Annotated in this window: 54 protein-coding genes and 2 pseudogenes (2 of these 56 running past the window's edge); 27 read left to right on the forward strand and 29 right to left on the reverse strand. The window is 65.1% G+C overall.

Annotated elements, in window-relative coordinates; all coding sequences use genetic code 11:
- A protein-coding gene (locus tag ACFWHB_RS19185; RefSeq protein WP_395949053.1) for a hypothetical protein crosses the window boundary here: on the reverse strand, window positions 1-190 show its start. 218 nt of this gene lie to the left of the window's left edge; the window shows 190 of its 408 coding nt (coding positions 1-190); its start codon is at window positions 188-190; its stop codon lies off the left edge, out of view.
- 259 nt (window positions 191-449) lie between these two features.
- Here ACFWHB_RS19185 and ACFWHB_RS19190 point away from each other — a divergent pair, with 259 nt between their 5' ends.
- Entirely contained in the window at window positions 450-1,844 is a 1,395-nt protein-coding gene (locus ACFWHB_RS19190; RefSeq protein WP_395949054.1) for a PepSY-associated TM helix domain-containing protein, read from the forward strand.
- Window positions 1,845-1,921: 77 nt separating this feature from the next.
- Here ACFWHB_RS19190 and ACFWHB_RS19195 read toward each other — a convergent pair whose 3' ends face one another.
- The 5 genes from ACFWHB_RS19195 to ACFWHB_RS19215 all read right to left on the reverse strand — a co-directional run bounded on the left by ACFWHB_RS19195 (window position 1,922) and on the right by ACFWHB_RS19215 (window position 6,906).
- Window positions 1,922-2,140, reverse strand: a complete 219-nt coding sequence (locus tag ACFWHB_RS19195; protein ID WP_395949055.1) for a DUF6500 family protein — start codon at window positions 2,138-2,140, stop codon at window positions 1,922-1,924.
- A 13-nt stretch (window positions 2,141-2,153) separates the two neighbouring features.
- Window positions 2,154-3,167 carry a CobW family GTP-binding protein gene (locus ACFWHB_RS19200; protein WP_395949056.1) on the reverse strand — a complete coding sequence of 338 codons (1,014 nt, stop codon included), beginning with the start codon at window positions 3,165-3,167 and terminating at the stop codon, window positions 2,154-2,156.
- Between the two features lie 163 nt (window positions 3,168-3,330).
- A complete protein-coding gene (locus tag ACFWHB_RS19205) occupies window positions 3,331-3,528 on the reverse strand; it encodes a YbdD/YjiX family protein (protein ID WP_025325546.1) in 198 nt (65 codons plus the stop codon).
- Window positions 3,529-3,587: 59 nt separating this feature from the next.
- Entirely contained in the window at window positions 3,588-5,714 is a 2,127-nt protein-coding gene (gene cstA / locus ACFWHB_RS19210) for a pyruvate/proton symporter CstA (protein WP_395949057.1), read from the reverse strand.
- A gap of 286 nt (window positions 5,715-6,000) precedes the next feature.
- Window positions 6,001-6,906, reverse strand: a complete 906-nt coding sequence (locus ACFWHB_RS19215; RefSeq protein WP_162520039.1) for a 1,4-dihydroxy-2-naphthoate polyprenyltransferase — start codon at window positions 6,904-6,906, stop codon at window positions 6,001-6,003.
- 209 nt (window positions 6,907-7,115) lie between these two features.
- On the opposite strand from ACFWHB_RS19215, the gene ACFWHB_RS19220 reads away from it, so the two are divergent.
- The 8 genes from ACFWHB_RS19220 (at window position 7,116) to ACFWHB_RS19255 (ending at window position 18,405) form a co-directional block, all read left to right on the forward strand.
- Window positions 7,116-8,435, forward strand: coding sequence for an isochorismate synthase (locus tag ACFWHB_RS19220; RefSeq protein ID WP_395949058.1), 1,320 nt, complete (start codon window positions 7,116-7,118; stop codon window positions 8,433-8,435).
- A 30-nt stretch (window positions 8,436-8,465) separates the two neighbouring features.
- Window positions 8,466-10,199 (forward strand): 2-succinyl-5-enolpyruvyl-6-hydroxy-3-cyclohexene-1-carboxylic-acid synthase, encoded by a 1,734-nt coding sequence (gene menD / locus ACFWHB_RS19225; RefSeq protein ID WP_395949059.1) that lies wholly within the window; start codon window positions 8,466-8,468, stop codon window positions 10,197-10,199.
- 135 nt (window positions 10,200-10,334) lie between these two features.
- A complete protein-coding gene (gene menH / locus ACFWHB_RS19230) occupies window positions 10,335-11,102 on the forward strand; it encodes a 2-succinyl-6-hydroxy-2,4-cyclohexadiene-1-carboxylate synthase (protein WP_395949060.1) in 768 nt (255 codons plus the stop codon).
- Between the two features lie 86 nt (window positions 11,103-11,188).
- Window positions 11,189-12,049 (forward strand): 1,4-dihydroxy-2-naphthoyl-CoA synthase, encoded by an 861-nt coding sequence (gene menB, locus ACFWHB_RS19235; protein ID WP_106885113.1) that lies wholly within the window; start codon window positions 11,189-11,191, stop codon window positions 12,047-12,049.
- Entirely contained in the window at window positions 12,049-12,978 is a 930-nt protein-coding gene (gene menC / locus ACFWHB_RS19240; RefSeq protein WP_106885114.1) for an o-succinylbenzoate synthase, read from the forward strand. The genes menB and menC overlap by 1 nt, the downstream gene beginning before the upstream one ends.
- 10 nt (window positions 12,979-12,988) lie before the next feature.
- On the forward strand, window positions 12,989-14,398 hold the full coding sequence (locus tag ACFWHB_RS19245; protein WP_395949061.1) for an AMP-binding protein: 1,410 nt from the start codon (window positions 12,989-12,991) through the stop codon (window positions 14,396-14,398).
- 177 nt (window positions 14,399-14,575) lie between these two features.
- Window positions 14,576-17,320, forward strand: a complete 2,745-nt coding sequence (locus ACFWHB_RS19250) for a collagenase (protein WP_395949062.1) — start codon at window positions 14,576-14,578, stop codon at window positions 17,318-17,320.
- A gap of 155 nt (window positions 17,321-17,475) precedes the next feature.
- On the forward strand, window positions 17,476-18,405 hold the full coding sequence (locus ACFWHB_RS19255) for an ElyC/SanA/YdcF family protein (RefSeq protein WP_395949063.1): 930 nt from the start codon (window positions 17,476-17,478) through the stop codon (window positions 18,403-18,405).
- Between the two features lie 87 nt (window positions 18,406-18,492).
- On the opposite strand, the pseudogene ACFWHB_RS19260 reads toward ACFWHB_RS19255, so the two are convergent.
- A pseudogene (locus tag ACFWHB_RS19260) lies at window positions 18,493-19,037 on the reverse strand (superoxide dismutase).
- Window positions 19,038-19,060: 23 nt separating this feature from the next.
- On the reverse strand, window positions 19,061-19,486 hold the full coding sequence (locus tag ACFWHB_RS19265; protein ID WP_234568558.1) for a hypothetical protein: 426 nt from the start codon (window positions 19,484-19,486) through the stop codon (window positions 19,061-19,063).
- 280 nt (window positions 19,487-19,766) lie between these two features.
- On the opposite strand from ACFWHB_RS19265, the gene ACFWHB_RS19270 reads away from it, so the two are divergent.
- Both ACFWHB_RS19270 and ACFWHB_RS19275 read left to right on the forward strand, forming a co-directional pair.
- A complete protein-coding gene (locus ACFWHB_RS19270) occupies window positions 19,767-20,678 on the forward strand; it encodes a lipase family alpha/beta hydrolase (RefSeq protein WP_368169140.1) in 912 nt (303 codons plus the stop codon).
- Window positions 20,675-21,424, forward strand: a complete 750-nt coding sequence (locus ACFWHB_RS19275) for a lipase secretion chaperone (RefSeq protein ID WP_395949064.1) — start codon at window positions 20,675-20,677, stop codon at window positions 21,422-21,424. Before ACFWHB_RS19270 ends, ACFWHB_RS19275 begins: the two co-directional genes overlap by 4 nt.
- A gap of 45 nt (window positions 21,425-21,469) precedes the next feature.
- Here ACFWHB_RS19275 and ACFWHB_RS19280 read toward each other — a convergent pair whose 3' ends face one another.
- From ACFWHB_RS19280 to sgrR, 3 genes are read right to left on the reverse strand one after another with little or no spacing between them, the layout of a single operon-like run.
- Window positions 21,470-22,195: a hypothetical protein gene (locus tag ACFWHB_RS19280; protein ID WP_395949065.1), complete on the reverse strand. Its 726-nt coding sequence runs from the start codon at window positions 22,193-22,195 to the stop codon at window positions 21,470-21,472.
- 29 nt (window positions 22,196-22,224) lie between these two features.
- On the reverse strand, window positions 22,225-22,620 hold the full coding sequence (locus tag ACFWHB_RS19285; RefSeq protein ID WP_106885121.1) for an acyl-CoA thioesterase: 396 nt from the start codon (window positions 22,618-22,620) through the stop codon (window positions 22,225-22,227).
- A 50-nt stretch (window positions 22,621-22,670) separates the two neighbouring features.
- Complete coding sequence (gene sgrR / locus ACFWHB_RS19290; RefSeq protein WP_395949066.1) at window positions 22,671-24,410, reverse strand: HTH-type transcriptional regulator SgrR; 1,740 nt, start codon at window positions 24,408-24,410, stop codon at window positions 22,671-22,673.
- 100 nt (window positions 24,411-24,510) lie between these two features.
- On the opposite strand from sgrR, the gene ACFWHB_RS19295 reads away from it, so the two are divergent.
- From ACFWHB_RS19295 to ACFWHB_RS19305, 3 genes are all read left to right on the forward strand, one after another.
- Window positions 24,511-24,687 (forward strand): hypothetical protein, encoded by a 177-nt coding sequence (locus ACFWHB_RS19295; RefSeq protein ID WP_005329369.1) that lies wholly within the window; start codon window positions 24,511-24,513, stop codon window positions 24,685-24,687.
- A 151-nt stretch (window positions 24,688-24,838) separates the two neighbouring features.
- The gene (locus ACFWHB_RS19300; RefSeq protein WP_395949067.1) at window positions 24,839-26,107 is read left to right on the forward strand and encodes an O-acetylhomoserine aminocarboxypropyltransferase/cysteine synthase family protein; all 1,269 of its coding nucleotides are present in this window, start codon (window positions 24,839-24,841) and stop codon (window positions 26,105-26,107) included.
- Window positions 26,108-26,208: 101 nt separating this feature from the next.
- Entirely contained in the window at window positions 26,209-26,835 is a 627-nt protein-coding gene (locus ACFWHB_RS19305; protein ID WP_395949068.1) for a glutathione S-transferase family protein, read from the forward strand.
- A gap of 179 nt (window positions 26,836-27,014) precedes the next feature.
- Here ACFWHB_RS19305 and ACFWHB_RS19310 read toward each other — a convergent pair whose 3' ends face one another.
- Window positions 27,015-28,190 (reverse strand): iron-containing alcohol dehydrogenase, encoded by a 1,176-nt coding sequence (locus ACFWHB_RS19310; RefSeq protein ID WP_395949069.1) that lies wholly within the window; start codon window positions 28,188-28,190, stop codon window positions 27,015-27,017.
- A 391-nt stretch (window positions 28,191-28,581) separates the two neighbouring features.
- Here ACFWHB_RS19310 and ACFWHB_RS19315 point away from each other — a divergent pair, with 391 nt between their 5' ends.
- Window positions 28,582-29,136, forward strand: coding sequence for a hypothetical protein (locus ACFWHB_RS19315; protein ID WP_234568490.1), 555 nt, complete (start codon window positions 28,582-28,584; stop codon window positions 29,134-29,136).
- A gap of 112 nt (window positions 29,137-29,248) precedes the next feature.
- Here the strand turns inward: ACFWHB_RS19315 and ACFWHB_RS19320 are convergent, their stop codons facing one another.
- From ACFWHB_RS19320 to ACFWHB_RS19335, 4 genes are all read right to left on the reverse strand, one after another.
- On the reverse strand, window positions 29,249-29,686 hold the full coding sequence (locus ACFWHB_RS19320; RefSeq protein WP_106885127.1) for a hypothetical protein: 438 nt from the start codon (window positions 29,684-29,686) through the stop codon (window positions 29,249-29,251).
- Window positions 29,687-29,909: 223 nt separating this feature from the next.
- Window positions 29,910-30,656, reverse strand: coding sequence for an SDR family oxidoreductase (locus ACFWHB_RS19325; RefSeq protein ID WP_111910704.1), 747 nt, complete (start codon window positions 30,654-30,656; stop codon window positions 29,910-29,912).
- Window positions 30,657-30,698: 42 nt separating this feature from the next.
- A complete protein-coding gene (locus tag ACFWHB_RS19330) occupies window positions 30,699-30,944 on the reverse strand; it encodes a DUF3624 domain-containing protein (RefSeq protein ID WP_106885128.1) in 246 nt (81 codons plus the stop codon).
- A 27-nt stretch (window positions 30,945-30,971) separates the two neighbouring features.
- Window positions 30,972-31,445 carry a GNAT family N-acetyltransferase gene (locus tag ACFWHB_RS19335; protein WP_106885129.1) on the reverse strand — a complete coding sequence of 158 codons (474 nt, stop codon included), beginning with the start codon at window positions 31,443-31,445 and terminating at the stop codon, window positions 30,972-30,974.
- Window positions 31,446-31,631: 186 nt separating this feature from the next.
- Here ACFWHB_RS19335 and ACFWHB_RS19340 point away from each other — a divergent pair, with 186 nt between their 5' ends.
- Together ACFWHB_RS19340 and ACFWHB_RS19345 are read left to right on the forward strand one after the other, a co-directional pair.
- Window positions 31,632-33,074 (forward strand): RimK family protein, encoded by a 1,443-nt coding sequence (locus ACFWHB_RS19340; RefSeq protein WP_395949070.1) that lies wholly within the window; start codon window positions 31,632-31,634, stop codon window positions 33,072-33,074.
- A gap of 24 nt (window positions 33,075-33,098) precedes the next feature.
- The gene (locus tag ACFWHB_RS19345; protein ID WP_392415983.1) at window positions 33,099-33,635 is read left to right on the forward strand and encodes an MgtC/SapB family protein; all 537 of its coding nucleotides are present in this window, start codon (window positions 33,099-33,101) and stop codon (window positions 33,633-33,635) included.
- A gap of 60 nt (window positions 33,636-33,695) precedes the next feature.
- Here ACFWHB_RS19345 and ACFWHB_RS19350 read toward each other — a convergent pair whose 3' ends face one another.
- Together ACFWHB_RS19350 and ACFWHB_RS19355 are read right to left on the reverse strand one after the other, a co-directional pair.
- Window positions 33,696-35,312: an alpha-amylase family glycosyl hydrolase gene (locus tag ACFWHB_RS19350; protein ID WP_395949071.1), complete on the reverse strand. Its 1,617-nt coding sequence runs from the start codon at window positions 35,310-35,312 to the stop codon at window positions 33,696-33,698.
- Window positions 35,313-35,436: 124 nt separating this feature from the next.
- Window positions 35,437-35,709 carry a DUF2442 domain-containing protein gene (locus ACFWHB_RS19355; RefSeq protein WP_395949072.1) on the reverse strand — a complete coding sequence of 91 codons (273 nt, stop codon included), beginning with the start codon at window positions 35,707-35,709 and terminating at the stop codon, window positions 35,437-35,439.
- 263 nt (window positions 35,710-35,972) lie between these two features.
- On the opposite strand from ACFWHB_RS19355, the gene ACFWHB_RS19360 reads away from it, so the two are divergent.
- The gene (locus tag ACFWHB_RS19360) at window positions 35,973-37,937 is read left to right on the forward strand and encodes an LTA synthase family protein (RefSeq protein WP_395949073.1); all 1,965 of its coding nucleotides are present in this window, start codon (window positions 35,973-35,975) and stop codon (window positions 37,935-37,937) included.
- 57 nt (window positions 37,938-37,994) lie between these two features.
- On the opposite strand, the gene ACFWHB_RS19365 is transcribed toward ACFWHB_RS19360, so the two are convergent.
- The gene (locus tag ACFWHB_RS19365; RefSeq protein WP_025325515.1) at window positions 37,995-38,465 is read right to left on the reverse strand and encodes an Lrp/AsnC family transcriptional regulator; all 471 of its coding nucleotides are present in this window, start codon (window positions 38,463-38,465) and stop codon (window positions 37,995-37,997) included.
- Between the two features lie 160 nt (window positions 38,466-38,625).
- Here ACFWHB_RS19365 and ACFWHB_RS19370 point away from each other — a divergent pair, with 160 nt between their 5' ends.
- Window positions 38,626-39,144: a phosphatase domain-containing protein gene (locus ACFWHB_RS19370; RefSeq protein WP_395949074.1), complete on the forward strand. Its 519-nt coding sequence runs from the start codon at window positions 38,626-38,628 to the stop codon at window positions 39,142-39,144.
- Window positions 39,145-39,216: 72 nt separating this feature from the next.
- Here ACFWHB_RS19370 and metA read toward each other — a convergent pair whose 3' ends face one another.
- On the reverse strand, window positions 39,217-40,164 hold the full coding sequence (metA, locus tag ACFWHB_RS19375) for a homoserine O-acetyltransferase MetA (protein ID WP_395949075.1): 948 nt from the start codon (window positions 40,162-40,164) through the stop codon (window positions 39,217-39,219).
- A 144-nt stretch (window positions 40,165-40,308) separates the two neighbouring features.
- Here metA and ACFWHB_RS19380 point away from each other — a divergent pair, with 144 nt between their 5' ends.
- Both ACFWHB_RS19380 and ACFWHB_RS19385 read left to right on the forward strand, forming a co-directional pair.
- Window positions 40,309-41,547: an HD-GYP domain-containing protein gene (locus ACFWHB_RS19380; protein WP_171275315.1), complete on the forward strand. Its 1,239-nt coding sequence runs from the start codon at window positions 40,309-40,311 to the stop codon at window positions 41,545-41,547.
- 27 nt (window positions 41,548-41,574) lie between these two features.
- A complete protein-coding gene (locus tag ACFWHB_RS19385) occupies window positions 41,575-42,738 on the forward strand; it encodes a competence/damage-inducible protein A (RefSeq protein ID WP_395949076.1) in 1,164 nt (387 codons plus the stop codon).
- A 7-nt stretch (window positions 42,739-42,745) separates the two neighbouring features.
- On the opposite strand, the gene ACFWHB_RS19390 is transcribed toward ACFWHB_RS19385, so the two are convergent.
- The gene (locus tag ACFWHB_RS19390; protein ID WP_106885138.1) at window positions 42,746-43,261 is read right to left on the reverse strand and encodes a metal-dependent hydrolase; all 516 of its coding nucleotides are present in this window, start codon (window positions 43,259-43,261) and stop codon (window positions 42,746-42,748) included.
- Window positions 43,262-43,674: 413 nt separating this feature from the next.
- On the opposite strand from ACFWHB_RS19390, the gene ACFWHB_RS19395 reads away from it, so the two are divergent.
- The 4 genes and pseudogenes from ACFWHB_RS19395 to ACFWHB_RS19410 form a co-directional block, all read left to right on the forward strand.
- The gene (locus ACFWHB_RS19395; protein ID WP_395949077.1) at window positions 43,675-45,339 is read left to right on the forward strand and encodes a DUF342 domain-containing protein; all 1,665 of its coding nucleotides are present in this window, start codon (window positions 43,675-43,677) and stop codon (window positions 45,337-45,339) included.
- Between the two features lie 115 nt (window positions 45,340-45,454).
- On the forward strand, window positions 45,455-46,264 hold the full coding sequence (yidA, locus tag ACFWHB_RS19400) for a sugar-phosphatase (protein WP_290070161.1): 810 nt from the start codon (window positions 45,455-45,457) through the stop codon (window positions 46,262-46,264).
- Window positions 46,265-46,629: 365 nt separating this feature from the next.
- Entirely contained in the window at window positions 46,630-47,400 is a 771-nt protein-coding gene (locus ACFWHB_RS19405) for a gamma-glutamyl-gamma-aminobutyrate hydrolase family protein (RefSeq protein WP_395949078.1), read from the forward strand.
- A gap of 132 nt (window positions 47,401-47,532) precedes the next feature.
- Window positions 47,533-47,652, forward strand: a pseudogene (locus ACFWHB_RS19410) (gamma-glutamyl-gamma-aminobutyrate hydrolase family protein); the annotation flags it as partial.
- 81 nt (window positions 47,653-47,733) lie between these two features.
- Here ACFWHB_RS19410 and ACFWHB_RS19415 read toward each other — a convergent pair.
- From ACFWHB_RS19415 to ACFWHB_RS19445, 7 genes are all read right to left on the reverse strand, one after another.
- A complete protein-coding gene (locus ACFWHB_RS19415) occupies window positions 47,734-48,138 on the reverse strand; it encodes a hypothetical protein (RefSeq protein ID WP_290029606.1) in 405 nt (134 codons plus the stop codon).
- Between the two features lie 92 nt (window positions 48,139-48,230).
- A complete protein-coding gene (locus ACFWHB_RS19420; protein WP_395949079.1) occupies window positions 48,231-48,941 on the reverse strand; it encodes an HAD-IA family hydrolase in 711 nt (236 codons plus the stop codon).
- A 204-nt stretch (window positions 48,942-49,145) separates the two neighbouring features.
- Window positions 49,146-50,099 carry a tyrosine recombinase XerC gene (gene xerC, locus ACFWHB_RS19425; RefSeq protein WP_289979392.1) on the reverse strand — a complete coding sequence of 318 codons (954 nt, stop codon included), beginning with the start codon at window positions 50,097-50,099 and terminating at the stop codon, window positions 49,146-49,148.
- Window positions 50,092-50,772: a DUF484 family protein gene (locus tag ACFWHB_RS19430; protein WP_162627239.1), complete on the reverse strand. Its 681-nt coding sequence runs from the start codon at window positions 50,770-50,772 to the stop codon at window positions 50,092-50,094. Before ACFWHB_RS19430 ends, xerC begins: the two co-directional genes overlap by 8 nt.
- A gap of 302 nt (window positions 50,773-51,074) precedes the next feature.
- On the reverse strand, window positions 51,075-51,905 hold the full coding sequence (gene dapF, locus ACFWHB_RS19435; protein ID WP_106885144.1) for a diaminopimelate epimerase: 831 nt from the start codon (window positions 51,903-51,905) through the stop codon (window positions 51,075-51,077).
- Between the two features lie 161 nt (window positions 51,906-52,066).
- On the reverse strand, window positions 52,067-53,317 hold the full coding sequence (gene lysA, locus ACFWHB_RS19440; protein WP_042649014.1) for a diaminopimelate decarboxylase: 1,251 nt from the start codon (window positions 53,315-53,317) through the stop codon (window positions 52,067-52,069).
- Between the two features lie 20 nt (window positions 53,318-53,337).
- A complete protein-coding gene (locus ACFWHB_RS19445; protein ID WP_139746205.1) occupies window positions 53,338-53,544 on the reverse strand; it encodes an LPS translocon maturation chaperone LptM in 207 nt (68 codons plus the stop codon).
- Between the two features lie 73 nt (window positions 53,545-53,617).
- Here ACFWHB_RS19445 and cyaY point away from each other — a divergent pair, with 73 nt between their 5' ends.
- Complete coding sequence (gene cyaY, locus ACFWHB_RS19450) at window positions 53,618-53,932, forward strand: iron donor protein CyaY (RefSeq protein WP_106885146.1); 315 nt, start codon at window positions 53,618-53,620, stop codon at window positions 53,930-53,932.
- 14 nt (window positions 53,933-53,946) lie between these two features.
- Window positions 53,947-54,600, forward strand: a complete 654-nt coding sequence (locus ACFWHB_RS19455; protein ID WP_234570296.1) for an alpha/beta hydrolase — start codon at window positions 53,947-53,949, stop codon at window positions 54,598-54,600.
- Window positions 54,601-54,693: 93 nt separating this feature from the next.
- On the opposite strand, the gene ACFWHB_RS19460 is transcribed toward ACFWHB_RS19455, so the two are convergent.
- Window positions 54,694-55,015, reverse strand: partial view of a class I adenylate cyclase gene (locus ACFWHB_RS19460; RefSeq protein WP_106885148.1) — the 3' portion only. Its footprint extends 2,198 nt past the window's final position; the window shows 322 of its 2,520 coding nt (coding positions 2,199-2,520); the start codon falls outside the window, past its right edge; the stop codon is at window positions 54,694-54,696.

Genomic DNA, 55,015 nt, shown 5'->3' on the forward strand with positions numbered 1-55,015 from the left:
GACCGGCGGCCTCGAACTCGGTCGCCACCTCGACAATCCCCCAGGGAGCATCGCGCAATCCTGCGATCTGCTGGCTGAAGGCAGCCTCATAGGCCATGGCGCCCGCCAGATTGAAGGGGCCGCTCGGGCGGCAAATCAGCACCTGCCCCTGTCGCTGCATCTCGAAATGGCCGTGTGGTTGCAAGTGCACGTCCCCCTCCTCCCCTGAATTTTTCGCCGCGCCGACGCCGCCTGATGTTGCAACAAGGTAAGGATTTATATGCAAAAAGTCCATCGAGCCCAGGACATCACCGACAGACATCGACGCCAAATGGCACAGTTTCTGTGCGCAACGAAGTGAAGGCGGAGCCAGCATGTTCTGTTGCAGTTAATAAAACGTTGCTGCTATCATCCGCGCCAACCAAACATTCCACCAACTGCAACCTTTAGCCTGGGTGCAAGGATCAAAGATGAAGAATCAAGACGCGAGTTATTACCAAAAGATCTGGCGCTGGCACTTCTATGCCGGTCTCTTCGTCGCCCCCTTTCTGATCCTGCTCTCTCTCACCGGCATCCTGTACCTGTACAAGCCCCAGCTCGACAACCTGCTCTACCCCGAGTTGATGAAGGTGGCCCCCGCTACCCAGGCCCTGAGCGCCGATCAACTGCTGGCCAAGGCGAAGATCGCCATGCCAGATGCCAGCCTGCGCAAATACCTGCCCCCCGTGGCCACTGACGCGAGCGCCCAGCTCATCGTCAACCAGGGTGAGCGCGAGCTGACCCTCTTCATGGATCCCGCCAACGGCGCCCTGCTCGGCACCATGGATAACAAGTGGAATCTGCAGGCGGTGGCCCGCGCCCTGCATGCGGAGCTGCTGCTCGGCACCACAGGGGATCGGCTGATCGAACTCGCCGCCGGCTGGGGCATAGTGCTGCTCGTCAGCGGGCTCTACCTGTGGTGGCCGCGCAAGGGGCCCGGCGTAGGGGGCATCCTCTGGCCCAGAATGAACCAGCGCGGACGCCTCTGGTGGCGCGATCTGCACGCCGTGGTCGGCTTCTGGGGGGCGGGTTTCCTGCTGCTGCTGCTCTTGAGCGGCATGACCTGGACCGGCTTCTGGGGCGATCAGTTCGCCAACGTCTGGAACCGTTTCCCGGCCGCCATGTGGAATGAGGTGCCCAAATCCGCCCCTCTCGCCCGCACCCTCAACCATGCCCATGAACAGACTGTGCCCTGGGCCGTCGAGAACACGCCCATGCCGAGCTCGCAGCCGGCGCCGGAAAGCCATGATCACAGCGCCATGAACCATGGCGGAGAACACGACGGCATGGTCATAGCCAGCCACCGCATCCCCCTGCAACGGGTAGTGGAGATCGCCACCGAGCGCGGGGTTCACCCGGGTTACAGCATCACGCCGCCGGTCGGTGACACAGGCGTCTATACCATAGCCCTGTTCGCCGACGACCCGCGCAACGACGCCACCCTGCACATCGATCAATACAGCGGCAAGGTGCTGGCCGACGTGCGCTGGCAGGATTATGGTCCGGTCGCCAAGACGGTGGAAACCGGCGTCATGCTGCACATGGGCAAGATCTACGGCTGGCCCCACCAGCTGGTCATGCTGATCATCTGCCTGATGGTGCTGGCAAGCTCGGTGAGCGGGCTCTGGATCTGGTGGAGCCGTCGCCCCAAGGGCCGGCTCGCCGCCCCGCCCCTGCCCGCCAAGTTGCCCCCCATGGGCGGCGCCATCGCCGTGCTGGTGCTGCTCGGGATCTGCTTCCCCCTGGTGGGCGCCTCCATGCTGGTCATCTGGCTGCTGGACTGCCTCTTCTTCTCCCGCCGGACCGCAGTGGCGCCAGCCAACTAAGGCCATTCGGCGTCGATAGCTGCAAACCATAAACAAGAAGGGCTCCTCATCAGGAGCCCTTCTTGTTTCATCCCGCCCTATTTCATGGCCTCGACCAGCGCGATGATCTTGCGCGCCTTCTCGAAGTGGTCGAGCCTCTGGGTCTGGATCCACCAGGCCGCCGCCTCCATCAGCAGCTCGGGATCGTCGTTCCTGTTGGCAAAAAAGGCATAGAAGGAGACGCCCACTCCCTCCCCCTTCTGGCCGATCTTCTGGTGGCAGACCCGGATGATTTTCTGTTTGAGTGATTCACGCATCTGTCATTTTTCCTCAGGCCCGGGCCAGGGCGAACCCCTCTTCCAGCGCCTCCAGGGGCAGGTAGCGACCGATCACCACCAGCCGCGAGCAGGGCACCTCGTCACCCCAGGGAGAGCCGTAATCGAACCCCGCCACCCTGTGCACCCCCTGCACTATCAGCCGGCGCGGCTCCCCGGCGATGGCCAGCACCCCCTTGTAGCGCAACATGTCGTTGCCATGCTGCTCTATGCACTGCTCCATGAAGGCCCCTATCTTCTTCAAGTCCAGCTCGCCCCCCTCGAACAGCTGGGCCGAGATGACATCCTGCCAGGAGCGGGGCCGGGCCGAGAGGGGCGCAAACGCCTCGACGCCCTGACCGCCCCCACGCACTATCTTGATGCCTTGGCTTAGGCTCAGCTCGTCGCTGAGAGCGAAGGCATCCAGATCGAGCCAGAGCCCGGCCGGGCACTCCCCCCGCACTATGTCGATGAGCTGCGCCCTGGGGTTGATGCCCTGGACTCGCGCTATGGCCGCCTCCCGGGTAGCTCCGTCCACCCTATCCGTCTTGGTGAGCAGGATGCGGTCGGCAAAACCGAGCTGGGCCGCCGCCACCGGATGCTCGTCCAGCTGGCGGCCTATGTGTTCGCAATCGACCAGGGTGATGACGGCATCCAGGCGCAGGGCATCCCGCAGCACCTCCTCAACGAAGAAGGTCTGGATGATGGGGGCGGGATCGGCGAGCCCCGTGGTCTCGACGATCAGCCGCTCGAACTGCAACTCCCCCGCGGCCCGCCGGGCCAGCAGATCGGCCAGCGCAGCCCGAAACTCACCGCGCACGCTGCAGCAGACGCAGCCGTTGCTGAGCTCCACCACGCTGACCCCCGAGCCTCCCTCCAGCAGGGCACCGTCGATATTGGCGGCGCCGAACTCGTTCTCGAGGATGGCCACGGAGGCATCGGCATGGTGGCGCAGGAAGTGGTTGAGCAGGGTGGTCTTGCCGGCGCCGAGAAAACCGGTCAGCAGAGTGACAGCTACAGCTTGTGTCATGTTGGACATCCTGTGAGGTGGGGATCGTATATCTAGCCGAAACCGAGAAAACCGTTCAATCAAGGGTGACCGCTACAGCCTGTGTCATGTTGAGGTCCTGTGAAAAGAGGGATTATATCCAGCCGGCGCCGAGGCCAGGGCGTGCGCGCTGGTGGTGGCCTAATTAGCAGCAGCGCCCGCCATTCTTGCCGCCATAGCGGGCATCCTGGCGTTCGCGAAAGAACTCGTCGTGGCTCATGGGGGTCTGCTCCGGGTGAGTCAGCCGCATGTGCTGCACATAGTTGTCGTAGTCGGGTACGCCCACCATCAGCCTGGCGGTCTGCCCCAGATACTTGCCCGCCTTGGCCAGGGTATCAAACATGCTTGCTCCTTGTTCGTCGTCAGTGAGGAGCCGGCACCCTGGGGTGCCGGCCTGCTGACTTACTTGAGGCTGGGAGCCAGATCGCCGTCGTCATCAGACTGGGGCCGGGTGGCACCCTGTTGCGCCGGCATCGGCTGATAGGGGGTCTCGTTGGCGGTCGGCTGCGGGTTCTGCAGCGCCTTGAGGGCCGTCTTCAGGGAGAAGCCGGCGAGCACCACCACCACCCCCATGAAGAAGATGGTCAGCCCCGCATCGAGGCGGTTGTTGAACACTAGCTGAGCCAGCTGGAACTCGGTGTACTGGGCCGGAATGGTGCCGCTGTCGATCATCGCCTGGAACTTGTTGGCGATGGCCAGGAAGCCGAGCTTGGGATTGTCGCTGAAGGTCTTCTCCCAACCCGCCGACAGGGTGCAGATGAGCAGCCAGCTGGTGGGCAGCAAGGCCACCCAGGCATAGGCCTGACGCTTCATCTTGAACAGCACCACGGCGCACAGCATCAGCGCCATGCCCGCCAGCATCTGGTTGGCGATGCCGAACAGCGGCCACAGGGTGTTGATGCCGCCGAGCGGGTCCACCACCCCCTGATGCAGGAAGTAACCCCAGGCCAGCACGCACAAGGCGGTCGCCAGCAGGTTGGCCGGCAGGGAGTCGGTGCGTTTCAGGGAGGGGGAGATGACCCCCATCAGATCCTGCAGCATGAAGCGTGCCGCCCGGGTGCCGGCATCCACGGCGGTGAGGATGAACAGCGCCTCGAACAGGATGGCGAAGTGGTACCAGAAGGCGACGTTCATCAGGCCGCCGAGGGCGCCGTGCAGTATGTAGGCCATGCCGACCGCCAGGGTCGGGGCACCGCCGGCACGGGAGATGATGCTCTGCTCACCCACCTCGCTGGCGATGCGGGTCAGGGTCTCCGGGGTGATCTGGAAGCCCCAGCTGCTCACCACGGCGGCGGCGGAGACCACCACGTCAGCGGTGCCCGCCGGCGCCAGCACCGCCATGGGGCTGTTCATGGCGAAGTAGACGCCCGGATCGATGACGCAGGCGGAGACCAGCGCCATGATGGCGACGAAGGACTCCATCAACATGCCGCCATAACCGATGAAGCAGGCCTGGTTCTCGTTGGCCAGCATCTTGGGGGTGGTGCCGGAGGAGATGAGCGCATGGAAGCCGGAGACGGCACCGCAGGCGATGGTGATGAACAGGAAGGGGAAGAGATCCCCGGCCCAGACCGGGCCTGTCCCGTCCACGAACTGGGTCAGCGCCGGCATCTGCAGGGTCGGCTGGGTCACCAGTATGCCGATGGCCAGGCCTATGATGGTGCCTATCTTGAGGAAGGTGGAGAGGTAGTCCCGCGGCGCCAGCAGCAGCCAGACCGGCAGCACGGAGGCGACGAAGCCATAGCCCACCAGCATCCAGGTCAGCTGCACCCCGTCGAAGTCAAAGTAGGGAGCCCAGGTCTGGCTCTCGGCCACCCAGCCACCGGAGACGATGGCGAAGATGAGGCACACCAGACCTATGATGGAGACCTCACCGATGCGGCCCGGTCTCAGGTAGCGGGTGTAGATCCCCATGAAGATGGCGAGCGGTATGGTGAAGGCCACTGTGTAGGTGCCCCAGGGGCTGTGGGTGAGCGCCTTGACCACTATCATCGCCAGCACCGCCAGTATGATCACCATGATCATGAAGGTGGCGATCAGGGCGATGACCCCGGCGACCGGGCCCATCTCCGACTTGATCAGCTCGCCGAGGGAGCGACCATCGCGACGGGTGGAGACGAACAACACCATGAAGTCCTGCACAGCCCCCGCCAGCACCACACCGGCCAGCAGCCAGAGCATGCCGGGCAGGTAGCCCATCTGGGCCGCCAGCACGGGGCCGACCAGGGGACCGGCGCCGGCGATGGCGGCGAAGTGGTGGCCAAACAGCACCTTCTTGTCGGTCGGCACATAGTCCAGACCGTCGTTGTGCCGCACCGCCGGCGTCATGCGGCTGCTGTCGACCGCCAGCACCCGCTTGGCGATGAAGAGCCCGTAGTAGCGGTAGGCGATAAGGTAAACGCACACAGCCGCGACCACTATCCAGAGCGCGTTGATCTGCTCGCCCCTGTTGAGGGCGATGTAACCGAGGGAGCTGGCGCCCAGCAGTGCCAGCAACCCCCATCCAAGATGTTTCCCTAACCTGTCCATAAGCCTGTCCCTGCCATTGGTTTTTTACATATGAAACCCCATACGCTTACATCTCTATAGCAATCGACGCCGTGCCACAATCGAGGCCCGTCACAAGTCGGCGACCCGTTCCGAGAATTTCTCAATATTGCCAGCCGGATCACGGCCATCAGGCCTGGAGCAGGAGGGAAAAGCGCTGAAATGCTTGAAGAAAACGGCAAGGCACACCAACAGTAAGGGCCCCTTCAACGGGGCCCTTCTTGGTCTGGCGCGCTACAAACAGCGCCACTCCATGGCGGCACAGCGCTCAGGAGAGCGCCAGCCCGACCGAGAGCAGCAGGCTGAACAGGAAGGCGCTGATGGCGGTCTTCTTGAGGGCGCCGGTCAACACCTCGCCATCGAAGCTCTCGCGCAGGGTGCGGGCGGCATCGGTGAGGGGCTTGATGGCGGGCAGGAAGATCCAGGGCCAGACACTCGCGGGCTGAGTCAGCAGGAAGGCGATGGTGGCCAGCAGCGCCCCCCCCAGCAGCCCCCAGTGATAGGCGATGGCGCGGTTGCGGCCGAGCCGCACCGCCAGGGTGATCTTGCCGCTGGCGGCATCGCTCTCTATGTCCCGCACATTGTTGATGTTGAGCACGGCGGTCGCCAACAGGCCGCAGGCGGTGGCGGGCAGCAGCAGATCCCATTGCAGGGTATGGGTGAACAGGTAGTAGGAGCCGAGCACCCCCAGCAGGCCGAAGAACAGGAATACCGAGATGTCCCCGAAACCACGATAGCCGTAAGGGGTCTTGCCCACCGTGTAGGTGATGGCCGCGACTATAGCCGCCCCCCCCAGCAGGATGAACGTCAGGATCTGCTGCCACTGCTCCCCGAAGGCGCAGACCAGCAGGGAGAGGCCGCTCACCACGGCCGCCAGCGCGGTCAATCCCATGGCAATGCACATCTGGTGGCGGGTGATGAGGCCGGAGACCACGGCACGCTGGGGCCCGATCCGCTCGCCGTTGTCGGCCCCGGAGACCGCATCACCATAGTCGTTGGCCAGGTTGGAGAGGATCTGCAGCAGTATGGCTGTCAACAGGGAGAGGCCCATGATGGCGCCGTCGAAGGCCCCCCGACTGGCTGCGAGCCCCGAGCCCAGCAAAATGGAGGAGCACGCCAGGGGCAGTGTTCGCAAACGCGCCGCCAGCAACCAAACAGAGAAGGTATTTGTCATATTGTGATGGCCAAACAATCAGATATTGATCGTGTTAAGGGTTATCGAACCGGATTTAGGTATACTTGGCTCCGTGGGGGCTGGGCTCCCTCGGGCAATTTACATGGAAGAATGGGCAGATAATATATAGGAAATCATCGCCCTTTGGCATCAACCTGCGCCATCCTCCCCCAGAGCGATTGCGACTATCCGGCTCAGACAAGACATCCATGTTGGCTCAGACCCATCTCAAGCAACAACTGGACGCCCTGCGTCACAGCAATGTCAGCGGCTTCGTGCGGTTGCGCGTGGCGGCCAACGTCGACCTCTTCCCGGGATGGCTGGCGGCGCAGACCCTGTATCCCCGCATCTATTGGCAGGCCCGCGGCCCCAGGAGCCCCGAGTACGTGGCCCTCGGCGCCATCCACGAGCTGACCCGGCCAGCGGATATCCAGCGGGTCTGCGATCTCGCCAACGCAAACAGTGAAGACAGCCCCCGCTACTACGGCGGCCTGGCGTTCGATCCGGCCCAGCCCGGCTGGCAGGGATTCGGCCCCTGCCGCTTCGTGCTGCCGCGTATCGAGCTGGTGCGCCGGGGAGAGTGTGTCAGCCTCTGCCTCAACCTCTGGCTGACCGACGGCAATCTGGATGCCGAACTGCAGGCGGCCGAGGCAGCCCTCGACGCCCTGCAACCAGAAGCCCCCCTGCCCCCACTGCAAAAACGCCCCTGGCAGCGCCGGGATGTCCCGGGTCAGGCCCAGTGGCAACCCCTGGTAGAGCGGGTGACGGCGCCCGCCTTTCAGGCCCACACCCCCAAGGTGGTGCTCTCCCGGGAAAGCGTGCTGACCGGCCAGCATGGGGATGCCCCCCTCTGCCCCTGGTCCCTGCTCACCCAGTGGGCAAGTCACGCCCAGGAGTGCTTCCACTTCGGCTTCCAGTTCTCCCCCGAGCAGAGCTTCATCTCCTGCTCCCCCGAGCGCCTCTATCGCCGGGAGAGCGGCCACCTCTTCACCGAGGCGCTGGCGGGCACCATACGCCGCTCCGGTGACGAGGCGGCCGACGCAGCCCTGGCCGCCGAGCTGCTGGCCGACAGCAAGAACCGGCTGGAGAACCGGCTGGTGCACGCCGACATCCTGAGCCGCCTGGCGCCCCTCACCACGGACGCCACCCTGACCGAGCCGCGCATCCTGAAACTGCGGCTGCTGCAACACCTCAAGTGCGACATCGAGGCCGAGCTCAAACCCGGCGTGTGCGACTGGCAGTTGCTGGCCGCCCTGCACCCGACGCCGGCGGTGGGCGGAGCCCCCCGCGAGGCGGCGCTGGCCTTTATCCGCGAATATGAACCTTACCAGCGCGGCTGGTACGCCGGTGCCTGCGGCATGCTGAGCCGGGAGACCTCGGAGTTCTCGGTCGCCATCCGCAGCGCCCGCATCACGGCCCGGGGCATCAGTCTGTTTGCCGGTGCCGGCATAGTGGCCGGGTCCGAGCCTGCCGCCGAGTGGGCCGAACTCGACAACAAGATCGCCAACGTGCTCTCCCTGCTGGGATAGCGTTTTTCATCGACCCACTGCGAGAGCCTTATGCCCGCCAGCCAATTGCCTGAGCACCGAGCGTTTGCCAGCCAGCATGCCACCTTCAACCACGTCTGGTCTTCCCTCTTGCTGGAAGAGCTCTATCGCCTCGGGGTGCGGGACATAGCGCTGGCCTCGGGCTCCCGCTCGGCGCCGCTCACCATGGCCGCCGCCGCCCATCCAGGCTTTCGCCGTCATCTCCACTTCGACGAGCGGGGTCTGGGCTTCATGGCGCTGGGGCTGGCCAAGGGGAGCGGCCGACCGGTGGCGGTGATCATGACCTCGGGCACTGCGGTGGCCAACCTCTGGCCCGCGGTGGCCGAGGCCCAGCTCACCGGGGTTCCCCTCATCATCCTCTCCGCCGACCGCCCCCCGGAGCTCATCGACAACGGCGCCAACCAGGCCATCGATCAGCAGGGGATCTTCGGTCGCTACCCCGTCTATCAGCAGAACCTGCCGAGCCCCACCCCGACCATACCGGCGGCCTTCGTGCTGAGCTCGGTGGATCAGGCCCTGGCCAAGCAGGCACTGACCCCGGGGCCGGTTCACTTCAACTGCATGTACCCCGAGCCCCTCTATCCCGGCGAGGCGTACCTGGACTTTTCCGACTACCTGGCCCCGCTCGGCGACTGGCTCCATTCAAGGGAGCCCTGGAGCCCCTGGCAGCAGGGCGAGCAGCACTGCCCCCGCCAGCCCGACTGGGCCGCCTTGCAGGGCAAGCGCGGCGTCATAGTCGCGGGCCGCATTCAGGACCCGGCCGAGGCGCAGAGGGTGGCCCAGCTGGCCGAGCGCCTCGGCTGGCCGCTGCTGGCGGACTTGCAGAGCCAGATCCGCTTCGACAGCCGCAACCTCATCCACATGGATCTTGCCCTGCAGAACAGCTGCTTCGTGACCGAGCTGGCCCGGGCCGAGGTGCTGCTGCAGTTCGGTGCCCGCCTCATCTCCAAGCGGCTCGGCCAGTTCATCAAGCAGCACCCCTGGCAGGATTACTGGCTGGTGGACCCGCAACCGGCCAGGCTGGATCCGGACTACCGGCTGCGTCGCCGCCTGGTGTGTACGCCCGGCGCCTTCGCCGCGGCCCATCCGGTGGACCACCGCCATCTGCCCTGGCACCGGCTGGCGGAGCGCCAGCAGGGCATCAGCGGCCAGATCCGCCGCGCCTGCGATCGCTTCTCAGAACTCGGGGTCTGCCACCGTCTGACCCAGCTCATCCAGGGCCAGCTGTTCGTCGGCAACAGCATGCCGGCCCGGTTGATGGACATGCTCGGCGAAACCGGCAAGGGCCCCAGCCGGCTGATGACCAACCGCGGCGCCTCCGGCATCGACGGCCTGATCGCCACTGCCTTCGGTTTCTCCCTGTCCAGCGACGAGCCGACCACACTGCTGCTCGGCGATCTCAGCGCCCTGCACGATCTCAACAGCCTGGCCCTGCTCGGCAAGGGGAGCCGCCCCCTGGTGGTGATCCTGCTCAACAACGACGGTGGCAGCATCTTCCGCATGCTGCCGGTACCGACTAAAGATGCGTTGCTGGAGACCTACTACTGCCTGCCCCACGGCCTGCACTTCGAGCACGCCGCCGCCATGTTCGGCCTGCACTACAGAGCGCCGACCACCCTGGCCGAGTTCGAGCAAGATTACGCAACCGCCCTGGAAAAAGGGGTAACCCTGATTGAAATCAAGGTGCCGAGCAACGAGGTGGCCGAGGATCTTAAAGCACTGGGAACCCTTATCCGTGGCATATGAAATCAAGGTTCTGCGTGACAACGAGGCAGCCGAGGATCTCAAGGCACTGGGGTCCCTTATCCGTGGCATATGAAATCAAGGTTCTGCGTGACAACGAGGCAGCCGAGGATCTCAAGGCACTGGGAACCCTTATCCGTGGCATCTAGCACTGACCTGCCAACCCTGGTACTGCTGCACGGTCTGCTCGGCAATGCCGACGACTGGCAGCCAGTGATCGAGGCAATGCCTGGAATCGATTGCCACGCGCTGGACTTGCCGGGCCACGGCAGCAACAAGGGGCTGAGGGTGAGCGGCTTTGACGAGGCCCACGAATGGCTCTGCGGCGAGCTGGCCGCGCGGGGTATAACGCGCTACCGGCTGGCGGGCTACTCCCTGGGGGGGCGGCTCGCCCTCTATCACGCCAGCCAGTCCCCCGCCGGCTTGCAGGCGCTCTTGCTGGAGAACTGCCACCCCGGCCTGCCGGTAGCCGAGCGCGCCGCCCGCATCAAACACGACGAGGGCTGGGCCCGGCGCTTCGAGCGCGAACCCCTGGCCCAGGTCTTGGCGGACTGGTACCGGCAGGGGGTGTTCGCCGATCTGGACGAGGAGGCCCGTGGCCGCCAAATGGCTAAACGCCTTGGCAACGAGGGCAGAGCCGTGGCGACCATGCTGCGCGCCACCTCGCTCGGCAAGCAGCCGGATCTCGCCCCCTGGCTGGGCAAAACCCGGTTGCCGGTGCGCTGGATCTCCGGCAGCCGGGATCACAAATTCCATCGCCTGGCTTGCCAGCTGGTCAAGCAAGGCTGCAATATCAATCACTTGGCTCTGGATGGCGGGCACAACCTGCACGCCAGCCAGCCCGACACCTTTGCCCGGCTCCTGCGGGACTGGGTCAAACAACCAGAAGAGAAGAGTCATGACTGACGCAATGACGGAAGCGCAACCCTATGCCCCCGTCGCCCCTGACAGGGTTGCCCGGCTGACCTCTACCACACCAGAAGGAAAACACCATGATTGAGGCAATGACGGAAGCGGAACTGTACGCTCCCATTGAGTGGCAGGATTGCTCCGCCGGTTACGAGGACATCCTCTATCACAAGTCCCAGGATGGCATTGCCAAGATCACCATCAACCGTCCCCAGGTGCGCAACGCCTTCCGCCCCCGCACCGTCAAAGAGATGCTGCAGGCCCTGGCCGATGCCCGTTACGACGACAAGGTGGGCACCATCATACTGACCGGCTTTGGCGAGAAGGCCTTCTGCGCCGGCGGTGACCAGAAGATCCGTGGCGACTACGGTGGATACCGCGACGACGAGGGGACTCATCACCTCAACGTACTCGACTTCCAGCGCGACATCCGCACCTGCCCCAAACCCGTGGTCGCCATGGTGGCCGGTTATGCGGTCGGTGGCGGCCACGTGCTGCACATGATGTGCGATCTCACCATAGCCGCCGACAACGCCCAGTTCGGCCAGACAGGCCCGAAAGTTGGCTCCTTCGACGGCGGCTGGGGCGCCTCCTACATGGCCCGCATCGTCGGCCAGAAGAAGGCCCGCGAGATCTGGTTCCTGTGCCGCATGTACGATGCGAGCCAAGCCCTCGACATGGGGCTGGTCAACACTGTGGTGCCCCTGGCCGAGCTGGAGCGGGAAACCGTGCGCTGGTGCCGGGAGATGCTGCAAAACAGCCCCATGGCGCTGCGCTGCCTGAAGGCCGCACTGAACGCCGACTGCGACGGCCAGGCCGGTTTGCAGGAGCTGGCGGGCAATGCCACCATGCTCTTCTACATGACCGAAGAGGGTCAGGAAGGGCGTAACGCCTTCAACGAGAAGCGCCGCCCCGACTTCTCCAAATACAAGCGGAACCCCTGATGACACTCGCCCTCTATCGCTACCAACTGCCCTTTACCCAACCCCTGACCTTTCACGGCAAGGTGGAGGTGGCGCGAGAGGGCCTGTTGGTGCGCATCAACGACGGCTGGGGGGAGATAGCCCCCCTGCCCGGTTTCTCCAGGGAGAGCCTGGCCGAGGCGCAAGCCGAGAGCCTGGCCTGCCTGGCGCAGCTGGCCCGGGGGCAGACCATAGCCCCCCGGCTACCCTCGGTGCAGTTCGGGCTCGACTGTGCCCGCCGTCACTGGCCACAGCAGAGCACCAGCCTGCCCGAACCCTATCCCCTCATTCAGGGCTCCCCTCAGGAGCTGCTCAAGAACTGGAAGCAGTGGCTGCACGAGACCCCCCTCAAGGCCAAGCTGAAGGTAGCCCGCTACCCCATGCGGGACGAGCTGGCGCTGATCCGCCTGTTGCTCGATCGGCGCCCCAATCTCAAGCTGGTGCTGGACGCCAACCAGGGCTGGACCCGCGAGGAGGCCTGGGCCTTCTGCGGTCACCTGGATCCGAACCGGATCGAATACCTGGAAGATCTCTGTGCCGACTTTGCCGACATCGCCTTCGTCGCCAACCGTACCGGCATGCCGGTGGCCCTCGACGAGTTGCTGGCCCAGGGCAAGCCATGGGAACCCATACCCCAGTTGAAGGCCCTGGTGCTCAAGCCAACCCTGCTCGGTTCCCTGGCCAACAGCGAGGCCCTGGTGGCCCGCGCCCGCGAGCTTAAGCTGAAAGTCATCGTCTCCTCCTGTTTCGAGTCAGGCGTCGGTCTCGGTCAGCTCGCCCGCCTCGCGGGGGAGTGGGCGCCGGATCAGGCCCCTGGCCTGGATACCAGGCGCTGGCTGGCCAGGGATCTGCTGGACAAGCAGGGTCAACCCGACCCAAGCCTGATGACTCCCCTGTTTCACCGTGACTGAAGGGGCTCCCATGCCGCCCGTCCGTGCAGCTGGCACCTCACTGGAGGCCTGCCCGGTGCGCCACTGGGCACAGACAACGCCCGAACGCATCGCCATCCACGGCAACGGCTCCCTCAGCTACCGGCAGCTGGATGCACGGCTCAACGGCCTGTGCAAGCAGCTCGAGCAGGCGGGTTTAAAGGCCGGCGACCGGCTGGTCGCCGTGGTGCGCGGCGCCCTGGAGGACGTGCTGCTGGCCTGGGCCTGCGTGCGCAGCGGCCTCGTCTTCTGCCCGCTCAATCCCGCCTTCCCCCTCCCCAGGCAGGCCGAGCTGGCCGCACAGCTTGATGCCTGCGCCTTCTGGTCAGCGGGGGAGATTCCGGTGGGGAGCGGGTTGCCATTGCAGCTCGACTTCAGGGGTGAACTGCCGGCAAGCGAGGAAGCCTGGCCGCTTGAACCGGCCCAGCTCAACAACATGATCCTCACCTCGGGATCCAGCGGCACACCCAAAGCCGTGGTGCACCGCCTCGCCAACCACCTCGCCTCGGCCCGGGGCTCGGCCAGCCTGATCCCGCTCGATGCCGACTGCGGCTGGCTGCTCTCCCTGCCGCTGTTTCACGTGGGCGGCTACGCCATCCTGTTCCGGGTCTTCCTGGCGGGGGCCAGCCTGGTGCTGGACGATCGCAGCCAGCCCCTCAAGGGGCGGCTCGAGGATCAGCCCATCACCCACCTCTCGCTGGTACCGACCCAGCTCTGGCGCCTGCTGGCGCAAGGCTTCGACCCCGGTCGCACCCGCTTGCGCGAGCTGCTGCTCGGGGGGGCCGCCATCCCTGAGCCCCTGGTCAATCGCCTCAAGGCCCTGGGGTTCACCCCCAAGTCGAGCTATGGCCTCTCCGAGATGGGCAGCCAGGTCTGCACCGGCCTGCCTGCCGGTGGCGGGGTAGTGGGCAGGCCCCTGCCCGGGCGGGAGGTCTGCATACGCCAGGGGGAGATCTGCGTGCGCGGCGACACCCTCTTTGCCGGCTATTTCCAGGCCGGGGAGCTGGTGCTGCCGCTGGATGAGGAGGGCTGGTTCCACACACGGGACAAGGGCCATTTCACCCCGGACGGCGAGCTGGTGGTGGAGGGGCGGCTCGACAACCTCTTCATCTCGGGAGGGGAGAACATCCAGCCCGAGACCATAGAGCAGCGGCTGGTGGATCACCCCGCCGTGGCCCAGGCCCTGGTGGTGCCCATCCTCAGCGCACAGTGGGGGCAGCGCCCCGCCGCCTTCATCGACTGGCTGGCAGAGCCCGTGCCCCACGCCGAGCTGGCCGCCTGGATCAGGCAGTCCTTGCCTGGCTTTATGGTGCCGGATCAGTGGCATCCCTGGCCGGATCTCGGCGGCAGCCTGAAACCCTCCCGCACCCTGCTCGCCCGGAGCCTGCAAGCCGCGGACTGAGAGCGCCCCCCATATGAGGCGGAGTCCTTGCTATCAACACAGCCCCTTTTGGGGCTGTTTCTATGTTGTTTCCTTCCGAATACATGATTCCTTGATGCCATCTGGCGCATTGATATTCCTTTGGAGCCCAATACCCTGTCTGGTCCCCACGCCACTCCATCCACCAAAGGGATCATGATGAATCACCTCTCTACCCGGCTGCTGCTCCTGGCAGCCCCCGGCCTGCTCGCCACCTCGGCGCTGGCCAGCTACTCCCCCGACTGGCAAGAGTATCAACTCAAAAGCGAAGCCAGCCGTCAGCTGGGGGACAGCCTCACCGAAGTGACCTATGAGCTGAGCGCCCGCAATGGCGATGCCCCCTATCAGCAACTGCGGGTCTATCGCCGTTTCGACTGGCGCGGTGCCAATCTGGCGGCCCTGGCCGAGCAGCAGTGCGGCGAGCCGCAGCTCAAGGTCGAGCAGGGCTGGCAGATCCGCTACCTCAGTTGTGAAGAGGTGGTGCCGGCCGGCAAGGCCATCCCGGCCAGCAGTTATGACTATGGCTACGGCCTGAAACAGGGCCGCTGGGAGCCGCTGACAGGTACCCCGACCGCACCGCGCCAGGATGCCCTGCCGCTCCCCGAGCGCATCGTCCTGGGCCACAGCAAGCAGGAGCTGGAGCGCTGCGAGCTCAACGCCCATGGGCGCTGCGCCGAGCAGCTTTGGCAGTACCAGCCCCAAGACTGGCAACAGCTTAGCGTGCTTGAGGAGACCCCCAACGAGCGGGACGGCCGCCTCGAGCAGATCTTCTTCCGCCTGCAACCCGTGCCAGGCAGTCAGGCCGCCAGCCAGGTGAGCGAGCTGCACGTCTGGCGCCAGTACACCTGGTTGCTGGACGAGATCAAGGCCCAGCAGGAGTGCGATGAACCCCAGACCCGTCAGGAAGGGGACAAGACCATCAGCTATCGGGTGTGCCGTCAGACCCTGCCCGCCGGCAGCGAAGTGCAGGTGGTCTTGAAGGACACCGGCTATCAATACCCGGTGGGGGGCAACGAATGGCAGAGCCTGCCACAGACAACCGAGTGGCAGGAGAGCCGGGTGCTCAACCGCCCCATAGTGCTGGCCAGCAAGGAAGAGCAGCTCGACTGTCGCCGTGCCGACGGCCGCGCCTGCTCCGAGCCGGACCTGCCGGGCACTGAGCTGCTGGACGCCGAAGCGGCCAAGATAGTGCAGGATGCCAGTGGCCAGCCCGCGCCGGTCTGGCAGGAGAACTATGGTCACGATGATACCAAGCTGCTGGCGGTGTCCCGCGGCATCCAGAGCCTGCTGGCGGCCAATCAGCCGGCCCATCCGGCCATGAAGCTGCTGCTGGAATACGTGCGCGCCCACAACTACCACAACTACGGCAAGCACAAGGAAGACGGCCCGGCCGCCGCCGAGGCGCTGGCCGAAGCATTGACGGCGCTCGGTGCCCATCCGCTGCTCTATCCGGAGCAGGCCAGCGATGAGGTGGGAGCCGTCATGGGTGCCTGGAGCATCGCCCTGCATGGCCAGTTCAAGAGCCCGGCGGTACAGAGCCGCTTTGGCACCCTGCTCGGCCAGTTCAACCAGATGCTGGCTTACAGCACACAGCATGCCAGCGAGATCAATGGTCAGCATGCCTGGGCGACCGGACTGTTCGATCTGCTCAACTTCCTCGACTTCGCCAGCGACTACAGCGATCCCTTCGCCGCCGATTTCCGCCAGCAGGATGGTGAGCTGCGCAAACAGCTGCACGCCCTCGGCATGAGCGAGCTGTCGCTGTGGCAAGGACGGGATGGCAAGGATCTGTTCCTGCTCAACAACGTGCTGGATGCCTACACCCGCCTCTATCGGGTCGCCCGTTATACCCGTCCCGACGAGAGCGAAAACTATCGCAAGCTGCTGGATGGTTCAGTCATCGACCTCATCCGTCATCACAGCCTGATCCCGGGTGGCCAGCAGAGCCAGGATCTGCTGGAAGACATGTCACTGACCCTCTCCACCTACTATTTGACCTACACGGACCGCACCAGCGAAGCCTGCATCAGCGGCGAGCTTGCCGGACTCTGCACCCCGATACGGCTGGAGGATGTGCTGCCGTTCGAGCACACCTGCTCGCCGACCCTGCGCCTGCGGGCCCAGGAGCTGAGCCAGGATCAGGCCGACGGCATCTGCCGCGAGCTGGGGGCCGAGGAAGAGCAGTTCCATCAGCAGATGGAAACAGGCTGGCAGCCGGTGGCGGATGACCACAACGAGGCGCTGGAGCTGGTGATCTTCGACTCCTCCGCCGACTGGAAGCGCTACGGCAGCGCCCTGTTTGGCGGTGTCTCCACCGACAACGGCGGCATCTACATCGAGGGGGATCCGGCCCGTCCCGGCAACCAGGCCCGCTTCTTCGCCTATGAGGCAGAGTGGAAGCGCCCCGCCTTCCAGGTGTGGAACCTGCGCCACGAGTACGTTCACTACCTGGATGGTCGCTTCAACCAGTACGGCAGCTTCGGCCACTACCCCCTCAATCGCACCACCTGGTGGTCGGAAGGGCTGGCGGAGTTCATCGCCCACGGTCAGTGCTTCGCCCGTGGCCTGGACAACGTGGCGGGTCGCCCGGCGGCCGAGCGACCGAGCCTGGCCGACATACTGCACCTGGATTACGACCAGGGTGGCGAGATGGTCTACTCCTGGTCCTATACGGTGCATCGCTTCCTCAGCGAGACCGGCCGCGGCGCCAGCTGGCTGGCCATGGCCCGGGCCCTGCGCAACCCGGACCAACAGCAGGCGATGAGCGACTTCGAGGCAGAGCTGGACGCGCTTATCGCGAGCGACAGCGAAGCCTACCAGAGCTGGCTGAGCCGGGATCTGCTGCCCTGGTGGGAGGCCAACAAGGAGTCTGACGAGTGCAAGGCGAACGACTCAGCCCACTGAGGGTGAGGCGTGAATGAGACAGGGCGGCCATGGCCGCCCTTGTTTATGGCGCCCCTTGATGGATTCAAGATCGCGCCGCGCTCTGCGACAGCCTGTGCCCGAGTGACGCCATGGCGGCGCATCAAACCTGACGCGCCAGGGCAACTTGTAATAGAATGGCCCCCTGTCATCTCTTACTTCAGACCCGAACCGCACCGCGCATGAAGAAGTTTGCCAAGATCCTGCTCGCCTGCCTCTGCCTGTTGCTGGCCTCAGTCGCCGCGCTGCTGGGCTACAGCGAGTGGACCGTCTCCGACGCCCGTCACTACACCTACGACGACGTCGATGCGGTGCCCTACAACAGGGTCGCCCTGGTGCTCGGCACCTCCAAGTACCTGATCGGGGGCAGCCCGAACCACTACTTCAAGTACAGGATCAAGGCCGCCGCCGAGCTCTACAACAACGGCAAGGTGGACTACATCCTGGTCTCCGGCGACAACGCCACCGTCCAGTACAACGAGCCGCGCCAGATGCGGCGGGCCCTGATCCAGGCGGGCATCCCCGCCAGCGCCATCTACAGCGACTACGCGGGCTTTCGCACCCTGGACTCTATAGTGCGGGCCAAGGAGGTGTTCGGTCAGGCCCGCTTCACCGTGGTCTCCCAGGCCTTCCACAACGAGCGCGCCATCTTCATCGCCCGCCACTTCGGCATCGAGGCCGTCGGCTTCAACGCCCTGGATCCCAGCGCCTATCAGGGCATCAAGACCCGGGTACGTGAGGTGTTCGCCCGCCTGATGGGGCTGCTCGATCTCTACGTGCTGGACAAGGGGCCCAAGTTCCTCGGCGAGCCCATCGTCATCGGCGGCCCCATCCCCTGCCAGGCCCTGAGCACCATAGGGGCCAGCCAGCCCTGCCTGCCCATGGCACCAGCCACCAAGCCAACACCAGCCCCTGCCGTCAGTGCGACCAAGGCGACCAGTGCCGCCGTCTCGACCGCCCCAGCACAGGCACCGAGTGATGCCGCCAGTACATCGCCATCGACCAGCGCGGCCGTCTCGACCACGCCAGCACAGGCACCGAGTGGTGCCGCCAGTACACCGGCATAGACCAGCGCGGCCGCGCCCTGAGCAGAGCATAAAAAGAGACCCGCCTGATGGCGGGTCTCTTTTTATGAAGGAAGAAAAGGAGAGGGCTCAGGCCAGCGCCTGCCGGTAGCGGCGCGCCACCTCGTCCCAGTCGATCACCTGGTAAAACGCGGCTATGTAGTCGGGACGCTTGTTCTGGTACTTGAGGTAGTAGGCGTGCTCCCACACGTCCAGCCCCAGGACAGGCACCAGCCCCTCCATCAGGGGACTGTCCTGGTTGGCGCTGCTCACCACCTGCAGGCGGCCCGCCTTGTCCACCACCAGCCAGGCCCAGCCGCTGCCGAAGCGGCTCAGGGCCGCCTGGGTGAAGGCCTGCTTGAAGGCATCCAGGCCCCCCAGATCCCGGGCAATCGCCTCGGCCAGCTCACCGCCCGGCTCACCGCCCCCTGCACCTTGGCCGGCAGGCTGTCGAAACGGGCGAGCAGCTCGTCCACCGGCAGGGCCGCCAACTCGGGGAGCTCGGCCAGGGCGGCGTTGAGGTTGGTGATGTAGGTCTGGTGGTGGCGGCTGTGGTGGATCTCCATGGTCAGCGCGTCTATGTGGGGCTCCAGCGCGTCATAGGCATAGGCGAGGGCAGGCAAGGTATGGCTCATGTTCGTTCTCTCTCTTGTTGGGCTCAATGCAATTGATGGGCGGGCTCGGTCTGGCACTGACATTGACCGAGGCAGCGCAAGATGCCGTCGTGATGACCGTGCTTGCGCACGAAGGCGAGCAGCTCGGTGCGGGTGCCACGGCTATGGCGCAGGGCCGCCGCCCGCAGGGGATCGGGGCTTGCGGGAGACTGGCTGGTGGCGAGCAGGCAGTCGTGGACATGGCACAACATGTCGGCGGCCCTGTCCGGCAGCGTCATGGCCACCAGCAGATCCGCCAGGTTGTGGTGGGCCACCACCAGGGCGGCCACGGCTTCGTCCGCATCCGGCCAGCAGGGGAACTGCTGACGGGCCAGCCACAGGGCCTGCTGGTAATAGTCGAGCGCCCTGGCGTGCTCACCCGCGTCGAAGTGGCGATTGCCACAGAGGGTCTGCGCCTTCCAGTGCGCCATGCTGCTCTCCCCGTCGGTGGCACCGACCCATCCCTTCACCCAGGTTAACGTCATGACTCAGACACTCAAATGATAATAATTATTATTTAACTTATTTGATGGGCGGACACAAGCAATAGTTGGCGCGGCCACTTTTTGCCCATATGGGTAGGGTTTTTCTGCAATCCCCGGTTTAGTGATCCCATCCACAGATACATTTGAGTTCAGCTACCATGCTGCCGGTACTGGCATGAGGCCGGTGGCTGCCGGAGCGCAGCCGGTTTTCACAAGGATGGTGAAGATGAAAAGATGGCTATTGGTGCTCTTGTGCGCCCTGCCCATGCTGGGTCAGGGCGCCGGCTATACCCAGACCCGCTATCCCATAGTGCTGGTGCATGGGCTGTTCGGCTTCGACAAGCTGCTCGGGGTCGACTATTTCTACGGCATTCCCCAGGCCCTGACCCGGGACGGCGCCCGCGTCTATGTGGCGCAGGTCTCCGCCACCCAGAGTTCGGAGCTGCGCGGCGAGCAGTTGCTCAGGCAGGTACAGCAGGTGCTCGCCATCACGGGGGCCGACAAGGTGAACCTCATAGGCCACTCCCACGGCGGCCCCACCATCCGCTATGTGGCCTCGGTTGCCCCCGAGCTGGTCGCCTCCGCCACCAGCGTGGGGGGCGTCAACCAGGGCTCCGAGATCGCCGATCTGGTGCGCGCCAGGGTGGCGCCGGGCTCGGTGGCCGAGCAGTTGGCGGTGGCCGCCGCCTCGGCGCTCTCCGGGGTTATCTCGCTGCTCTCCGGCGGCAGTGACCTGCCCCAGGATCCCCTCGCCTCCCTCGATGCCTTGACCCGCGCCGGGGCCCAGCGCTTCAACCAGCGCTATCCGGAAGGGCTGCCCAGCCAGCACTGCGGCGAGGGGCCGCTGCTGGCCGACAATGGCGTCTACTACTTCTCCTGGAGCGGGCGCGGCAACATGACCAACATACTGGATCCCGTGGATCCGGCGCTGGCCCTGACCGGCAGCTTCTTTCACGAGCCCAATGACGGCCTGGTCGGGGTCTGCAGCAGCCACCTCGGCAAGGTGATAGGCACGGCTTACCGGATGAACCATCTGGACGAGGTGAACCAGTCGTTCGGCATCCACCACCTGTTCGACACGGATCCCGTCACCCTCTATCGCCAGCACGCCAACCGCTTGCAGAGGCTGGGGCTATGAGACGGATCCTGCTGGTCGCCCTCTCCCTGGGCGCGGCCCTGCTGGGCACACTCCTGCTCTGGCCCGAGCCTGCCCCTGATCTGGCGGCAACACCGGAGCGGGGAGCCCTTCGCCACCAGCTGGCCCAGCGGCTGGAGCAGGGCGAGACGGACGAAGAGGACGCCATGCTGGCCCGCTACCGCCAGTTTCTGCGGGCGGAAGGGAGCCTGACGGTGCCGACGGATCCGGGCCTCGCCAGCCTGCAGCTGCTGTTTGACGAGCGTGAGCGGCTGCGCCGGCAACACTTCAGCCCCGCCGAGCAGGGGTCGCTCTTTGCCGAAGAGAGGCTGATGGAGCAGTGGACCCTGAGGCGCAAGGCGCTGGCAGAGGCCGACGCCGCCGACAGGGTGATGCTGGGGGAGGAGCTGGCGCTCTGGCTGGCGGAGCAGCCCCAGTGGTTCAGGGAGGCGGAAGCCAACGGCCGCCTGCTCGGCGATCTGCAGCGGCTGGAGCGGGTCTCCCCCGCCGAGCGGGACGCCGTGCTGCTGGAGCAGCTGGGACCTGAGGCGGTGGATCGGCTGCGCCAGCTGGCGCAGAGCCAGCAAGGGTTCGATCGGCAGTTGGCGGGCTATCTGGCGGAGCTCGAGCCCCTGCTCCCCCTGGAGCGGGCCGAGCAGCAGCAGGCGATCCTGGCGCGCTGGTTCGAGCCCGGGCAGTGGCGGCGGGTGGAGGCGCTGACCCGGCTGAGGCTCGGGGAGCGGCCATAAGTAGCGAGGGGGCCCTGCTGGCCCCCTCGTCGATCCTCGATGCCGTTATTGCGGCTTGTTGGCTCCTGGCAATGGCTGCCAGGTGAGGCGGGTCACCTGGGTGCCCTGTACCTCGCAGGTGAGGCAGAGATCCTGCCACCCCTTCTCCTGGCGAAGGGAGACCTCCCCCTTCATGCCCTCTGGGCTGGTCTTGAGCTTCGCCTGCTCGAAGGTCACCTTGTCGCCCTTGGCGAGCGCCATCAGCTTGCCGTTGCAGAGCCACCGGGTCAGCTCGGCCCCCTTCAGCTTGACGCCGCCTTCGCCGGCCTGCTGCTCCGCCTGACTCGGCACGAACAGCGCGCTCAGCTCGGCCGCCCGCCGGGTGAGCCAGGCCTCCCGCTGCTGCATGCTCATCTTGCTGACGAACTCCGCCGGCTGCCCCTTCTCGTCCAGCCACTGGGTTAGCTTGCCGCCGTCGTCAAAGGCGAACTGGGCCGCGGGCTCCTTCACCCCGAACAGCTTGCCCCCCTTGAAGTAGTAGCGGCTCTCCCCCTCCTGCTTGCCCTGCTCGTTCAGTATGGGCACCGCTATGATGACGGGAACCCCGTCGATCCAGGCCTTGATGTCCACACCGTCATGGCTGAACAGCCGGGTGTCGAGACCATAGTCGGCACCCTTCTCCATCAGGGTGAACTGCTCGGCCAGGGTGGTGGCCAGAGAAGGCAGGGAGCAGAGTCCCAGTCCCAGTCCCAGTCCCAAGCCGAGGCTCAGGGCGATCGCTGTCTTGCGCATAAGTGTCCTGTGATGGCCCAAAGGCCAGGTTAACTCTCTACCAGCCAGGCCCTCAGCCCCTCCCGGTGCGCGTCACTCAGGGGGATGGACTGACGGGTCTGGTAGTCAAAATGGATCAGGGTCGTCTCGGCGGTCACCGCCAGCTCGCCCCCCTGCCAGGCCTCCTGCCAGAGGGTGAAGGAGCTGGTGCCGATGCGCCGTACCCCCGTCTTGATCAATACCTGCTGGCCATAGAACAGCTCCCGTTTGAACTGCACCCCATAGCCCGCGATGATCAGATGCCAGTTGTGCACATCCAGCTCGGGAGAGAAGAGGCGGAACAGGGGATCACGGGCTGACTCAAACCAGACCGCCGGCACCGTATTGTTGATGTGGCCGAGGGCGTCCGTCTCTTGAAAACGGGGTTGGATCTGCATTTCCAGCATAGGTTTAGACTCCTTGTCGTGGGACCGCGCACAGGCTAGCGCGCCAACCCTTATGACTCAAGCGCCCCGGCATCCGGGTGGGAGCCGCCTCCGGTTTCCGGCGCCGCCATCCCCTGTTCGGGTTTGAGCCAGGCGCTGCGAAAATCGAACCAGCCGAGGGCCGTCATCCGCACCCCATGCACGCCGACCCGGCTCTCCAGCTCCAGCCAGTGGTGAAACAGGGGCACGAACCAGCCCTGGCGCTGCACCTCGGCCAGCAAGGCGCGCGGGCCAGGCTCGGCGCCGCTGGCGCGCCACTGCGTCAATCCCTGCCACAGGGCCTGCTGGCCCCCCCATACCCGGCGCAGCAAGGGGGTGCCCTGCAACCAGGCGTAGGGGGCGAAGGCGTGTTCATGCTCCAGGTTCAGGGTGCCGAGCCAGAGATCCACGTCTTCATCGGCGCCGCTCACCCAGCGGCCGTAATCCAGGGTGCGCACCTCGAGCCGGATCCCCTGCTCTGCCAGCAGGCTGGCCATGGCATTGGCGCACTCGTTGAACTCCAGGTGCTGGTTGAAACAGGCCAGCACCAGCCGGGTCGGCAGCAGCGCCGGTTTAGGCTCCTCGGCGGGTAAGGCCTCGCGCCAGTGGGGCAGCAGGCCTAGGGCGCTGGTCCAACCCCGCTGCAGCTCGGGGGCGACCCGCCCCATCAGGGCTATGGGGTTGAGCAGCCGGGTCAGCCACTGGCGCAAGGCGGGATCCTGCAGCAGGGGGGATCTGTCGTCCTGCAGCAGGAAGTAGCAGCCGGATTCGAGCTCGGACTCGCCGCGCATGGTGCCGAGCTCGGGACTGTCGCGACCCAGCTGCAGGTGGCTCTCCAGCCGCTCCGCCAGCTCCGGCAGCATCCAGATGTCGATCTCGTCGAGCAGGGCCCGCAGGCCGAAGTAGTCGTCGAAGGCCTCGAGGCACAGCTGCAGGGGATCGTTGGCGGTGACTCTGTAGGGGCCTGTGCCCACGGGTTGCAGGGCAAAGCCCGCCTCCCCCTTGAGCTCGCGGGGCAAGATGGCCGCCACCGGCTCCGCCAGCAGGTGCAGCAGCAGGGGATCCGGGCTGTCGAGGTGCAGATCCAGGGTGCGCGGCCAGCGGCTCTCCAGCCGTGCGAGGTGAGCAAACAGCGGGCGATCCCGCAAGGCCAGCAGGCTCTCCATCACATCCTCCACCGCCAGCTCGCGGCCGTGGTGAAAGCGCACTGCAGGCCTTAGATAGAAGCGCCAGTGGCAGGGGCCCAGACACTCCCAGTGGTGGGCCAGATCCCCCTCGATTTCCCCATTTTCCTCATTTCGCCGGGTGAGGCCGTTGAAGATCTGGCGGCTCAGGTGAATTTCGGAGCGGCGCAGGGGATCCGTGGGCAGCAGGCGGGGCAGCGGCCGGTAATAGGGCACCCGCAGGATCTGGCGCCCCTCCCGGGTGGCCTGACCGAGCTGCTCGATGAGCAGCGGGGTGAGCAAATCCAGCCGCCCCTCCGCCAGCCGCACCGCCTGGGCGAGCTGGCCCTGGCTCAGCAGATCCCGCAGGCGGCGGCGAGTCAGGCTCTCCTGGTTGTCCAGCAGTATGAGCCGGGAACGTCGCCCCCGTCCCGCCTCGGCCGACCAGCTGAGCCAGCCCTGATCCTGCATGCGGCGCAGCAGCAGGCGGGCGTTGCGCGGGGTGCAGCAGAGCAAGTCCGCCACCTCGGCGAGGCTGGCCTCCCGCTCATCGCAGCCAAGCTGCTGGGCGAGCCGTTGAAATTGCTGGTAGAGGCGGCTGCTGGGCATAAAAGAGGAAATCCTTGTCAGTCAAGTCGTCAGTTTTTACTTCCTCATTTTAGCTCAATACTGTTGGCGAACGTGAGCACCACAGCACAGGAGCACCATCATGAGCCAGACCAACCCCCATGCACCGAACCGGATCCAGCAAGGAATGCGCCGCTACTTCCGCCGGATCCTGCCCCGCCCGCTGACCCTGATCGAGGATCCCATGCATCAGCTCAACCGCCTGATGCAGTGGGACATGCACCAGATAGACGACAGGGAGTATCGCCGTCGCCTCTGATTGGGTCAGGACTCCGGGCAGGGAAGGGCACCGCAGGATCACTGCAAGCCTCTATGCTTTGCCGGATTGGGTGGTTTACATCGGCGCAGGGCCTGCTAGATTGGACGTCTATCCATCCATAATGGCGACGACGTCCAACAAGGAGTGTGTGATGAAAGATGCGACCCTGGCCCTGCACCACGGCTTTTCCCACGATCCCGCCACCAAGGCGGTGGCCGTGCCCATCTACCAGACGGTGGCCTACGAGTTCGACAGCGCCCAGCACGGGGCGGATCTGTTCAACCTGGCGGTGCCTGGCAACATCTACACCCGCATCATGAACCCCACCAACGACGTGCTGGAACAGCGGATGGCTGCCCTCGAGGGGGGCATAGCCGGTCTGGTGGTCTCGGCGGGGTCCGCCGCCATCACCTACGCCATCCAGGCGCTGACCGCCGCCGGCGACAACATTGTCTCCACCCCCCAGCTCTACGGCGGCACCTACACCCTGTTCGCCCACATGCTGCCGAGTTTCGGGGTCGAGGTGCGCTTTGCCGCAGATGACAGCGCCGAGGCCATCGCCGCCCTCATCGACGACAAGACCAAGGCGGTCTATTGCGAGAGCATCGGCAACCCGGCGGGCAACATCGTCGATCTCGCCGCCTTCGCCAGGGTGGCCCACGCCCGCGGCGTGCCGCTTATCGTCGACAACACTGTCGCCACCCCTGTGCTGTGCAAGCCCATAGAGCATGGCGCCGACATAGTGGTGCACAGCCTGACCAAATATGTCGGTGGCCACGGCAACTCGCTGGGCGGTGTCATCGTCGACTCGGGCAAGTTCCCCTGGGCGGATCACCCTGCGCGCTTCCCTCAGCTCACCCAGCCGGAGCCCTCCTACCACGGGGTTGTCTATACGGAAGCCTTCGGGCCTGCGGCCTTCATAGGCCGGGTACGCACCGTGCCGCTGCGCAACACGGGCGCAGCCCTGGCCCCCATGAACGCCTTCCTGCTGTTGCAGGGGCTGGAGACCCTGAGCCTGCGCATGGAGCGCCACGTGGACAACGCCCTGCGGGTCGCCCACCACCTCAAGCATCACCCCAAGGTGGCCTGGGTCAGCTACGCCGGTCTGCCGGGTCACCCCCATTATCCGCTGGCGGAGAAGTACATGGGCGGCCGCCCCTCGGCCATCCTCTCCTTCGGTCTGAAGGAAGGGTATGAGGCGGGCGTGCGCTTCTACGATGCGCTGAAGATCTTCAAGCGGCTGGTCAACATAGGGGATGCCAAGTCCCTGGCCTGCCACCCCGCCTCCACCACCCATCGCCAGCTGAGCGACGCCGAGCAGGCCAGGGCCGGGGTCAAGCCGGAGATGATCCGGCTGTCGGTGGGGATCGAGGCGATCGAAGACATTCTGGCGGATCTGGATCAGGCGCTGGAGGCCTGAGTCAGCACAGAGCGGGCATCTGCCCGCTCTTTTTTGCCTGCCGGTGAACCAGTCACCACGCCAGCGCGTATCAGCCGTTTGTGCCACCCATCGAGGTTCCCATGATAGTCCTGCACCACCTGAACAAGTCCCGCTCCCAACGCATCATCTGGCTGCTCGAAGAGCTGGGCCTGCCCTACCAGATCAAGGCCTACCAGCGCGATGCCACCAGCTTCCTGGCGCCCCCCGAGCTCAAGGCCATCCACCCCCTCGGCAAGTCACCCGTCATCGAGTTCGACGGCCGGGTGCTGGCCGAATCGGGCGCCATCACAGAGTACCTGATCGCCCGTCACGCCCCGGAGCGACTGGCGCCAGCCACCGACAGCCCCGACTACCCCGAATACCTGCAATGGATCCACTTCGCCGAAAGCTCCGGCATCTTGCCGCTGCTGCTGGACATGTTCGTGCGCAAGGATGGCAGCCCGATGCGCTTCCTGCCGGGCTATGCCCAGGCGGAATGCGCCAAGGTGCTGGGCTATCTCAACGAGGTGCTGGCCAGCCGCCACTATCTGGTTGGGGATCGCCTCTCCGGCGCCGACATCATGAACTCCTTCCTGGTGGATCTGCTGGCACAAAGCGGCCAGCTGGCCCAGTTCCCGCACCTGCAGGCTTACTGGGAACGCCTCAATACCCATCCGGCCCGCCAGAAGGCGTCAGCCCTGGAGCGCGAGCTGGATCAGAGCGCCTGATCGACTGCCCCTGCCCTGGAATGCAAAACGCCCCGACAATCGGGGCGTTTTCTTTTCAGCTCGGGAAGGATCAGAGTGCGTGGGAAAGGATCCTGGCGACCTTGTCCGGATCTATATCCTGCTGCTCGCCCAGCGCGGTCAGGCCGAAGTGCTTGAGATAGGAGCACAGAACGCAGGGATCACAGCGCGTGGGAGAGGATCCGCGCCACCTTGTCAGGATCTATATCTTGCTGCTCACCGAGGGCGGTCAGGCCGAAGCGCTTGAGGTTGGAGCAGATGGCGGGGATGCAGCTCTCGTTCAGGCCGTAGTCGGCGAGGCGGGTGCCCACCCCCATCTGCTGGAAGAACTGCTCGGTGCGGATGATGGCCTCCTCGATGCGCAGCGCCTTGTCCTCCCGGCGGGAGTGCCAGACCCGCTCGGCGAACTGGGCCAGTTTCTCCTGCTTCTGGGCCGCCTGTTCCCGCAGCAGGGAGGGCAGCACCACCGCCAGGCTCTGGGCATGATCCAGCCCGTGCAGGGCGGTGAGCTGGTGGCCTATGGCATGGGTGGACCAGTCCTGGGGCACGCCGCGCCCGATGAGGCCGTTGAGGGCCAGGCTGGCGGCCCACATCAGGTTGGCCCGCACCTGGTAGTTGGTGGGCTCCGTCAGCGCCCGCGGGCCGTTGTCCACCAGCACCTGCAGCAGGCCCTCCGCCAGCCGGTCCTGCACATCCCCTCCCACCGGGAAGGTGAGGTACTGCTCCAGGATGTGGACGAAGGCATCCACCACGCCGTTGCCCACCTGACGCACCGGCAGGCTGTAGGTGGTGGTGGGATCCAGCACAGCAAAGCGGGGCAGCACCAGCGGATTGTAGAAGGAGAGCTTGGCCTCCCCCCGACTCACCACGGCGGCGGGATTGCTCTCGGAGCCGGTGGCAGGCAGGGTCAGCACGCAGCCGAGGGGCAATGCTGCTTTGATGGGCACCTTGTCCAGCAAGATGTCCCAGGGATCCTCCCCCTCGAAGCAGGCCGCGGCGGCCACGAACTTGGTGCCATCCACCACGGATCCGCCACCGACCGCCAACAGGAAGTCGATGCGCTCGCGCTTGACCAGATCCACCGCCTCCATCAGCTGATCGTACTGGGGGTTGGCGCCTATGCCGGGAAACTCCAGCCACTCCCTGCCCGCCAGCGCCTGGGTCAACTGCTCATAGACGCCGTTTTGCTTGATGCTGCCGCCGCCGTAGAGCACCAGCAGGCGGCTGCCCGCCGGTATCAGCTCCGGCAGCGTGGCTATCTGGCCCTCCCCGAAACAGACGCGGGTGGGATTGGCATATTGGAAGTTGTACACGGCAGAGCCCTCGGTTGAATGCATGCAGGGGGATTGTGCGCCAGCCATACCATCAGGTCAAAAAACGGGGGTTGAGGGATCACTCCCCTGCTCCCTCATGGCGCCGCGCCATGCCGTCATACCATCAGGTCAAAAACGGGGGCAGAGGGATCACTCCCCTGCTCCCTCATGGCGCCGCGCCATGCCGTCATCCCATCAGGTCAAAAACGGGAGCGGGCCATCAAAATGGTGATGCGCTCTCTTTGACATGATGGTACTCAGGTGTGACTTTGCTATGGTGTCACTGGAGCCGGGGGAACACTCCCCGCTCCGTCATGGCGCCGCGCCATGTCGTCATCCTGACGCCTCTCGCGGGGTTCTGTTTTCCAGTCATAGGGTCTCAATCATGAAACTGAAGCACGCATGGATCGCAGGAGTGCTCACTCTCTGTGTCAATCCCCTGATACAGGCCGCCGAAGTGACCGCCAATGTGGCCGTCACCCCGGGCCAGGCCAGCCTGGCAGAAGAGGTGAAGGCCGAGGCGACCGTCACCGCCATCGATCTCGCGACCCGCAAGATCAGCCTGAAGAATGCCGAAGGCAAGACCTTCGATCTGGTCGCCGGGGAAGAGGTGACCAACCTCCAGAACCTCAAGGTGGGGGACGTGGTGGCGCTGCGCTACCTGCAACTGCTGGATCTCGAGCTGCTCAAGGGCACAGCCGGCGTGAGAAAACGGGTGGTGGAGGTCGAAGGGAGCAAGGCGGCCGCCGGCGAGCAGCCGGGCGCCGGGGCTGGCATGCAGGTCACCATCTATGCCGACGTCATCGACGTCGACAAGGCGCAGCAGACCATCAGGGTCAAGGGTGTGGACGATACCCTCACCCTCAAGGTGAAGGATCCTGCCCAGTTCGCCCTGATCGCCAAGGGGGATCAGATCAAGGCCGTCCAGACCACGGCCATCGCCATAGGGATAGTGCCCAAACAGCCCTGAGGCACACCGTCTGCGGCAGGGAGGGCGCTAGCGCTCCCTGCTTCATCCTTCCCGCATCCGGGGCAAAATCTTGCCCAGTTGACACCAAAGATTGCCGTTCGAGTCGTTGGTGTCAGGCCTGGGCGCTCTGCCCGCTCGACGACTTGCCGGTGAGCCTGTCCATGGCCGCCTTGAGCATGGCATCACGCTGCTCGGTCAGGGCCCGGGTCTGGGTCTCACGCTCTTCGGCCGAGAGCGCCTTGTTGTCGGCCACCCCCTTGATCTGGCTCTCAAGATCGTCAAATTTTTTGCGATCGAAGCCGAGTGCCTTGTCCACCAGCTGTTGTACCACCGTATTGTTGGCGCTCCCGGCCAGGGAGGCGCTCTTGCCGCTTCTGGCCAGATGCTCGTAAGTCAGTACCTGCTGCGCCTTGCCGGTCAGCACCTGGCTGGAGAGGCTGACCTGCTGATCCCAGCTCCCCTGCTGGCTGTCATCGCCACTGAGGGTGGCCAGGGCACGGCTGTGGGACGCACTCTGGGCGAGTTGCTGACCATAAGGTTTGATGTCCATGAAGGCTCCAAGCTGCTGCCGGCCAGGCCGGCGTCCGGGGAGAGACTCCCCGCCAATAACCATGACTCAGCAAGTTGCAGGCCAACTTGACCACTGGGTGGCAGCGACCTGGGATAGCGGGTGAATGACGCCAGATGACGCGGCGGGCAGGCGGGAAAAACGACAGGGCAGAAGCGAGAAGAGGCACCCAGGGGTGCCTCTTCTCATCCCGGCGAGACGGGGTTCAGCGACGGCTGATCTGCAGCGGGCCGAAAGTCTGGGCCACCGGCATGATCTCTATGCTGTTGATGTTGACGTGGGCGGGCTGCTGGCTGACCCAGAGCACCGTATTGGCGATGTCCTCCGGCTGGATGGCCTGCACCCCCTGATAGACGGTCGCCGCCTTGGCGTCGTCACCGTGGAAGCGCACGTTGGAGAACTCGGTGCCGCCGCACAGGCCCGGCTCCAGGTTGGTGACGCGGATGGCGGTGCCCGCCAGATCGGCCCGCAGGTTCAGGCTGAACTGCTTCACGAACGCCTTGGTGGCGCCGTAGACGTTGCCGCCCGGATAGGGATAGGTGCCGGCGATGGAGCCGATGTTGACCACGTGGCCGCGATTGCGCGCCACCATGCCCGGCAGCAGCAATCGGGTGAGCAGGGTCAGGCCGCTGATGTTGGTGGCTATCATCTGCTCCCAGTCTTCCAGATCCGCCTTGTGGGCAGGCTCAAGGCCGAGCGCCAGCCCGGCGTTGTTGACCAGCAGATCCACCTCCTGCCAGGCGGCCGGCAGCCCCTCGATGGCGGCGCGGGTGGCGGCCTTGTCCTGCACATCGAACGCCAGCGGCAGGAACTGCTCCCCCAGCTCGTCGGCCAGGGCGGCCAGCCGCTCGGCGCGGCGACCTGTGCCTATCACCCTGTAACCAGCCTGCACCAGCTGACGGCTGATGGCCTCACCAAACCCGGACGAGGCGCCCGTTACCATTGCGATCATCTGAACCTCCATTGTTATTTATCTGGTTGAAACAAAAAGAATTCACTCATTATCCAGCTCGCGCCCCGTCACCTTGCGCCAGAGGAAGACCGACAGGTGCAGCAGCAGCAGGCCGCTACCCCCCAGGGCAAACAGCAGGCCGGTGAGGGCGTTGACCGAGGTGTCGGCGCCACACCACCACCAGACCAGCCAGCCCACGGCCCCGATGACGAAGGTCTGGATGGCGCAAACCGGGCAACGCCCGAGTTTGGCCTTGATGGCGGTGGCCAGACAGTCGTCACAGCCCATGGCTGCCCCTCGATGCCAGGACGCGATTCACGACGCGTCCCGCCCGGCGGGGCGCAGCGCCAGCACCAGCCGGTGCGCATGCTGACCCGGCCCGTAGTAGTCCGGCAGCCGCAGCCTTGGGCGAAACCCCAGCCTGTGGTAGAGGGTCTGGGCCTCGGGGTTGGCGTCGGCCACCTCGAGCCGGATGGCGCCCCAGCCCGCCTCCCGGCCCTCCCGGATCACCTGCTCCAGCAGGCGCCGGGCCCAGCCCTGGCGGCGCACCGTCCAGCGAATGGCGAGGGTCTGGATGATGAGCCTGTCCCAGCCCCTGTGCTCCAGCACGCTGAGGTAGCCCATCAACTGCGCCTTCTCATCTTGCAGCAGCAGGGTGCGCCCCTTGGCATGGCTGAGCAGGTAGTGCCAGCGGCTGCGGCCGAAGGCGACTTCGGGGGGGAAACAGTAGCGTTCCAGCTTCACGATGGCGCCCAAATCATCGGTTCGGGCCGCGCGCACGGTCAACACGGGGAGTCCTTGTTCGGTTATTTATCCTCAGCACCAGAAATGCGACTTGTATCACAAGTTACCAAGGCAGAATATTAGGCACTGTAACCTCTTGTTTCCCCTCGCGCCATTGTCGTGCTTGTCGGTGCATCGAAGCCCACTGGGGATCCTGCCTTTTCGGGCAGTCCTTTCTGTGGAGCCGAAGATATGAGTACCTATGTCATCGTCGAGGAGCTGGGCGACTGGCCCTGCCATGCCGATTATCTGCTGACCGCCCGCACCTATCTGCAACACGGCGTGCCCACCACGGGCGGCCGCCCCCGCATCATCAACCTCTGTCGCAGCCTGGAACACCTGAGCGCCGGCTATTACTGCTCACTGCTGGCCCAGGCCCGCAGCCACCATTGCCTGCCGGGACTGCAGGCCATCAGCCGGCTGCAACCCCAGCAGCCACCGGCCAAGCTGTGGCGCAAGCTGCAGGGCTGGCTGACCCGCCAGAGCGAGGACAGGATCCGGGTGCGTGCCATCTTCGGCCAGTGCGAGCAGAGCGAGCTAGGGGGGCTGGCCCGCTACTACTACGGCCTGAGCCAGCTGCCGTTGCAGGAGCTGACCCTGAAACGTGGTCGTCACGGCTGGTCGGTGCGCCAGCAGCAGAGCCTCTCCCCGCTGGAGTTGAGCCAGAGCGAGCGAGAGCTGATGCTGCAACACGCCCAGGCCCTGGTGGGCACCGGGGGCGAGGAGCAGACGGCGCCGCTCTATCAGCTCGCCATCCTGATGGATCAGGACGATGGCCGCGCCAGCAGCGATGCCCTGGCGATAGAGCGCTTCATTCAGGCCGCCGCCACCCAGGGGATCCAGGCCGAGATACTGGCGCCCTCCGCCATAGAGCGGCTGCCGGAGTTCGACACCCTCTGGCTGCGGGCCGAGACCGCGGTCGGCCACTACACCTTCGAGTTTGCCCGCCGCGCCGAGCAGCTCAAGATGCCGGTGATCGACAGCTCCCGCGCCATCCTCGCCTGCAGCAACAAGCTCTACCTCTACGAGCTGATGGTGCGCAGCGGCGTGCCCATGCCGCCCACCATGGTGGTGACTCGCCGTGGCCGCCACCAGGTGGACGAGCTGGTACAGCGGCTCGGCCTGCCGCTGATGGTGAAGGTGCCCGACGGTGCCCAGGGCCGGGATCTCGCCATGGCGAGCGACGAGACCCAGCTCGCCCGCCTGCTGGACGAGGGGCTGGGCCGCTCCGCCCTGCTGCTGGTGCAGAGCCGGATCCCCGCCGAATTCGACTGGCGCATCGGCTTTCTCGACGGCTCGCCCCTGTTCGCCTGCCGCCGCTTCCGGCCGGAACCCGGCAACCGCATCCGCCGCCGCAAGCACCCCCTCGACATGAGCCGCATCGAGGCACTGCCGCTCACCGAGGTGCCGGAGCGGGTATTGCAGACCGCCCGCCGCGCCGTGCATCAGCTCGGCAACGGCCTGTTCGGGGTGGATCTGCGCCAGCAGGGCCAGGGCTGCGTGCTGCTGGAAATCATCGACAATCCCTGGATACGTGGCGATATTGAAGACAGAGAGGCCAAAGATCTCTACGAGCGCCTGGCCAGGGGCTTCCGGCAACGGCTGGAGAACCGGGGGCAGAGCGCGGCAGGATAACAAGCAGGATCGGCAGAGGTGGGTATGATGACAACGCAGTGGTGGGACATAGCGCCCCTTGGCTGGAACAACATTCTGGCCTGTCTGGTGTGCGGCGGTCTGGTCGGGTTGGAGCGTCAGTTGCACGGCAAGCCGGTCGGCATTCGCACCTCCTCCCTCATAGTGCTCGGCACTTACTGCTTTCTCGCCATCGGCGCCGCCGTCAGCCCGCAGTCTGCGGATCAGGCGCGGGTGCTGGGCCAGCTCATCACCGGCATCGGCTTCCTCGGCGCCGGGGTCATGATGACCCGGGATGGTCAGGTGCTGGGGGTGACCTCGGCGGCCACCATCTGGATGCTGGCGGCCCTCGGGGCCCTGATCGGCATGGGAATGCTGCACCAGGCGGTGCTGCTCACCGGCGTGACCCTGGGGATCCTGGTGGGGGTTCACTACCTTGAGACCAGCTTCAAGAGCCTGCGCCGCGGGGTGCACAACCGGCTGGAGCACTGGCGCAGCGGCAACGAGCGCGGCGCGCCGGCCAGCCCCCGTCAGGAGGAGCTCGGCAGCGGCCTCGAGAAGTGACCCTGTCGCCAGCTGGCAACAAAAAGGGCTCCTGCGGGAGCCCTTTTGCTGTTTGCCGTCTTATTGCAGCAGCAGGAAGCGACCACTGAGGGGCGGCAGATCCACCGTCAGGCTGCTGCCCCCCATGGCCAGGCGCTCGCCGCTCTGCAGATCCACCAGGGCGCTGCCGCTGCGCAGCTTGGCCAGAGGCAGGCTGTAGCTCTGGGGGGTGGTGGAGAGGTTGAGCAGGTAGACCACTTGCTCGGCCGCCGTCTGCTTGATGTCGCCATAGACGCTACCATCGGCCACCAGCTTGACTCGCGCCCCCTGATAGAGAGCGGGATGGGCGGCGCGCAAGGCCAGCAGCTCGCCAAGCCACTGCTTGAGCTCGGCCTGCTCGCCGCTCGGGGTGAAGCCGGTGACACCGGGCACCTTGCCGTCGCTGCGGGCCACGTGATCGTCGCACAATCCCTGGGCCGCACAGTCACCGCTCACCTGGGCAGCAAAGCCCGGCACCTCGTCGCCAAACTCCTCGCCGTAGTAGAGGGTGATGGGGCCGGAGCGGGCCGCCAGGAAGCTGAAGGCCGCCTTGTGGCGCTGCCAGTAGTCCGCCTGATTGAAATTGCCACGCTCCAGCAGATCGCCGAAACGCACCAAATCGTGGTTGCCCAGCATCAGGTTCGGCATGGCGTGATTGGGGTAGTTCTCCACCTTGTTCCAGCTGGCATCGAGCACGCTGGCCCCCTGCCCGCCCTTGCCGGACTCCTCCACCGCCAGCGCCTGCACCAGGCCGTAGCGCAGCGGGAAGTCGAACGCCGAGGAGAGCGCCGGGTTGTCGCTGCTGCCATAAGCCTGGGCCCGGATCTCGTCAGCTCCCTTCCACACCTCCCCGACCAGGTAGCCGAGGGTGCCCCACTGCTGGCCGGCGGCCTTGCGCGCCGCGCTGGCCTGCTCCACCTCGGTGTGAATGGCGCGCCAGTCATCCAGCCCCAGCTGATAGGCCTGATCGAGGCGCCAGCCGTCGATGCCGTACTGCTCAATCCAGTAGCGGGCCACCTCCTTGAAGTAGGCGAGGCTCTCGGGCTGGCCGTAATCCACCAGCTGGCCCGGATAACCGGCGCCGCCGCTGGTGAGGGCTGGCAGACGGCCCTCGGGGGAGGGCTTGCTAACCCCCACCTTGTTGACGTGGCCGAAGACGCCGTCGAGGAAGACATAGAGGCCGCGCTGGTGGGCCGCCTCCACCAGTTTTTTCAACTGGGCGTTGCTGCCGAAGTTGGGGTCCACGTTGAAGAAGTCACAGGCGAAATAGCCGGTGGCATCCAGCCTGTCGTCCCCGGCCTGACCGGCGCAGGAGTCGAACACAGGGGTGAGCCAGATGGCGTTGACGTTGAGGCTCTTGATGTGGTCCAGGCTGTCGATGATCCCTTGCAGATCGCCGTTGTGCCTGGAGGGGCCGTAACCGACGCCGTAGTTGGCACTGCCGTCGCCATCGACGAAGGACTCCACCATCACCTGATAGGTTCTCAGGTTGCAGGCGGGCTGATCATCGCCATAGCAGGCGCGACTGTCCGAGGTGGGAGGCGGATTGACCACGGGGGGCTGGGTCTCACCGCTGGATCCCCCGCCGCCACTGCCGCACGCTGTCAGTAACAAGGCGGCCCCGATCAGGCCGCCATGGCGCAACCTTCCTTGTTTCATTGTTATCTTCCCGCTGTGGTGGTGCTGGCGCAAAATGCGCCACCCTGAGGCCATGATAACGGCCTCGCCAGAGCGGGTCTGTGACTGAAAACGTTACCTGGCTCAACGAGTTAGCCCGTCACTCTCAGCCCGGATTGCGATCGGGGAAGGCCTCGCGCTCGTCGATGGGGGCAATGAGGTGATAGACCTCCTGGGCCGACAGGATGCAGCCCGAGGGCCACTCCAGCTGGTGGCGGCGATTGATGAAGACCCGGGCGCAACGCCGCTCCGAGTCCAGCGCCGCGAACAGGGGCTGGCTGCGCCAGGGGGTCAGATCCAGCACCCCGGTGGTGCCGTCAGAGAGCACCACGAACAGGCACCAGCCGTGCACATACTCCACATCGATAAAGACCGGCATCCCTTCGGCTCCGATTGAGAAAATCCGGCGCCATTATAGGCAAGCCCCTCGCCGCACTTTGCAGTGGGGATCACACAACGCCCAGTCATTTATCCTGTCTTTTGGCTCCCCCGGGAGCCCTCATTAAAAAAATCAATGTTATCAATAGCGTCCAGTCTCTCCCTGCACCGCAACCTTTCCCTGCCCCCATTGTCATAACCCTGCAATATAAAAAAAGCTGTCCTCGGATGGGCATCAAAAAACAGGCTTTATCAGGAAAAACAATGACAAAAATAAGACATTGGCTGGGTCCATTTTGGCCCATCGCCATTTTTTCGGTGATCGCGCTCATCGCCCTCTCCGCCAGCCGGGCAGGCCTGGGGCTCTGGCAACAGGAGCGGGTCGACGCCGTCGCCGGTTGGTCAGAGATGCTGCTGCAGGGATTGCGCGTCGACTTCGCCACCCTCTGCTGGCTGTGGGGCGTGCCCGCCGTCTTCACCCTGCTGCTGGCCGGCCCCCATGCCCTGGGCCGCGCCTGGTTGCAGCTTATCCGGGTCTGGCTGACTCTGGGGCTCTGGCTGATGCTCTTCCTCGAGATCTCCACCCCCGCCTTCGTCACCGAATACGGGGTACGCCCCAATCGCCTCTATATCGAATACCTCATCTACCCGAAGGAGGTGCTCGCCATGCTGTGGGCGGGCCGCAAGGGCGAACTGCTGCTGGCCCTGGTGTTCAGCCTGCTGACCCTGGGGGGCGGCTGGTGGCTGAGCGGGCGCCTGATGCGGCACCTGAGCTTCCCGCGCTGGCATCTGCGCCCGGCCTTCGCCCTGCTGATCCTGGCCATCGGCTTCCTCGGCGCCCGCTCCAGCCTGGGGCACAGGGCCCTGAACCCGGCCATGGTGGCGTTCGCCAGCGATCCCCTGGTCAACGCCCTGACGGTCAACTCCGCCTACTCCCTCTTCTTCGCCATCAAGCAGATGAGCAACGAGGAGAGTGCCGGCGAATTCTACGGGGAACTGCCCAGAGAGCGGATCCTGGAACTGGTGCGCGAGGAGAGCGGCCGTCCCGGCCAGGACTTCAACTCCGAGACACAACCCAGCCAGACCTTCAACGAAGCCAGCCATAGCGGCAAGCCGAAGAACCTGGTGATCCTGCTGCAGGAGAGTCTCGGTGCCCAGTTTGTCGGCTCCCTCGGCGGCCTGCCCCTGACCCCCAACATAGATGCGCTGTCCCGGGAGGGATGGGCGTTCGAGCAGCTCTACGCCACCGGCACCCGCTCGGTGCGTGGCATAGAGGCGGTGCTGACCGGCTTCACCCCGACCCCGGCCCAGGCCGTGGTCAAACTCGGCAAGAGCCAGACCAACTTCTTCACCATCGCGGATCTGCTCAAGCAGCGGGGCTATGACACCAGCTTCATCTACGGCGGCGAGAGCCACTTCGACAACATGCGCAGCTTCTTCCTCGGCAATGGCTTCACCACCATAGTCGAGCAGAAGGACTTCAAGAACCCTGTGTTCGAGGGCTCATGGGGTGCCTCGGATGAAGATCTCATGGCCAAGGCCAACGACACCTTCGAGGCACTCCACAAGCAGGGCAAACCCTTCTTCAGCCTGGTATTCAGCTCAAGCAACCACGATCCCTTCGAGTTCCCTGACGACCGCATCTCCCTCTACGAGCAGCCCAGGGCGACCCGCAACAACGCCGCCAAGTACGCGGATTTCGCCGTCGGCGAGTTCTTCAGGAAGGCCAAGGCATCGGACTACTGGAAGGACACCCTGTTCCTGGTCATCGCCGATCACGACAGCCGGGTCGGCGGCGCCAGCCTGGTGCCCATACCCCGCTTCCATATCCCTGGAGTCATAGTGGGAGAGGGCATAGCGCCGAAACAGGATAGGCGCATCGTCAGCCAGATAGACATGGCGCCCACCCTGCTCTCCCTGATGGGCATAAGCGCCGACTACCCCATGCTGGGCAAGGATCTGACCCGGATGCCGGCGGACTGGCCGGGGCGCACCATCATGCAGTACGACAAGAACTTCGCCCTGATGCGGGGCAAGGACGTGGTGATACTGCAACCTGAGCGGGCGGCGGAAGGCTTCGTCTATGACGATGCCAGCGAGACCCTCACCCCGGCCCCGCAGCCGGATGCCATGAAGGATGCCGCGCTGGGCCTGGTACTCTGGGGCAACCTGGCCTACCAGCAGGGGCTCTACCAGACGGCGCCGGACGACAGGCTCGCCCTCAACTGACACGATGCAGAAACGAAAAAACCGCCAACTGGCGGTTTTTTGCGGCTTCCCTGGCGCTCAGGGGTGAGTGAAGCAGGGCAGGGAGCGGCTGAACCTGTGCTCGAACACCAGGGAGGTCTCGAGGTGCACCACCTCTTCCCGGGAGGTGAAGTGATCGAACACGAAATTGCGCAGGTGCTCGGTGTCGGCGACGCAGAGGTGCACCAGGAAATCATCCTTGCCACCCATGTGAAACAGGCTGATCACCTCGGGCAACGCCAGTATGGCATCGCGAAACGCATCTATGATCTGCCGGCTGTGGCGCGCCAGCTGCAGGGAGACCATGGCCTGGATATGGCCGCCCAGGGCCTGATAATCCACCTCGCAGTGAGCGCCCTTCAGCACCCCGTCCTGTTGCAGCTTGCGCACCCGCTCCAGGCAGGTGGAGGGAGCCACCCCGACCAGGGCCGCCAAATCCTTGTTGGTCATGCCCGCATCGCGAAACAGATGGGCCAGGATGTCCAAGTCCAGTTGATCCAGGTTTCTCATCTCTACTCCTTCCATCGCTCAATTTTTTTAGACTCTGCCCGTAAACCGGGCCGAACACAACGCAGATTGACATCGCACCCGCGCCCTCTATGCTGTGCCGCACTCAAACAGGGGGCCAACAAGTTCGTTTGACACCCGCCTAGCACCGACAAGGATCCTCATGCTCAGTGCCCACCCCTTCTGGAGCCTGGAGGTTCCGCGCCTCGACGGTCAGCTGTTGCTTACCCCCTGCCCCGGCAACCAGCAGGTTGCCATGCCCCTCGCCCTGGCCCAGTTGCAGCTGGCCGGTGCCGGCGGTGTGCTCACGCTGATGACAAAGGATGAGCTGGCCGCACGCGGCGCAGATTCCCTCGGCTCACTGGTCAGGGCCAGGGGCATGGCCTGGTTTCACCTGCCCATAGCGGACGATGAGGCCCCCGATGAAGCCTTCGAGCAAGCCTGGCCTCCCGTGCTGCCGCAACTGCTCGCCCTGCTGCGCGAGGGCAGACACCTTGCCACTCACTGTCACGGAGGGAGCGGCCGCACCGGGCTGGTGGCGGCCCTGCTGCTGATGACCCTGGGCCAGCCCCAGCCGGAGGCCATGGCCGCCATCCGGGCCAGGCGACCCGGCGCCTTTACCCTGGCCTGCCACCGTCACTGGCTCGACACCCGTGGGCGACGGCTGGCCGGGGCCGACTAAAGGGCGCCCTACCCCTTGGGCGGCTGATTAAGTGAATACCTTGCCAATAGCGGGTGAGCCAGCCCGAGACACCTAGCCCTTGGGCTGCTCGTAGGTGAACACCTTGCCGATGTCCTCCAGCCGATAGCTGGTGAGCTGATAGACGTAGTAGTTGAGCCAGTTGGAAAACAGCAGGTGGCCGTGGCTGCGCCAGGTGGCGCGCGGAGTCTGGCCGGGATTGTCGTCCGGGTAGTAGTTGACCGGGATGACGGGGGTGAGGCCCGCCGCCAGATCCCGCCGGTACTCCCCGTCCAGGGTCAGGGCATCGTATTCCGGGTGGCCGGTGACGAACACCTGGCGGCAATCCTTGGTCGCCGCCAGATAGACCCCCGCCTCCTCCGACTCGGCGAAGATCTGCAGATCGGTGTGGGCGCGGATGAGGTCACCGTCGAAGGCCGCATAGCGGGAGTGGGGTGCGACGAACTCGTCATCGAAGCCACGCAGCAGCGGCTCGTGCTCATCGAGGCGATGATGGCGATAGACCCCTGACAGCTTCTCGCCGTGGGTCTGCTTCTCCATGCCGTAGAGCGCCTTGAGCGCCGCCTGCACCGCCCAGCAGAGGAACAGGGTCGAGGTCACATGCTGATGGGACCACTCGATGATCTCGACGATGCGCGGCCAGTAGACCACCTCCTCGAACTCCACCAGCCCGAGCGGCGCCCCCGTGATGATCATGCCGTCGTAGTTGTTGCCACGCACCTGCTCGAAGTCGTGATAGAAGTTCTCCAGGTGCGCCTGGGGCGTGTTCTTCGACTCCCGATCGTCGATGCGCAGCAGATCCACATCCACCTGCAACGGCGAGTTGGAGAGCATCCGCATCAGCTGGATCTCGGTCTCTATCTTCTTGGGCATCAGGTTGAGAATGAGCACCCGCAGCGGACGGATGTTCTGGGTGACGGCCCGGGATTCCGTCATCACGAAGATGTTCTCCTGCCCCAGCACTTCGGCGGCGGGCAACTGGTCCGGGATCTTGATCGGCATGCTGACTCCCTGTACTGCATCGGTAAATATGTCTGGACATCTAGAAGCCTATAATAAAGCGCTCATCCTGTCATCAGATACCTTTTGTATTCACCCCTGCCTTTGACTAGCATACGGCTCTGTGTGTCTCTCGTGTCCAACCCCATGACAGGAATCAAGATCTCCGTAGATCGGCTGCAAGTCGGCAATTACGTCTCCCTGCCACTGGGATGGCGCGAGCACCCCTTCCTGTTCTCCAGCTTCAAACTCAAGAGTGAAGAGGAGATAGAGCTGATCCGTCGGCTCGGTCTCAAGCTGGTGACCATCATTCCCGACAAGAGCGACGCCCCCCCCAAGCCCCTCGATCAGGTGCAGCCCGCACCGGATGGCACTGACGATCTCGTCGGCCGCCAGCAGGAGATGCAGCAGGAGAAGGCCAGGCGCATCGAGCAGTTGCAGCGCTATCGCCGGGATCTGCAGCAGTGCGAGAAGCATTTCCAGCAGTCCCTGGCCCAGGTGCGCAACCTGATGGGCAAGATCCAGTCCCGCCCCCTCAACGCCATCAATGAGGCCCAGGAGCTGATCAACGCCATGACGGAGCAGCTGCTGTCGGTGGACGAGATGGTGCTGCACCTGGTGTCGGGCAGCGAGGATGGCAACAGCCTCCAGTTCCACTCCCTCAACGTCAGCGTGCTCAGCATGCTGCTGGCCAGGGAGTGCAAGTTGCCAGCCGAGGCTATTCGCCAGGTCGGCATGGGGGCCCTGTTCCACGACATCGGCAAGCTGAAGATCCCGAGCCAGATCCTGCGCAAGACAAGCCCCCTGACCAAACCGGAGCAGAACCTGATGGCCCAGCACCCGCGCTATGGCCTGGAGCTGCTGAGCCTGGCCAGCGGCTTCCCGGAGCCGGCGAAGCGCATAGTGCAGTACCATCACGAATATCTGGACGGCAGTGGGCCCCAGGGGCTCAGGGGGGATCAGCTCGACCCCCTGACCCAGATAGTGTCCCTCATCAACGAGTACGACAACCTCTGCCACCTGCAGGCCAAGGTGCCCTACTCGGCCCTCGGCAACCTCTACAAGCAGCGCAAGGCCCAGTTCAACACCGACCACCTCGGCATGCTGATCCGCCTGATGGGCATCTACCCGCCCGGCAGCGTGGTGCAGCTCTCCAACGGCCAGGTCGGGCTGGTGATGTCGGTCAACGCCTCCCGCCTGCTCTACCCCGCCGTGCTGGTGTACGATCCCCGCATCCCGCGCCAGGAGGCGGCCATCATAGATCTCGAGCAGGCCGAGCTGACGATTGCCAAGGTGATCCACCCCAAGCGACTGCCCCCGGCGGTGTTCGAGTACCTCAACCCGCGCACCCGGATCAGCTACTACTTCGAGCACAACAAGCCCTGATCGGGGTCCACCATCCAAGGAGTCTGCATGCGTATCGAGATCATCAGCACGGGGGACGAGATAGTGACCGGCCTGGTGGTGGACACCAACGCCGCCTGGCTCAGCGCCCTGCTGCTGGAGCAGGGCTGGCAGGTGCGCCGCCGCCTCACAGTGGGGGACAACCTCGCCGATCTGAAGGCCGCCTTGCAGGAAAGTGCCAGCCGGGCCGAGGTGGTGCTGGTGTGCGGGGGCCTGGGCCCCACCGCGGATGATCTCACCGCCCAGGCAGCGGCCGAGGCCTTCGGCCAGCCCCTGACCCTGTTCCCTGACTGGCTCGCCACCATGGCCGAGCGCTACGCCAGCCGGGGCCGCACCATGGCCCAGAGCAACAGCAAGCAGGCCTGGCTGCCCCGGGGCTGCGAGATCCTCGACAACCCGGTCGGCACCGCCTGCGGCTTCCTGGTCAGCCACCCGGCCAGCCACGGCCAGAGCCGGCTCTTCTTCACCCCGGGCGTGCCGTTCGAGTTCAAACAGATGGTGTGCGAGCAAATCCTGCCGCGCCTCAAGGCGCTGGCGGGGGAAGAGACGGACACAGAGCTGCGCCGCTTCTATACCTTCGGCATCTCGGAATCCGCCCTCTCGGACAAGCTGGATGCAGCGCCCTGGCCCGCCGGCATCGAACTCGGCTACCGCTCCTCCATGCCCCTCATCGAGCTGAAACTCATCGGCCATGGGGCCAGCGCCGCCGACATGGCGGCCGCCGAGGCGCGCCTGCTCGGGGAGATAAGTCCCTGGCTGGTGGGACGGGGGAACGAGGAGCCGGCGCAGCAGATCCTGGCCCTGCTGGGGGAGCGGCCGCTGTGGCTGCAGGAAGGCGAGAGCCGGGGCGCCCTGCTGGCCATGTGCCACCCCCATCCGGTGCTGGAGGCCAGCTTCAGCCACAATCTCCCGAGCGAGCTCGACCATCTGACCTGCAGCGGACGGGAACCCAGCCTGACCATAGGCAGTGCGGGCCCCGACGGCGTGCCGCTGCTGCTGTGCGCAGACGGCCAGCGAATCGGCCAGACAGTGAAGCTAAGTCACCCGGATCCCGAGAGCGGCCGCCGGATCCTCGCCTTCGCCGCCCTCGACATGCTGCGCCGTCACCTGCAGGGCCTGCCGGTGCTCGCCGACTACCTCACCCTGACCAGAACTGCCAGCCGCATCGACTGATACAGTGCTAGAAGGCGCCTAAGCCCGCGCTCCCATGCACCCAGTACCCGGCGAGCGCCAGGGTCAGCAGGCAGAAGGCCTTCTCGTAGCCTCCGCCGCTCTTGAGGGGCAGGCCGGGCAGCCGAAAGCGCCGGCGCCAGGGCCAGAACAGGGGAATGCCCGCCGGTGTGAGCCAGTCCCCGAGCAGGTGGCTGAGGTAGCCGACGATGAGGGCGTCCTTCATCACCCCGGACAGAGGGCCGGGTGCCTGAAACTGCGCCAGCCCCCATATCCCCAGGCCCACCGCCAGCAGGCTGTGGGTGAAGCCGCGATGGCCGAACAGGCGGGAGAGCGGCCCCGAGATCCAGGGCAGTTGCCGACCGAGCAGGGATTGGGGGTGATCGAGATCCGGCAGCAGGGCGCTGGCCAGGGCCATGGGCACTATGTGCCACAGGCTGCCTTCGGCCAGGGCCGGAGTGAGTTCGACCTTGTGGGCAAGCAGGGCGCAAGTAACGGAAAACAGCAGGTGGCCTTGGGCGGTCATGGGGCTCGTTCGGTTGGACAAGAGGGCAGTATGGTCGGCAGCGACCCGCATCAGCGCCTCGGGGCGGCGGCAGATTAAAATCCCTTGAACCGCCTCTGGCAAGGTGAATCGTATCGCCACCCTGAACTTGATCCCCGTCGGGGGCGGCAGTCGGTGAAATAGTCAGCAGATACCGCCAAAAACACCTCATTTGACACTCAGCAAGCCACCGCGCCTTCGCCATCGGCCCAACTCCCCGTCACACAGGATTTCCTCAACCCGGCTCACCCATTTGCACTCGGCTCGTTGACCCGGACGGCGAAATGTCAGAATACTGCGGTTCTTGGCCGCCCCGGCGGCATCGACTCTTGGCAAGGATCCCGCCCCCGACCACAGGGGGGCTAGCCGGATCGGGACAACGAAGGAGGATCCCGGTGTTAAGCAAAGCGTGGTTTCAGCTGTCGGCAGACATGACCTATGTCTGTCTGCGCATTACCCCGGGTCTCACCGAGCCCGTCCAGGAGCAACATGTCCTGGCCCTGCTGCGGCTCTCCAACTGCCGACGCTATCAGCCCCTCGACGAGGGGATCCGGCAGGCCATCGCCCTGCTCAACACCCTGCTGACCCAGTCGGACGCCCCCTCCCACCCTCCCGTGCCCATAGCCCAGCGGCAGGATGCCCGGCTCCTCGTCCTGGTCGACAAGGATCAGATGAGCGCCAGCGCCCAGATCACCGCCGACTGGGGCGGCAACCCCCTGACCCTGGCGCAGTTGCAGGAGGCCGTGGCGGCGAGCCCAATCAAGCAGGGGGTGAGCGAGCGGCTGCTCGCCGCCGCCATCAAGGCCGCCAGCGAGGCGGCGCCCGGCGCCCGGCTAAACCCCGTCATAGCCCTGGGCAAGGCGGCCAGGCACGGCCAGGATACCCGGCTGGAGCGGCTGGTGGAGACGGCAGCGGAGCGGATCCTCAAGCCCCAGGAGGTGGACCACGGCAAGGTGGACATGCGCGACCTCGGCACCCTGCTCACCGTCAAGGCGGGCGCCCCCCTGATGCGGCGCCACCCCGCCACCCAGGGCATAGACGGCTTCACGGTGACGGGCCAGGTGCTGCCGGCCCGCCACGGCAAGGAGAGCGCCATGACGGCAGGAGAAGGGACCTGCTTCTCCCCCGAGGATCCGGATCTGCTGCTGGCGACCCGTGCCGGGCTACCTTGCCAGGAGCGGGCCGGCATGAGGGTGGATGAGGTGCTGAGCGTCAAGCAGGTCGACATCCGCCACGGTCACGTCATGTTCGAGGGCTCCCTGCTGGTCACCGGGGACGTCATGCCCGGCATGCGGATCAAGACCAGCGGCGATGTGGTGATAGGGGGCTTCGTCGAGGGGGGCTATATCGAATCCGGCGGCACCATCACGGTGCGCAACGGCATCATAGGGCGCAAGCTGGAGGGGGACCAGTACCTCTGCCACCTCAACGCCGGGGGCGAGATCCACGCCAGCTATGCCCAGTACGCCAGGCTGGAGGCCGATGGCGACATCCATATCCAGAGCCAGCTCAGCCACAGCTATTGCCGCAGCGGCCAGGACATCAGGGTCGGGGACAGCGCCATGCGCAAGGGCCACCTCATCGGCGGCATCAACATCGCCAACCGCCTCATCATGGCGCCCGTGCTCGGGGCCTCGGCGGCGAACCGGACCCGGCTGCAGATCCTCGGCGGCTACTTCAGCCACAAGGAGCAGGAGCAGGCCCTGCGTCAACGCAAGCAGGCCTGCCGGGAGCAGCTCGACAAGCTGCAGGATCTCATCCTGCGGCTGCTGCAACTGCCCGGCGACAAGCGCAATCCCGAGACCCTGAAGAAGATCAAGGAGCTGCGCACCCGTCAGCTGGACGAGAGCAAGTCCCTTGATGAACAGCTTGCCGAGGCGCAGCGCGAGCTGCAGGCCCTGATGGCCAACATGGACATCATCGCCACCCAGCGCCTCTTCCCCGGTGTCGAGGTGGAGATGGCCCATCACCACAACAGGGTCGACATAGAACACGGCCCCATCCACTTCGCCATCCGGGAAGATCAACTGCAACTGACCCCTTACGAGGGCCAGCACTGAGAGGTGCCATGGCCCCTATTAGGCGATGGCGGCGTGATCCCGGCGGCGATTTTCGCTACACTCGGCCTCCCCTTGGCCCCATAGGGCGGGCCGGCCAGACTCAGGTAGTGAGAAGATGTACAAGCTGATCGCATTGGATATGGATGGCACCCTGCTGAACCCGCACGGTCAAATAACCCCCCGCACCCATGCCGCCATCGCGGCCGCCCGCGCCCGGGGCGTGACAGTAGTGCTGACCTCGGGTCGCCCGCTGGAAGGCATGACCCCCTATCTGGCCGAACTCGGCCTCACCGGTCAGGATGACTACGTCATCTGCTACAACGGCGCCCTGGTGCAACAGGTTGCGGATCAACGCATACTGCGCAGCCAGCTGCTGACCGGCAGCGACGCCAGCGCCATCGCCCATCTCGCCTCTGAGCTGGGGGTCAACGTCCACGGCTTCTCCGTCCGCCAGGGCCTCATCAGCCCCAGGGTCAGCACCTACACAGAGCACGAGTCCCAACTGATCAAGATGCCGATCAACCTGGTGGACTTCGCCACCCTGCCCGCCGACGAGCAGATCATGAAGGTGATGATGATAGACCCAGAGCCCCAGCTCTCCCGCGCTATCGCCCAGTTGCCCGCCGAGCTCTATGAGCGCTACACGGTGGTGCGCAGCTCCCCCTACTTCCTCGAGTTCATGAACAAGCGAAGCAACAAGGGCACCGGCGTGGCCGCCCTGGCGGAGCACCTGGGCCTCACCGCCCACCAGGTGATCGCGGTGGGCGATGCGGGCAACGACCGCCACATGATCGAATATGCCGGACTCGGGGTTGCCATGGGCAACGCCACCGACGAGATCAAGACGCTGGCGCAGCACACCACGGCCCGCAACGACGAGGACGGCGTGGCCAGGGTGATAGAGCAGTTCATCCTCAATGCCTGAATCGACGAGGGGCCTGCGGGCCCCTTCTGCTATCCGGCCATCAGGGCCGAATGTTTAATATATCCACCACGCCTTTCCCCCAAATGCCCGCCAACTGCCGCTCAAGCCCCTGATGCAGGGACTCAAGCTGGCTCAGTCGCCACGAGATTTAACATTAACGCATCATTTCGTTTGACATATTGAACGGCCTTGGCAGACTGGGATCGGGATCCAGGCTGTCATCGCCCAGGCTGACCGACGATTCTGGCACTGTGGCACGACCCTGATCCCATGACCATGCCTTGAGGCATGCCCTTGCGAGAGTGACGCGGCAAGGGCCTTCCCAAGGCGCAGGATGAGACCGCCAAGGATAGCCAAGGTGACCTATGCCCAACCTCAGTTCCCATTCCAAACCCGTCGTGTTGATGACCATGGGGGCCCAGGCCCGCAGTGGCCACGCCTACCAGGTAATGACCCACAAATACATCACCCCCCTGGTGGAGCTCAGCGGCTGCGTGCCCCTGCTGGTTCCCACCTGCTGCGGGACAGCTGATCTGGAACAGTATCTGGATCTCGTCGATGGGGTCTACCTGAGCGGGGCCGGATCCAACATAGATCCCGCTCTCTACGGCCAGGAGAACCTGACCCCGGAGAAGGCCCAGGACAGGGACAGGGATCTGTTCGACATAGCACTGGTGCGCGCCGCCCTCGATCGGGGACTGCCCCTGCTCGGCATCTGCCGCGGCATGCAGGAGATCAACGTGGCGCTGGGCGGGGATATTCATCAGAAGGTCTATTGCGAGCCCGGCTATGCGGATCACAGAGAGGATGCGGACGATCCCGTGGAGGAGCAGTATGGCCACAGCCACCAGGTGAGCCTGGTGCCCGGCAGCTGGTTTGCCGACCTGATGGGGGAGGCGCAGATCCCGGTCAACTCCCTGCACGGCCAGGGGATCAGGCGCCTTGGTGAGGGGTTGGCGCCGCTGGCCCATGCCGAAGACGGGCTGATCGAGGCGATCCACGCCCCTGCCCTCTCCCCCTTCCTGCTGGCGGTGCAGTGGCACCCGGAGTGGAAGGCGAAAGAGAACCCCCACTCCATCAAGCTGTTTAGCGCCTTCGGCGACGCTTGTCGCCAGTATCGGCAGCGGGTCGGCTAGTCGCCGAATCCCTTGCCCTTCAACTTGGGCAGGGCCCCGCGATCCGGGCGCTGCAGGATACGGCAGACATCCAGCGCCGCTGGCCCATGTCGAGGGTGGCTTGATCGAGGCTATTCATGCCACGCTCCCACCCCCTTCCTCCTGGCGGTGCAGTGGCACCCGGAGTGGAAGGCGAAAGAGAATCCCCACTCCATCAAGCTGTTTAGCGCCTTCGGCGACGCCTGTCGCCAGTATCGGCAGCGGGCGGGCTAGTCGCCGACCCCCTTGCCCTTCAACTCCTTGCCCTTCAACTTGGGCAGGGCCCCTCGATCCGGGCGCAGGGGCGCCAGGCGGCTAGTCGCCGAACCCCTTGCCCTTCAACTTGGGCAGGGCCCCGCGATCCGGGCGCAGGGTGCGACAGACATCCAGCCCCTTGAGGCCTCGCTGGACATGGTCAGGGGCCTGCCCCAGCACCATGCCGTTGCCGCGATATAGCCGGGCCTCTTCCAGCTCGAACAGCTCGCCGCCGATCAGCAGCTGTTCGCGGCCATCGACCACCTTGCCCCGCTTCAGGGGCAGGGTCATGTCCACCAGTATCTCGCCGGTGGCGCACCCTTCACGCCAGCGGGCCTGATCCGAAAAGGGCGAAATGGCGATATCCCGCCAGGATCCATCCCGAAACTCCATCCGGTAGTGGTCGCTAAACAGATCGCAGCCCCCCAGCACCATGGGGATGGCCAACCAGATGACACTCTTCATTCCACTCACGCCCAGCACTCCTTTGTCAGTCCGCGCCAAGGATAAATAAATGGCCTCGCCTGCGCATCTCTTTCTCTGCCCCTCTAGCAGGATCAGAGCAGCAGCCCGGCCAGCTCGTCGAGGGTGGCGAGCTCCACATCCGGCAGCAACTGTAACGACTGCCAGGGCAACCGGCGCTCGTTGAGCCAGGCGGCCTTGAAGCCGTGCAACCTGGCCCCCAGCACGTCCGTCTCGGGATGATCCCCCACGTGGAGTATCTGGCCGGGGGCGAGCCCGAGAGCCTGCTGCACCTGCACGAACATGTCCGGCGCCGGCTTCATCCTGGCCCCGGCCCCCGCCTTGCAGACCAGGGTGAAGTAGTCCGCGAGGCCAGCCTGCACCAGATCCAGGTTGCCATTGGTGATCACAGCCAGAGGGTAGCGTTCCGCCAGGCGAGCCAGCAGGGCGTGAGTTGCCTCGCTCACCTCTATCTTCGAGCGCTCGGCGAGAAAGGCGGCGAACACCCGCTCTGCCTCCTGCTCCGCCAAGGAGGCGGCCATGCCCCCCTGCACCATGGCCTCGCGGATGCCGTGCTGGCGCGCCAGGCTGACGTCCTGACCCAGCTCGGGCCGGGCCAGCAGCAGGTTGCGCTTGAGCTCGAGCCAGCGTGGCTTGTCCAGCATGGCGGTGGCCAGGTATTCGCTGCGCAGGTGGCTCAGCATCCACTGCTCGGCCCGCGCTATGGCGGGGCCGTTGTCATAGAGGGTGTCGTCAAGATCAAACGAGATGGCGGCCACCGGCTGCCAGCGACGGTAGAACTGCATGGTCATTCCTCTTTATGGGGCTGTTCCCGTTACCTGTTGTCAAACCCATTCCCCTCATCCCCAACCCTTCTCCCACTAGGGGAGAAGGGAGCAGAACCATTCGAGCACAGTCGCTTTTACTCATCTTCCGGGGTAGCGGGATCCCGCTTGGCCCTCGCGAATGGTGCGCTGTCATTCCCTTGGCCCCTTGATAACTGGCAAAGCTCACTCATCTTCCGGGGTGGCAGGATCCCGTTTGGCCCTTGGGTGGGCGCTGTCATACACCTTGGCCAGATGCTGGAAGTCGAGGTGGGTATAGATCTGGGTGGTGGAGAGATCGGCGTGGCCCAGCAGCTCCTGCACCGCCCGCAGATCGCCAGAGGACTCCAGCATGTGGGTGGCGAAGCTGTGGCGCAGCTTGTGGGGATGGACGTGGGCATTGAGGGCCTGCTTGTTGCCCCAGCCGTCGAGCCGCTCCTGTACCGAGCGGGCCGACAACCGCTGCCGGCGTTTCGAGACGAACAGCGCCTCTCCCTCGTCCCCCGCCAGCAAGGGCCGCACCTTGAGCCACTTCTGCAGCCACTCCACCGCCATCCTGCCCATGGGCAGCACCCGCTCCCGCGACCCCTTGCCGGTGACCCTGAGCTGGCGCTCATCGAGCTTCACGTCCGCGAGGTTGAGCCCCACCAGCTCGGCGAGGCGCAAGCCGGAGGAGTACATCAGCTCCATGATGGCGCGATCCCGCACCGCCAGCGGATCCTGCTCGTCGGTGATGTTGAGCAGCTGGTACATCTCGTCCACGTCGAGGTTTTTGGGCAGCGGCCGCCCCTGCTTGGGGGTCACTATGCCGCGGGCCGGGTTGGCAGGGAGCCGCCCCTGGCGCACCTGCCAGTCGCAGAAACTGCGCAGGGCAGAAACCTTGGTGGCGAGCGATCGGGGGGCCAGGCCTGCCTTGTGCATCCGGGTCACCAGGCTGCGCACCTGGCTCGCCTCGAGCCGGGCCCAGTCATCGACCCCCAGCCTGACCAGCTCGGCGGCCATGGCCTCCAGATGGGCCTGATAGTTGCTGCGGGTATGAGGGCTGAGCTGGCGCTCGACCCTCAGGTATTCGATAAAGGCGGTGAGTTCCCCCGCCAGGGCGGGAGGCAGGGGAGCGGCGGGGAGGGGTGCCTTAGCCACGAACCAGCTCGGGCAGACGCAGTTGCAGCAGACGCCCCAGCTGACCCAGCAGCAGGGTGTCGTTGTGGGGGGTGAAGTGGCTGGGATCCGAGCTGGCGAAGGCCAGCACGCCGAGATCCCCGAGCCGCATCAGGGCCACGGAGTTGACCAGCACGTCGCTGCCAAACAGCGCCTGCTTCTCGCTCTGGTTGAGCCGGCCGAAGTAGTAATCCGTCCCGGGCAGCCGCTGGCCCAGCAGCTGGTCGAGCTGCTTGCCGTCCGCAAGGAAGCGCTGCTCGGGGCCAGTCAGCTGGAATTTCTTCGGGCTGAGCCAGAGCCGCAGGCCGGTCAGCCGCAGCCGCTGCACGAAGGCCTTGCCCATCACGGCGCTCAGCTCGAACAGGGTCTGGCAGCCATACAGCTCGCCATAGAGATCCGCATAGACCCGGAAGATCCGCTCGTTCTCGCTGGCGATCCCCATCAGTTCGGTGATCTCCTGCTCCAGCTGCTCGATGCGCTCGCGCTGTCTGTCCAGCTGGCGCTCCACCAGGGAGATGGTGCCCTTGTGCTCATGGGGAATGCGGATCCTGTCCAGCATGGCCCCGTGGCGCTGGAAAAACTCGGGGTAACGGGCCAGGTACTCCAGCACTGTGGCTTCGTCCATCAGTGATTCCTGCCGTTTGAGTTCGCTCATAACTTGGTTGATCCATCCGAAAAAGGGGCACAGGGCCCCGACATTACCGTTTGGCTGCGCGGAGGACGTCCCCGCTCGATGCCTATCACTCTATCTGGCCGTCGAACACGTGTTCGGCCGGGCCCGTCATATGCTCGGCTGGCCCGCTCACTGGCTTACAGCTCTATCTGGCCATCAAAGACATGCTCGGCCGGGTCCGTCATATGCTCGGCTGGCCCGCTCACTGGCTTACAGCTCTATCTGGCCATCAAAGACATGCTCGGCCGGGCCCGTCATGTAGACCGGCTGACCCGCTCACTGGCTTACAACTCTATCTGGCCATCAAAGACATGTTCGGCCGGGCCCGTCATGTAGACCGGCTGACCCGGCCCCTTCCAGGCGATGGTCAGCTTGCCCCCCGGCAGGGTGACGGTGACCCGCTCCCTGAGTTTGCCCTGGCTGATGCCGAGCACCACGGCCGCACAGGCGCCGGTGCCGCAGGCCAGGGTCTCCCCCACCCCGCGCTCGAACACCCGCAACTTGATCTCGCTGGCACTGACCATCTCCATGAAGCCGACGTTGACCCGCTCGGGGAAACGCTCGTGGCGCTCCATGATGGGGCCCAGGGTCTCCACCGGAGCATCGGCCACCGAGGGCACCTCGATGACGCAGTGGGGATTGCCCATGGAGACGGCACCGCACATCACAGTGTGATCCTGCGCCCGCAGCAGGTAGGTCTTCTCCGCCTTCTGGGCGCGAAACGGGATCTTGCCCGGCTCGAACTGGGGCACCCCCATGTTGACCGTGACCTGGTTCTCACCCTCCAGCTGCAATGTGATGCGGCCTCGGGCCGTGCTGACCGCGATGCGATCCCGGTTGATCAGCCCCTTGAGGCGCACGAAACGGGCGAAACAGCGGGCACCGTTGCCGCACTGCTCCACCTCGCTGCCATCGGCATTGAAGATGCGGTAGTGGAAGTCGAGCTCGGGATCATAGGGCGGCTCCACCAGCAGCAGCTGATCGAAGCCGATGCCAAAGTGGCGATCCGCCAGCTTCTTGATGACGTCGTTGCTGAAAAACACCTTCTGGGTGACACCGTCCACCACCATGAAGTCGTTGCCCAGGCCATGCATCTTGGAAAATTCAATCAACATCTTTTTTCCCTGCGCCGTTCAGGCCGTAACGAAAGTCGCCAACCACCCTGAAGTCGTTGTCCAACCCCCCATGCATCCTGGAAAACTCAATCAACATCGCGCGTTCCTGTCTCACCGTTTATCACGCTCTCACCTGGAGGAACGCTGAAAATCCATATAGCTCAAGGCAGCAGGTGCTCGCCTCGCCAGAGGTCGGCGAGCTGCTCCCGCTCACGAATGAGGTGGGCCTGGTCACCGTCCACCAGCACCTCGGCCGCACGGGGACGGGTGTTGTAGTTGGACGACATGGTAAAGCCGTAGGCCCCGGCGGAACGCACCGCCAGCAGTGAGCCCTCGGCAATCGCCAGGGTACGCTCCTTGCCGAGGAAGTCACCGGTTTCACACACGGGGCCGACCACGTCGTACAGCGCCTTCTCGTGGGTCGTGCGGCTGTCCACCTCTATGATGTTCATCCAGGCGCCGTAGAGGGAGGGGCGCAGCAGATCGTTCATGCCGGCGTCGATCAGCGCGAAGTTGCGGGTCTCGCCGGGTTTGAGGAACTCGACCCGGGTCAGCAGCACGCCGGCATTGGCGACTATGGCACGGCCCGGCTCGAACAGCAGGGTCAGATCCCGGCCCGCCAGCTTCTGCTTGAGCGCCTCGGCATACTCGGTCGGATGCGGTGGCTGCTCGGCGCCATAGTTGACCCCCAGGCCCCCGCCCACGTCCAGGTGATGGATGTGGATGCCTTCGGCCGCCAGCTCGTCGATCAGCTTAAGCAGCTTGTCCGCCGCCTCCATAAAGGGATTCAATTCAGTGAGTTGAGAGCCGATGTGACAATCCACCCCCTTGATCTCGATGTGGGCCATGGCCGCCGCCTTGCGATAGATAGCGGGCGCCTGCTCGATGGGGATGCCGAACTTGTTCTGCTTGAGGCCGGTGGAGATATAAGGGTGAGTGCCGGCGTCTATGTCGGGATTGACCCGCACCGAGACGCGCGCCTTCTTGCCCATGCTGCCAGCGACCCGGTTCAGGCGCTCCAGCTCGGCTTCCGACTCCAGGTTGAAGCAGAGGATCTCTTTCTCCAGCGCGAGGCGCATCTCGGCCTCGCTCTTGGCAACGCCGGAGAAGACCACCTTGGCCGGATCACCCCCTGCCGCCAGCACCCTGGACAGCTCCCCGCCGGAGACGATGTCAAAGCCCGAGCCCAGGCGGGCAAGCAGGTTGAGCAGCGCCAGGTTGGAGTTGGCCTTGACCGCGTAGCAGATCAGATGGGGAATGTCCCCCGCCGCCTGATCGAAGGCGTGCCAGTGGCGCTCCAGGGTGGCGCGGGAGTAGACATACAGCGGGGTACCGTACTGGTCGGCGAGCTGTTGCAGGGGAAGCTGCTCGGCCTGAAGCTGGCCGTCGGCGTCGTAGTTAAAGTGATCCAAGGGGGCGGTTCCTTCCTAGATTATTGCGGCGCGGCCTCGGAGGCCGGTGTGGCGGTCGCAGGCGAGGCGGCTTGCGGTGTACTCTCTGTCTTGGGCTGTGCCGGTGCTTGCTCAGTGGCGGCGGGCTGCTCGGCCGGTGGCATGTAGAGTGGCCCCGTCAGGCCGCAGGCGGCCAACCCGAACGACAGCGACGCGGCAAACAGGCACTTGGTGAACTGGGTAATCATAATGGTTCGCTGCGAAAAAATTTTTGGCCCTCTATAATCGCACTCACATTGTTAAAAGCAACAGGATAAACCGATGAAGGATCACGAGTATCACGCCCTGACCGACGCCTTCTTCCAGTATGTGGAAGACGTTATCGACGAGGGGTATCCGGATATCGACTGCGAGCGAGCAGGCGGTGTGCTGACCTTAAGCTTCGAGAACAAGACCAAGGTCATCATCAACAAGCAGGAGCCCCTGCACCAGATCTGGGTGGCCACCCGCGAGAACGGCTTCCACTTCGAACTGCGCGGTGACAGCTGGATCGACAACCGCTTCGGCGACGAGCTCAAGGCCCTGCTGACCCGGGCCTGCACCACCCAGGCGGGCGAGCCCGTCCAGTTCCCATGATGACAGAGTATCCCATGATGGATCTGCATCCCCAGGGCGCCCGTCATGCGGTGATCTGGCTGCACGGGCTGGGGGATTCCGGCGCCGGGCTCGCCCCCCTGGTCGATGCCCTGGCGCTGCCCGCCACCCTGCCGGTCCGTCACCTGCTGCCCGATGCACCTGAGCGGCCCATCACCATCAACATGGGCTACAAGATGCGCGGCTGGTACGACATCAAGAGCTTCGACGACCCGGCGGATCGCGCCGTGGAGTCCCATGTGCGCGAGTCCGCCGATCGTATCGCCGCCCTGCTGGATCGGCTGGTGGCCGAGGGCTTCGCCCCAGGCAACATAGTGCTGGCGGGCTTCTCCCAGGGGGGCGTCATCGCCTCCTTCACCGCCCTGCGCCATCCGGCGCCACTGGCGGGCCTGCTCTGCATGTCCACCTATCTGGCGGCACCCGAGCAACTGGTCGAGGAGATGAGCGAGGCCGCCCGCGCCCTGCCCATCTGCTACATGCACGGCATCTATGATGACGTGGTGAGCCTCTCCATGGGCTGGAATGCCAAGAACCGGCTGGAGGCGGCGGGCCTCAGCCTGGAGTGGCACGAATACCCCATGCGCCACGAGATCTGCCGACCCCAGCTCGCCGACATCCGCCACTGGCTGCTGGCGCGCCTCGGCGCCTGATGTAGCACCACAGATACGACAACGGCCTGCATCATGCAGGCCGTTTGCTTTCATCCCTGATGGCGATGTGCCCGGCACATCACCCAGCTTCCATCACCCTACTTCCCGAGCCGCCCCCGGATTGTCCCGCTGCGGATTCTGGCTACGGTAGGGGATCACCTCCAGCTTGTCGCCCATCTGCACGATTTCATAATACTGGGGCAGGTTGAAGTTACTGAACTGACCCGCATCGCTGAAACGCTCGTGGCCCGAGGTGTAGAAGCGGTTCACCCCCTGCACCAGCTCATCCTTGTTGCCGGCGAAGTGCTGGTAGATCTCCACCCGGTTCGCCTCGTCCAGGATATAGATGTTGGTGCCCGCATCCCGGGTATCGAAGAAGAACTGCACCAGCCCCTCGCTGGCATAGGTGTCGACT

The sequence above is a fragment of the Aeromonas mytilicola subsp. aquatica genome (assembly GCF_044336385.1).
In the GTDB taxonomy this organism is placed as follows: Bacteria; Pseudomonadota; Gammaproteobacteria; order Enterobacterales; family Aeromonadaceae; genus Aeromonas; species Aeromonas rivipollensis.

Bases quoted from the DNA above. Each gene is read 5' to 3' on its own strand.
- ACFWHB_RS19190 (WP_395949054.1), top strand. From the start codon at position 450: ATGAAGAATCAAGACGCGAGTTATTACCAAAAGATCTGGCGCTGGCAC.
- ACFWHB_RS19195 (WP_395949055.1), bottom strand. From the start codon at position 2,140: ATGCGTGAATCACTCAAACAGAAAATCATCCGGGTCTGCCACCAGAAG.
- ACFWHB_RS19200 (WP_395949056.1), bottom strand. From the start codon at position 3,167: ATGACACAAGCTGTAGCTGTCACTCTGCTGACCGGTTTTCTCGGCGCC.
- ACFWHB_RS19205 (WP_025325546.1), bottom strand. From the start codon at position 3,528: ATGTTTGATACCCTGGCCAAGGCGGGCAAGTATCTGGGGCAGACCGCC.
- cstA (WP_395949057.1), bottom strand. From the start codon at position 5,714: ATGGACAGGTTAGGGAAACATCTTGGATGGGGGTTGCTGGCACTGCTG.
- ACFWHB_RS19215 (WP_162520039.1), bottom strand. From the start codon at position 6,906: ATGACAAATACCTTCTCTGTTTGGTTGCTGGCGGCGCGTTTGCGAACA.
- ACFWHB_RS19220 (WP_395949058.1), top strand. From the start codon at position 7,116: ATGTTGGCTCAGACCCATCTCAAGCAACAACTGGACGCCCTGCGTCAC.
- menD (WP_395949059.1), top strand. From the start codon at position 8,466: ATGCCCGCCAGCCAATTGCCTGAGCACCGAGCGTTTGCCAGCCAGCAT.
- menB (WP_106885113.1), top strand. From the start codon at position 11,189: ATGATTGAGGCAATGACGGAAGCGGAACTGTACGCTCCCATTGAGTGG.
- menC (WP_106885114.1), top strand. From the start codon at position 12,049: ATGACACTCGCCCTCTATCGCTACCAACTGCCCTTTACCCAACCCCTG.
- ACFWHB_RS19245 (WP_395949061.1), top strand. From the start codon at position 12,989: ATGCCGCCCGTCCGTGCAGCTGGCACCTCACTGGAGGCCTGCCCGGTG.
- ACFWHB_RS19250 (WP_395949062.1), top strand. From the start codon at position 14,576: ATGAATCACCTCTCTACCCGGCTGCTGCTCCTGGCAGCCCCCGGCCTG.
- ACFWHB_RS19255 (WP_395949063.1), top strand. From the start codon at position 17,476: ATGGCCCCCTGTCATCTCTTACTTCAGACCCGAACCGCACCGCGCATG.
- ACFWHB_RS19265 (WP_234568558.1), bottom strand. From the start codon at position 19,486: ATGGCGCACTGGAAGGCGCAGACCCTCTGTGGCAATCGCCACTTCGAC.
- ACFWHB_RS19270 (WP_368169140.1), top strand. From the start codon at position 19,767: ATGAAAAGATGGCTATTGGTGCTCTTGTGCGCCCTGCCCATGCTGGGT.
- ACFWHB_RS19275 (WP_395949064.1), top strand. From the start codon at position 20,675: ATGAGACGGATCCTGCTGGTCGCCCTCTCCCTGGGCGCGGCCCTGCTG.
- ACFWHB_RS19280 (WP_395949065.1), bottom strand. From the start codon at position 22,195: ATGCGCAAGACAGCGATCGCCCTGAGCCTCGGCTTGGGACTGGGACTG.
- ACFWHB_RS19285 (WP_106885121.1), bottom strand. From the start codon at position 22,620: ATGCTGGAAATGCAGATCCAACCCCGTTTTCAAGAGACGGACGCCCTC.
- sgrR (WP_395949066.1), bottom strand. From the start codon at position 24,410: ATGCCCAGCAGCCGCCTCTACCAGCAATTTCAACGGCTCGCCCAGCAG.
- ACFWHB_RS19295 (WP_005329369.1), top strand. From the start codon at position 24,511: ATGAGCCAGACCAACCCCCATGCACCGAACCGGATCCAGCAAGGAATG.
- ACFWHB_RS19300 (WP_395949067.1), top strand. From the start codon at position 24,839: ATGAAAGATGCGACCCTGGCCCTGCACCACGGCTTTTCCCACGATCCC.
- ACFWHB_RS19305 (WP_395949068.1), top strand. From the start codon at position 26,209: ATGATAGTCCTGCACCACCTGAACAAGTCCCGCTCCCAACGCATCATC.
- ACFWHB_RS19310 (WP_395949069.1), bottom strand. From the start codon at position 28,190: ATGCATTCAACCGAGGGCTCTGCCGTGTACAACTTCCAATATGCCAAT.
- ACFWHB_RS19320 (WP_106885127.1), bottom strand. From the start codon at position 29,686: ATGGACATCAAACCTTATGGTCAGCAACTCGCCCAGAGTGCGTCCCAC.
- ACFWHB_RS19325 (WP_111910704.1), bottom strand. From the start codon at position 30,656: ATGATCGCAATGGTAACGGGCGCCTCGTCCGGGTTTGGTGAGGCCATC.
- ACFWHB_RS19330 (WP_106885128.1), bottom strand. From the start codon at position 30,944: ATGGGCTGTGACGACTGTCTGGCCACCGCCATCAAGGCCAAACTCGGG.
- ACFWHB_RS19340 (WP_395949070.1), top strand. From the start codon at position 31,632: ATGAGTACCTATGTCATCGTCGAGGAGCTGGGCGACTGGCCCTGCCAT.
- ACFWHB_RS19345 (WP_392415983.1), top strand. From the start codon at position 33,099: ATGATGACAACGCAGTGGTGGGACATAGCGCCCCTTGGCTGGAACAAC.
- ACFWHB_RS19350 (WP_395949071.1), bottom strand. From the start codon at position 35,312: ATGAAACAAGGAAGGTTGCGCCATGGCGGCCTGATCGGGGCCGCCTTG.
- ACFWHB_RS19355 (WP_395949072.1), bottom strand. From the start codon at position 35,709: ATGCCGGTCTTTATCGATGTGGAGTATGTGCACGGCTGGTGCCTGTTC.
- ACFWHB_RS19360 (WP_395949073.1), top strand. From the start codon at position 35,973: ATGACAAAAATAAGACATTGGCTGGGTCCATTTTGGCCCATCGCCATT.
- ACFWHB_RS19365 (WP_025325515.1), bottom strand. From the start codon at position 38,465: ATGAGAAACCTGGATCAACTGGACTTGGACATCCTGGCCCATCTGTTT.
- ACFWHB_RS19370 (WP_395949074.1), top strand. From the start codon at position 38,626: ATGCTCAGTGCCCACCCCTTCTGGAGCCTGGAGGTTCCGCGCCTCGAC.
- metA (WP_395949075.1), bottom strand. From the start codon at position 40,164: ATGCCGATCAAGATCCCGGACCAGTTGCCCGCCGCCGAAGTGCTGGGG.
- ACFWHB_RS19380 (WP_171275315.1), top strand. From the start codon at position 40,309: ATGACAGGAATCAAGATCTCCGTAGATCGGCTGCAAGTCGGCAATTAC.
- ACFWHB_RS19385 (WP_395949076.1), top strand. From the start codon at position 41,575: ATGCGTATCGAGATCATCAGCACGGGGGACGAGATAGTGACCGGCCTG.
- ACFWHB_RS19390 (WP_106885138.1), bottom strand. From the start codon at position 43,261: ATGACCGCCCAAGGCCACCTGCTGTTTTCCGTTACTTGCGCCCTGCTT.
- yidA (WP_290070161.1), top strand. From the start codon at position 45,455: ATGTACAAGCTGATCGCATTGGATATGGATGGCACCCTGCTGAACCCG.
- ACFWHB_RS19405 (WP_395949078.1), top strand. From the start codon at position 46,630: ATGCCCAACCTCAGTTCCCATTCCAAACCCGTCGTGTTGATGACCATG.
- ACFWHB_RS19415 (WP_290029606.1), bottom strand. From the start codon at position 48,138: ATGAAGAGTGTCATCTGGTTGGCCATCCCCATGGTGCTGGGGGGCTGC.
- ACFWHB_RS19420 (WP_395949079.1), bottom strand. From the start codon at position 48,941: ATGCAGTTCTACCGTCGCTGGCAGCCGGTGGCCGCCATCTCGTTTGAT.
- ACFWHB_RS19430 (WP_162627239.1), bottom strand. From the start codon at position 50,772: ATGAGCGAACTCAAACGGCAGGAATCACTGATGGACGAAGCCACAGTG.
- dapF (WP_106885144.1), bottom strand. From the start codon at position 51,905: ATGTTGATTGAATTTTCCAAGATGCATGGCCTGGGCAACGACTTCATG.
- ACFWHB_RS19445 (WP_139746205.1), bottom strand. From the start codon at position 53,544: ATGATTACCCAGTTCACCAAGTGCCTGTTTGCCGCGTCGCTGTCGTTC.
- cyaY (WP_106885146.1), top strand. From the start codon at position 53,618: ATGAAGGATCACGAGTATCACGCCCTGACCGACGCCTTCTTCCAGTAT.
- ACFWHB_RS19455 (WP_234570296.1), top strand. From the start codon at position 53,947: ATGATGGATCTGCATCCCCAGGGCGCCCGTCATGCGGTGATCTGGCTG.